Raw genomic sequence first — 57,671 nt, 5'->3', positions numbered from 1 at the left:
TATGGTGTAATTGGCAACACTACGGTTTCTGGTACCGTCATTCTAGGTTCGAGTCCTGGTATCCCAGCGAACGTCTTGACTAAGGCGTTACGGCCCCATCGTATAGCGGCCTAGTACTCCGCCCTCTCACGGCGGCAACACCGGTTCAAATCCGGTTGGGGTCACAGGCTAAAGAAATCCTCCACTTCTTGTGCAGTGGAGGATTTTTTGCTGAACAAAACTGGGGCCAGGGGTGGTGTAGCTTACACCCTTTCAGCTTGCACACAGGTTAAGGCTGTGTGTATAGTTTTATCCGTTGCCAAAATGCGGTAACAGCTCAAAAGAGTTTGGCCCCATCGTATAGCGGCCTAGTACTCCGCCCTCTCACGGCGGCAACACCGGTTCAAATCCGGTTGGGGTCACAGGCTAAGGAAATCCTCCATCACCGCCCGGTGATGGAGGATTTTTGTTACCGGGCTCAGCACCCCCCGGCTATGCGAGAATGGATACCGTGCACAACGAATCAATCACTCAAACCCTGGTTACCGTGCGGCAGGTTCGCGATACCATCGCCGCCGCACGCTTTCCGTTACTAACCGGCTCGGCCGATGCCGCTAGAGAGCAGGCTCGAACCGCCGTAACGCAGCTGGACGACTACATTCTGCCCAAACTAGCCACCCTAGATGCTCCGCTCACCGTGGTTGTGGGTGGATCAACCGGTGCTGGTAAGTCGACCCTAGTCAACACGCTCATAGGCGAACCCGTGACCCGGTCAGGCGCTATCCGCCCCACCACCCGCCAGCCCGTACTGCTCCACCGGCCGGAGGATGCCGCGTCCTTCACCCCAGAACGCCTCTTGCCCAACCTGGTACGCGTGCCCGTCACACCCGGTGAAGCGCTCCCCGGAGCCAGCCCCCACGGTGAGCAGGACGAACTGGTCACCGTGCCCGTTGACTCCCTTCCCGCGGGCATAGCCCTGATTGATGCACCTGACTTCGACTCGGTTTCTGACGAGAACCGCCGCTTGTCGCAACAACTACTACGAGCCGCTGACCTGTGGCTTTTCGTCACCACAGCTAACAGGTACGCCGACGCTGTGCCGTGGGAGATTCTGCGCCAGGCAGCTGCCCGCGATATCACCATCGCGGTGCTGCTCAACCGTGTACCCGAGGGAGCCGAGAACGAAATTGAAGCAGATCTGACGCGTATGCTGACCGAAGCGGGCATTACCCCCGCCCTTATCCATTCAGTAACCGAGCAGGAACGCGATGAGCGCGGCCTCCTGCCCTCGGTGGCTTTGACTCCCCTGATTTTCTGGTTGCGATCCCTGGGCGCAGACTCAAGCGCCCGCAGCGAGATTGCCCGCCGTACCCTGGAGGGTGCGGTGCGTTCGGTGGCCGCACAGACTAGCCAGCTGGCAGAGGCAGCCCAGGAACAGCAGGACGCCGAGCTTCGCCTACGTGCAGACGTGACCACCGCTTTTGAACGGGCCCTGAGCAACGTCAAGGAGGCCACCCAAGACGGGCAGATGCTCCGTGGCGAGGTGCTCAGCCGATGGCAGGATTTTGTGGGGACCGGCGAATTCTTTCGTCAGGTTGAAACAACCGTTGGCCGGGTGCGTGACCGTATAGCTGGTTTCTTTAGGGGTACGCCTCCTACCCGCGCTGTTGAGGTCGAGCAGGCCCTTGAAGTAGGCCTGCACTCGGTCATCATGGAAGAGGCCGCTGCCGCTGCCGAGACCGCACAGCGCCGCTGGCTTGATGACAGGGCAGGCCGTGCCCTGCTAGCTGGCGATGACCTGGCTGCCTTAGACGCGACCTTCTCAGAAGAAGTTGCTGAATCTATTCGTGCCTGGCAGCAGGACGTCATGGATATCATCGCGGCAGAGGGGGCCGGTAAACGTCAGCGCGCCCGGTTTATGTCACTGGGCGTGAATGTCACCGCCATCATTTTGATGGTTGCTGTGTTCTCCATGACCGGTGGACTGACCGGCCTCGAAGTAGGTATCGCAGGTGGCTCGGGCGTGGTAGGCCAGAAGCTGCTTGAAGCAATTTTTGGTGAGGACGCCGTGCGCCGTATGGCTGCCGGCGCCCGCACCAGGCTTGAAGACCGTGTAACTGAACTTCTGACCAGCCAGCAATCGCGTTTTACGAATCTTTTGGACACGGCTATATACGAGACGGAAGCAGAGCACACGATGGACGTGCCCGACGCTGAGCAGCTGCGGGCATCGTCCGCATCTCTTGAAACCGCCGGACTCAGCCTAAGCACTACCGCACAGCCCGCAGCATCGCAGGGTCAGAACGAGCAGGCAGGGGAGTAGGAGCACCATGGCATCAACAACACGCCCCACCGCAGCCACCGCACTTGCCGCCCGCGTTGAGGCCCTCGAATCTGCTCTCACGCTGGGGGAGGGCCGTATCGACCCCGAAACCGCGCAGGCAGCCAGCGGCATACTCGAACGTGCCGCCGCCCGCCGCGAACTCTCAGCTGAACACACCGTCATCGGTTTCTTCGGTGCAACAGGGTCAGGTAAGTCCACCCTCTTTAATGCTGTGGTGGGTAAGAACATCGCGAAAAGCGCCGCCACTCGCCCTACCACAGCTACCGCCCAGGCTGCCGTTTGGGGCAGGGATGGAGCAGAGCCCCTACTCGACTGGCTGGGAGTTGAGAACCGCACCTACATGGACGAGGACCCTGCCGAAGCAGCCGCCTCGCTCAACCGCTCCGAAGTGCCGGTGACCGTAGGTATGTGGAACAAGATCCGCACCTCCGTGGGGGCGGGCAAAACGGAACAGGCCTCCGGCGGCCTGGTCTTACTCGACCTACCAGACTTCGACTCGGTGGAGGCAGCCAACCGCCTGCTCGTTGAGAAAATGGCGCAGTGCGTGGACGTCCTTGTATGGGTTATGGACCCGCAGAAGTACGCGGACGCCGTGATACACCAGGACTTTATCGCCCCCTTAGCCTCTCACGGTGCGGTGACCCTGGCTGTGCTCAATCAGGTTGACCGCCTCGACCAAGCCGAAGTACCTGCCGTACTTGACTCTCTCAAACTACTCCTAGCCCGAGACGGGCTCACCTCTACCCTGCTGGCTGACCCGCTGGCGGTTTCTGCCCGCACGGGCTATCAGATTCCGCGGCTCCGTGAGGTGCTGGGGCAGGTGGCTGTGGCCAAGACAGCAGCTGTTGCCCGCATAGAGGCCGATTTAGACGGAGTTCAGGCCTCCCTGGCCACCCAAGACGGCGGGGGAGAGCCCGCCGGGCTCACCGCCGCTGCGGTGACTCAGCTTGAGGACGGTATCTACGCGGCTTCAGGTGCGGACGCCCTGGTCAAGGCCGCAGCGGATTCCTATAAGCTACATGCCGTATCAGCGACCGGTTGGATAGCTACCCGCTGGCTGCTCAAGATTAAGAGTGACCCGCTCAAGCGTTTGGGCTTACATAAAGACCACGGCGGGGAGCCGATTTCTAGGTCTTCTCTGCCCCCGCTGGGTGCGCCCCAAAAAGCGGCTCTGGGCACGGCCGTCCGTAGCTTCGCCCAGAACGTCTCAGCCGGGGTCACCGAACCCTGGAGCCATTCCATCCGAGACTCCGCCAGAACCTACGAAAGCCAGTTACCAGCCGAAATTGAGCGCGCAGCGGCGACCGTTCATTACGACGCCAACAAAAAACGCTGGTGGTGGCACCTGCTCAACATGATTCAGTGGATTGGTCTGGGGGTGGCACTTGTGGGTCTACTCTGGCTGACAGCCCTGGCGGTAGCTAGCTACTTTCAGATTGTGCTACCTGAACCACCTACAGTTGAGGGCTTCCCGCTACCGGTACCTACTTTGCTCGTGGTCACCGGTTTACTGCTCGGTATTCTGACTGCTGTTCTGGGTAGGGCGATAGCGGCAGTTGGGCACCGCATCTATGCTGGGGGGATTCGCCGCCAGTTGGAAGCCAACCTGGCAGACGTTGCCTCCCGTTGTGTCATCGTGCCGGTGCAGGACGAACTCACCCGGCTTGACAGCTACAGGCAGGCCCTGCGCGAAGCCGCATAGCATCACAAGTCCCCGCTGATTGAAGGTGTATCAGCGGGGACTCCTTTTGGAGGGGGCTAGCTTAGCCCCTTTACCGTCAAGGCCGAATCTAGTTACGGAGGGCTTCGGTCAGGGCAGCGGCGGCCTCGCAGACCACCTCCGCGTGAAGACGGCCGGGCTGGCGGGTGAGGCGCTCAATGGGCCCTGAAATCGAAATCGCAGCAATGACCTTGCCGGAAGGAGAGCGCACCGGGGCTGAGACAGAGGCCGTGCCGCGTTCGCGCTCGCCGACTGACTGGGCCCAGCCGCGGCGTCGTACCGCAGCGAGCATCGTGGCTGAGAAACGGGCATTGTGCAGGCCCTCAACCAGGCGGGCGTGATCCTCCCAGGCGATGAGAATCTGGGCTGCAGAGCCAGCTTTCATGGAGAGTTGGGTTCCTACGGGGATGGTGTCACGCAGACCAATGGGGCGCTCAGCCGAGGCCACGCAGACACGCCAGTCGCCCTGGCGGCGGAAGACCTGGGATGATTCGCCGGTAACATTACGCAGGTTGTTCAGTACGGGGCCGGCGGCGGCAATGAGACGGTCTTCGCCTGCGGCACTTGAGAGCTCACCCAGGCGGGGGCCCAGCATAAAGCGGCCCTGAACGTCCCGAGCTACCAGCCGGTGGTGTGCAAGGGCCACAGCCAGGCGGTGGGCTGTGGGGCGTGCTAGCCCGGTGGCTTCAACGAGTTGGGAGAGGGTGGCGGGGCCTGCTTCAAGACAGTCAAGAATGTGGGCGGCTTTGTCGAGGACGCCGACGCCTGAGCTGCGGTTATCTTGCATGGTGGGAAACTTTCGCCTGTTATGGTGTGGGCCGTGTTAGCCCAGCTGAAGAGTGCGGTGGTGCCTTTCGGAGATGAAAGTAGCTAGGTTATAGGGATTATGTGCCTACTAATCTATCATGAATTCTCATATTATGATATACAAGTTCATTTATTGGAAAGATTTTTGTGGCCGCGTCACACTTGTTAATGCATCACAAGAAAAATGGAGGACTCCATGGCTGGTACGACCGACCATACCCCAAGAACTTTGGCTGAAAAGGTCTGGGAAGCGCACACCGTTGTGCCCGGTACAGACGGCAAGCCCGACCTGCTTTATATCGATTTGCACCTGGTACACGAGGTCACCTCGCCTCAGGCTTTCGAGGGTCTGCGCCTGGAGGGCCGCCCCTTGCGCCGTCTTGACCTCACCATCGCGACAGAGGATCACAACACCCCCACCGAGAATATTTTCTCAACCATCGCCGACATCACCTCACGGACCCAGATTGAGACCCTGCGTAAGAACGCCGAAGAGTTCGGTGTGCGTATTCACTCACTGGGCGATGCCGAGCAGGGGATTGTGCACGTGGTTGGCCCCCAGCTGGGCCTTACAATGCCAGGCATGACGGTAGTCTGTGGCGACTCCCACACCTCCACTCACGGTGCTTTCGGGGCCCTGGCCTTCGGAATCGGTACATCTGAGGTGGAGCACGTGATGGCTACCCAGACCCTGCCTCTGGCCCCCTTCAAGACCATGGCCATTAACGTTGAGGGCACCCTTAAACCAGGTGTCACTGCCAAGGACATTATTCTGGCGGTTATCGCAGAAATCGGCACCGGTGGGGGCCAGGGCTACGTGCTCGAATACCGGGGCTCCGCTATCCGCTCCCTTTCCATGGAGGGGCGTATGACCATCTGCAACATGTCTATCGAGGCAGGTGCCCGTGCCGGTATGGTTGCTCCTGACGAAACCACCTTTGAGTATGTTAAGGGTCGCCCTCACGCACCCACCGGCGAAAACTGGGAGGCCGCCGTTAACTACTGGAAGACCCTGCCTACCGATGAGGGTGCGACCTTTGACCGAGAGGTTTTCATCAATGCTGATGAACTTGAACCTTTCGTCACCTGGGGCACCAACCCGGGCCAGGGTGTTCCGCTCTCCCAGGCTGTGCCCTTCCCCGAAGATTTTGCGGACGAAAACGAACAGAAGGCCGCCACTCGCGCCCTCGAATATATGGATCTGACTGCAGGCACCCCCATGAAGGACATTCCGGTTGATGTGGTCTTCTTAGGCTCCTGCACCAACTCCCGCATCGAAGACCTGCGTGCTGCAGCCGACATCATCAAGGGCCAGAAGCTGGCCGACGGCGTCCGCATGATGGTTGTGCCCGGTTCCCAAAAGGTTCGCGCCCAGGCTGAATCGGAAGGCCTCGACCAGATTTTTAAGGACTTCGGCGCTGACTGGCGTTTTGCTGGCTGCTCCATGTGCCTGGGTATGAACCCTGACCAGCTGGCGCCCGGTGAACGCTGCGCCTCTACCTCAAACCGCAACTTTGAGGGTAGGCAGGGCAAGGGGGGTCGCACCCATCTGGTGTCGCCCCTGGTTGCGGCCGCAACAGCTATTCGTGGCACCCTGTCTTCACCGGCTGACCTCTAAGCACCCCGCCCCCATCAAGCCCGGCCGCCCCGGGCGGAACAAGGATTTCTCATGGAACCCATCAAAAAGCACACCGGCATTGGGGTGCCCCTGCGCGCCTCCAACGTCGATACCGACCAAATTATCCCAGCGGTCTACCTCAAGCGCGTGACCAAGACCGGCTTCGATGATGCCCTCTTCGCCGCCTGGCGCAAAGACGAAAACTTTATTCTCAACCAGGAGCCCTATAAGCACGGGTCTGTGCTCGTTGCTGGCCCCGACTTTGGCACCGGCTCCTCCCGTGAGCATGCCGTCTGGGCTCTGAAAGACTACGGCTTCCGCGTGGTCATCTCTGCCCGGTTTGCCGATATCTTTCGCGGTAACTCCGGCAAACAGGGCCTGGTTGCAGCCCAGGTTGAACAAGATAACATCGAACTGATCTGGAAGCAGCTCGAGACCGAGCCCGGCGCTGAAGTCACCGTTGACCTCCAAGAAAAGACCGTGACCGTTGGTGCGCTGACTGTACCTTTTCAGATTGATGACTATGTGCGCTGGCGCCTCATGGAGGGTTTAGATGACATTGGCCTGACCCTACAGCACGAGGAGGCTATCGCGGAGTTCGAGGCCAACCGCCCGGTTTGGTTGCCTCGCACCCAGCAGCTCTAAGATGCCCTACCTGCCAAGTTGAAAGGACGCTGCGCCCCTGCGCCAGCGTCCTTTTGGTTTCGTGTAACCGGCTGAGCAGGGCAAAGGGTAGCGTATGTCTAAGAACACCACCTGTACAACAACCTCTGCATCTGAGTGGGGTAAAGTTGGTATTCGAGAATTGACACGTAAAGTAACGTGAAACAAACCTGGACGATTGGATTTAGATGGTCAGCGCACTGCGTATTGAAGGTGGCACCCCTCTGAAAGGCGAAGTAAACGTTCGCGGTGCTAAGAACCTGGTCCCCAAGGCTATGGTTGCAGCTCTGCTGGGCTCCACCCCGTCTGTCTTGCGCAACGTTCCCGAAATTAAGGACGTGCAGGTCGTCACTGACCTGGTGGAACTGCACGGCGTTTCGGTTGACTACAACATGCAGGCTGGAGAGCTACGCCTAGACCCCTCCAAGGTCTCGGTGGCTAACCACACCGATATTGAGGTTCATGCCGGTGATTCCCGTATTCCGATTCTGCTCTGCGGGCCTCTCTTGCACACCATCGGTGAAGCCTTTATCCCTGATCTTGGCGGCTGTAAAATCGGCGACCGCCCCATCAACTACCATCTGCGTGTGCTCGAAAAGTTTGGCGCCAAGATTGAGAAGCTACCCACCGGTATCTCCATGAAGGCACCCGTTGGCGGGTTGAAAGGTGCCCAGATTAACCTTGAATACCCCTCTGTAGGAGCAACCGAGCAGGTGCTACTGGCCGCAACCCGTGCCAGGGGCAAGACCGAGCTGACCGGCGCTGCTATTGAACCTGAGATTATGGATCTCATCGCAATCTTGCAGAAGATGGGCGCTATTATCACCGTTGAGACCGACCGCCAGATTCTCATTGAGGGCGTCGACGAGCTAACCGGATATAATCACGTAGCTATGCCAGACCGCAATGAGTCAGCCTCCTGGGCTTCAGCGGCTCTGGCAACCGGCGGCGATATCTTTGTGCGCAACGCCAATCAAAAAGACCTATCGACCTTCATCAACGTCTACCGTAAGCTGGGCGGCGGTATGGATATTACCGATGAGGGGATTCGCTTCTTCCATCAGGGTGGCGACCTCAACCCTCTCTTTGTTGAAACCAACGTCCACCCCGGCTTTATGACTGACTGGCAGCAGCCTCTAGTGGTTGCCATGACCCAGGCCAAGGGGGTCTCAGTGGTCCACGAGACCGTCTACGAGAACCGCTTTGGTTTCACTGACGCGCTGGTGCGTATGGGTGCCACCGTGCAGCTCCATAAGGACTGCCTGGGCCCCACTCCCTGCCGCTTCGGCCACCAGAACTTTAAGCATTCAGCCATCATCACGGGTAAGTCCCCTTTGCGCGGCGCAGATATCAACGTGCCTGACCTGCGCGGTGGCTTCTCCCACGTCATCGCTGCTCTGACAGCAGAAGGTACCTCGAACGTCACCGGGGTATCCGTTATCTCACGTGGCTACGAGCACTTTGTTGACAAGCTCACTGCCCTAGGTGCAAACTTTGAGGTCACCGCGTAAACCATGGGTAAGAACAGCGCATCACTCGGTACCATCAAGCCCACGCGCACCGGCGATACGGTCTATCGTATTGCAGGCAACCTTCTGAGGCCCCTCTACAACTTGCCGATGAAAACGCAGATTGAGGGGCGCGAGAAGCTACCCAAGTCCGGCGGGTTTATCGTGGTCTCCAACCACCTCACAGTGGTTGACCCGATTACCGCAGCCTACCCTCTCTTCTTGGAGGGCGTGCTACCCCGATTCTTGGCCAAAGAAGCACTGTTTAGAATGCCGCTGTTGGGCTGGCTTATGCGCCAGTGCGCTCACATACCGGTAGCCCGTGGCTCGGCCCAGGCAGGCCAGTCCCTTGAGGTCGCCCAGAACGTTCTGGACGCCGGGGGAGCAGTTGTTATCTTCCCCGAGGGCACTCTGACCAAAGATCCAGATCTCTGGCCTATGACTGGTAAATCCGGTGCAGCCCGTCTGGCCCTGGATACCGGTGCCCCGGTTTATCCCGTAGCCCACTGGGGGGACCAGGAGTTTTGGCCCAGCCGCGGCAAGCCCCGCTTTGGCTGGCCCCGCAAGAAAGTCAAGGTTGTTGTGGGTAACCCGGTTGACTACAGCGACCTGGTAGAGCGCCGCGAGACCGGTGCCCGCTACACCCACGACGAGCTAGCCGCCGTCACCAACCGCATGCTTGACGACGTCACCGCCCTCCTCGAAGGCCTGCGCGGCGAGAAAGCCCCAGCCGGCCGCTGGAACGCTGTGCTGAACGTCCGCCAAGAACCCAGGGAGTGAGCTCACCATCGCTACTACGGATGTAGAGACCACAATGACTCAACAGTCACCGAGTAAGATAGCTGTGCTGGGCGCAGGTAGCTGGGGCACCGCCTTCGCCAAGGTGGTTGCGGACGGTGCCACGGCAGCGGGGAGTGACCGGCAGGTTGTGCTGTGGGGCCGCAACCCCCAGGCCATGACCGCCATGCAGGAATCCCGTATCAATGAGCGTTATTTCCCGGGCGTGCAGCTACCAGCCAATCTAATCATGACTGCCGATGCGGAACAGGCACTCGAGGGTGCGACCCTAGTGGTGCTGGCTATCCCAGCCCAGGTGCTACGCAACCAGCTTGAGAGCTTTGCCCCCCTGATTGAGCCTTCAGCTGTGCTGGTCTCGCTGGCTAAGGGGCTCGAGATGGGCACCGGTCTGCGCATGAGTGAGGTCATCACTGAGGTTCTGCAGAGTCACCTGGTGGCTACCGGTGCCAGCCCTCAGACGGTTGAGACTGTACCGGAGCGCATCACTGTGCTCTCGGGCCCCAACCTCGCCAAAGAAATCATTGTTGAACAGCCAACCACCAGTGTGGTTGCTGCACAGAATGAGACAACCGCGCAGCTTGTGGCATCTGTGTGCGTCGCTGACTACTTTCGCCCCTACACCAACACCGATGTGGTGGGCGTAGAGATCGGAGGGCTGGTAAAAAACGTCATCGCCCTCTGCGTGGGTATGTGTGAAGGTAAACAGTACGGCGATAACTCTAAGGCCTCGGTCATGACCCGGGGCCTGGCTGAGACCACCCGTCTAGCCCTTGCCCTGGGGGGCAAACTTGAAACCATGAGCGGGTTAGCTGGCATGGGTGACCTCATAGCCACCTGCTCATCCCCCCTCTCGCGCAACCATACCGCAGGGCGGTTGCTGGCCGAGGGAGTGGCCCCTGACCAGCTCCATACAGTGATGACCCAGACCGCTGAATCTATCAAGTCAGCCCCCGGTGTGGCAGAACTCGCCCGAAAAGTGGGGGTAGAAATGCCCATTACGGAGGCAGTGGTGGCTGTGCTCAACCGTACAATATCAGTTGAAGAACTTGCCCCGGCGCTGCTAGGCCGATCCCTTAAATCAGAAGGAATCACTCCCTCAACCTAGCAACCGGTGAGGGCCTCTGGCCCCCCAAATCAAAGGACGCTATGACCGAACCGAGCACCAAGCCCATCGTCGCCCTGCTGTGCGGCGGACGCTCCTCAGAACACTCCATCTCGCTCATCACTGCCCGCGGCGTGCTGAGCGCTATCGACCGTGAGAAATACACGGTGGTCACCATCGGCATCACCAAAGACGGCCGCTGGTACCTCACGGACGAAGAAACCCTGGTTCAGCTCCTTGATACTGACCATCTGGCGGAGCTACCTGCAGAGGGTAAGCAGGTCTTTCTGCCTCTGGGGGGTGACGATAGCCGCCTGCGTCTGATTGACGGAGACAACACCACCCGGGTTGAACTCGGCCCCGCTATTGACGTGGTATTCCCACTGCTTCACGGCCCCTTCGGCGAAGACGGTACCGTTCAGGGGTTACTCGAAATGGCCAACCTCAAGTACGTGGGGTGCGGTGTAGCGTCATCAGCTGTCGGCATGGACAAGCACTTCATGAAGATAGCCTTCGAAGCGGCAGGGCTAGAGGTCGGCCCCTATGAGGTTGTTACCCACCGCCAGTGGACCCTTGACCGGGCTGGTGCTCGCGAACGCATCACTGGCCTGGGTTTTCCTGTCTTTGTGAAGCCCGCCCGAGCCGGGTCGTCCTTCGGCATCACCAAGGTAGATTCGCTTGACGGTCTTGACGCGGCTATCGCCGAGGCTCAGACCTATGACCCCAAGGTGATGGTTGAGGCCGGTATTGTGGGCCGTGAAATTGAGTGCGCGGTACTTGATGGGCACCAGTCGGAGCTGCCTCGGGCGTCCTATCCCGGAGAAATTGTGGTGGTTGATCACCAGCACGGTTTCTATGATTTTGAGGCCAAGTACGTGTCGAAGAACTCAGCCGAGACCCGCTGCCCAGCTGATCTGCCTGCTGAGATATCTGCGCGTATTCGCCAGCTAGCTGTAGATGCCTTCTTAGCCGTCGACGGCGAGGGGCTGTGCCGCGCTGACTTTTTTTACACCGAGGACGGCCGCCTTCTGATCAACGAGGTGAACACCATGCCCGGATTTACTCCCATCTCCATGTATAAGACCATGTGGGAGAACACCGGGCTTGCGTATGCAGATCTGATTGACGAGCTTATTTCATTGGCCCTAGAACGCCCGCTGGGGCTGCGTTAGGAGCCTGTGCCGCCCTCAATATCGGTGAGGGTGTCATCGATGTTGGTGCACATCATGTGCTGAGGAATCTGTGAGACGGCAGATGAGACTTCAGCCAAAACCGTGGACGATGAGACACGCTCAGCGTCGAAAGTTATTTGGACAGCCGGGTCGCGGCCAAACGTCTCTGCAACCCAGGTTCCGGCAGCCGTCTGTTCTGCGGCATCTGCCTGCTCTTCGTCAGCGGGTCTAACAATCCAGTCAACCCCGTTGACCGAGACGCAGGTGTCTGATACTGGCGCTTCACCGAGCTCCACCCCGCACTTGAGAATAACCGCTGCGGGATCGCCCCAGGCGGTAGTTGCCTGCGCCGTGGTTTCGCGCTGGCTGAGGCCGCTGAGAGTTTCGGGCATAGCGACTAGGGCGTAGGCACAGGTCGGGTTGGCGGCATCTGGTGCTGGTTGCACGTGGACGGCACCCGGGCCGCAGGCGGTCAGTCCTGTAGTGGCTAGGGCGAGGGTCAGTAAGAGCTGTGCTTTTCTCACCTGCCCATTGTATAAGATGGGCATACTTTAACCGGTGATGGCTAGGGTCTGGCAGATTCGGTAAGGTAGAGAGAGTACTATCTCCCAGGCGCTGAAGAATGAGGTAACAAGGCCCGGCTGGGAGAGAGATAGGTATTGGGTGTAATCAATCCCGGTGAGAGGGGAGAACTATGGGACGCAAGATGGCAGGTGTTGCCTGTGGGGTGACTACCGTGCTTGCAGTAGCACCACTGGTTCTGCCGGGTGAAGTATACATCAGCTCAGCCACTGCGGTTCCGGCGAGCCCAGCACCCACTGCGAGCCCAGCACCCACTGCAAGCGCTACAGCCACTCCGAAGCCGGTGAACGAACCCACGCCTTCAACAAGCCCTACAACCCCTGCCCCCGAACTGCCCCAGCCGGAGCAACCTCAGCCGGAGCAACCTCAGCCCGAGCAGCCCCAGCCCGAGCAACCTCAGCCCGAGCAGCCCCCGGCAACCAGTGAACCTGCCAGCCCCCAGCCCAGTGAACCTGCTCCAGCTCCACCGGAGCCAACTGACGTACCCACCGAAGAGCCAACCCAGGTATCCACACCTGCCCCCCTGCCCGAGGTCTCGGTCACACCAGCGGCTGAGGCCTGGATTCCCCCCAGCACACCGGAGCAGCCAGCTACTGATTCGGGTGGAGGAGATACAGGGCAAACCGCCCCGTCCCTTCCTTCGACTCAAACTGAACCGAACGGGCAGCAAGTACCTGGCGCCCCAATTGCGGTACCTCTAGCACAAGCACCGAGCCCCCCGCGCAGCGAGGTTGGGCCTGGGCAAAACGAACAGTTGAGTGCCGCGCCCAGCTCAACCGTAGTGGGCACCCAGACGCCCCTCCGTCTTGACGCCGATACGAGCAAACTGGAGGTGGAGCCCACCACCGGGTCTGTGCTTGGTCTTTTCAACGTTGCACACTCAGAGCAAGCCTACGACGGCACACCGGGATGGGTCGAGGGGTTCTTGGATAGGGCAGGCCAGCACAGTCGGGGCAGCTCATCGGCAGATTCCAACACTGCTGCGGGTGTGTTCGGCGCTGAGGCCCAGGGGCGGCAGGTAGCTGCAGATCCCGGCTCAAGCATGTTCTACCGGGGTAGCGTGATTGTGAACGGGGCCAGGCCTCTCGTGATTTTCACCGGCAGCGCTGTACTGGGCCTGAGCATCGTCATTTTCAACTTTGTCTGGCGCAATCGTAAGCCCAAACACTAGGAGCAGGATGACTACCGTTTCGCAGGTCAGCGAAAGCGAGCTACTGGCGGTTTTTCTACCTGTGCTCACTGCTCACAACACACGGGCTGAATCGCTACGACGGGTGCCCGCTGACGGTGCACTTGTGGTGGGGCCCGGTGATGACTCCGCTACGCTAGATCTCACCGGGGGGCTCACCGTAATGAGCACCGACACACAAACTGAAAACCAGGACTTCCGGTCTGTCTGGCCTTCGGGTCACACAACGGGCGGCTACCAGGTTGGCTGGAAGCTAGCTACACAAAATCTGGCCGATATCGCAGCCATGGGGGCTACACCTGTAGCCCTGCTCGTTTCTCTCAGTCTGCCTCCGGTCACCCCAGTTACTTGGGTACAGGACTTTGCTCGGGGTCTCGTCGAATCGACCCAACACCAAGGTGCAACCACCTGTACCATTGCCGGTGGAGACCTGGGCCGGAGCGCCGAAATTTCGGTGACGGGCACTGCCGTTGGTTTGACCCGCGCCCCCGTCACCCGGGATGGTGCGCGCGAGGGAGACGCGGTCGTCCTCGCCGGAGCCCTGGGCGCCGCCGCTGCGGGGCTAGCCCTGCTCGAAACCTCTGGCCTGCGCACTATGACTGAATCTCAGCTGGCCTGTATCGCTGCCCAACAGCAGCCTGTATCACCCCTGCTGCTAGGTCAGCGGGCAGCAGGCCACCTTAACGCCCTTATGGACATCTCTGACGGGCTGGTGCGTGATGCCACCCGGCTAGCTGCTGCCTCGCACGTGCGAATTGACCTGCACACCCGGGATTTAGCCCCCTGGGTTGCGCGTGTGCACGAAACTGCGTCCCTTCTCACAAGCACAGATAAGGCGGAATCCACCGCCCTGGGCTGGGTTCTGACGGGCGGTGAGGATCACGCCCTCATGGGCACCTGTGACCCGACTCAGATACCCACAGGGTTTACTAAAATTGGTAGCGTACATGCAGGTAGCGGTGTCACTGTAGATGGCCGCGCATACACAGCGAAAGGATGGGATCACTTTGAGGCAGGTGCCCGCTGACTGGTGGCTCAACTGGCTGTTGCATGCCCACACACAACTGGTTGAGCATCAATCCCTTCTTAACCGCATCAATGTTTTTCCGGTTGCCGATGCCGATACCGGCTCCAACTTAGCCGCCACCCTGGGGCATGCCGCCGATGCAGCTGGTGCGGCCGATGAACCTACCCTGAATCTTGCCGCCCGAGCCGCTCTGCGGGGGGCCCGAGGTAATTCTGGTACCCTTCTGGCAGTCTGGCTCCTGGGCCTTGCAAGGACCTTGGGCCCGGCTAGCGAGTTACCCGTGACTTCCACTGGAAACGGAGAGCTCGGTAGTTCACCTGACAGAAGGCTCACCTCTGAGCACCTGGCCCGGGCCTTCACCGTGGCTGCAACAGGAGCCCGTCTGGCCCTGAGCCAGCCAGCTGAGGGCACCATGCTCACTCTGATGGCGGCGCTTCACCAGGTTAAACTGAAGGTCAACTGGCGTGTATACAGTGATGATTTGGTAGTAGCGTCAGAAACTGCCCTGCGAGCTACCGCTCATGCTGAGCACGCCCGCAACGGCTGGGTTGATTCAGGTGCGCTGGGCTTTCACCTGGTTTTGGTGTCCCTAGTGGCCCAGCTGATGGGGGCCGAACCGGAACCCACCTACCGCGACCTGCTTGCTGAGGCTCCGGCGTCCCTGCCTTTGCGAGCCCCAGAGAAACCTCGAAAGGGGGAGCCCCAGGTGGAGGTGATGTGCGAGATTCACCTGCCGGTCTTCGAAGTAGCCCAGCTCCGTAGTGCCCTGGATGCAGCCGGGGATTCTGTTTCTATTGCACAGATTGAGGACGGTAACGAGGCCCTCTGGGCAGTTCATGTTCACGTGCCTACCGCAGAGGACGCCCTAGCCCTGTTGCGTGCTGCCGGCGAACCGCAGAAGGTACGCATCACCTCACTGGCTTCGCCCGAACACAGCCACGAGGAATAAGCGCACATGGCTCACAGCCCACGCAAGACATCAGCTCCCCCGAAGAAGGCCACCCGGACGAAGAAGAAAGCTGCCCCCCTCACACCGGAGGCCGCGGCTGCCCTGGCCCGCTACGCTTCCGAAGACCGGCTAGAAAATGAGCCTTTGACTCGCTACCTGGGAGCCAGCACAGCTCGAGCTCTCAAAACTCACCTTGGGCTTGAAACCGTAGGTCAAGCTCTTGACTACTACCCCCGTAAGTATCTGCCACGCGGAGAGCTCACACCTTTCTCATCCCTGGTCGAGGGAACTGAGGCAACCATTGTCGCCAGGGTTCTGCGCGTGACTACCCGTTCCATGGCTTCTCGTCGCGGATCCATCACCGAGGTCACCATAACCGATCACCTGGGGGAGAATGAGCAAAACACCTCCGAGCCCTACCCTAACTACCGGTCGCCCCACCCCAACACCTACCGAGGGGCCGCTCCTCCGGCTGCCACCCGGCACGGCTACACTAACACTCGACTGCAAGGCACCGTAGGTTCTCAGTTCAGCGGTGAGAGAGACTTCATGCCCGGTGCTACCTTCAGCGGGTATGTACCTGAGCCCTACGCCGTGGCTGGTAGCCCCGGCATCATAACGCTGAGCTTCTTCAACGCCTGGACGGCTGCCCGCGATATCCATGAGGGGGACCGGGTCATGTTCTCAGGCAAGGTCGGCTCCTACCGGGGAGAGATCACCCTAACTAACCCACACTATGCCGTTATCGCTGCGCGCGATGTGGTGCTTGATCCGGGCGCCAGTGCCGAGGCCATTGAAAGAGCCCGTGCCCGGGCCTCCGCACCGATTCCCGTCTATAAGGCCTCACCCAAGTTACCCACAGACAGGGTAGCCTCAGCCCTTGAAGTTCTATTAGAGCGGGTCAACCTCAAGGAGCTAGAAGACCCGGTACCCTTCAGCGTACGGAAAAGCCGAAAAATCCCGTCATTGGAGTGGACCTACCGCGCTGTGCATACCCCAGATACCGAAGAGACCTGGAGGGCCGCCCACCATTCACTGCGCTATCGGGAGGCATTCGTACTTCAAGCGGCTCTAGCCCGAATCCGAGCCACCCGTGCAGCCCACCAAACCGTTGCACGCCCCTTCATTCCCGGCGGCTTTGCCGATGCGCTCCTGGGGCTACTGCCCTACGAGCTGACCGAGGGGCAACAGAAGGTGGGGGAGCAGATTAGTGACGATATGGCTAGCGTCTCACCTATGAATCGGCTTCTCCAGGGAGATGTGGGCTCAGGAAAAACCGTGGTGGCCCTGCGGGCCATGCTTCAGATAGCAGATAACGGTGCCCAGTCAGCCATGCTGGCCCCCACCGAGGTGCTGGCCGAACAGCATTACCGTTCGGTGTGTGACATCTTAGGCGACCTGCTAGACACAGCTCCGCTGGATGCGGACTCCCCGAATACTTCTCGGGGAAATAAGGTTAGGGTGGTACTACTAACAGCCTCACTGAAGACTAAGGCTAAGCGCGAGGCACTGCTCTCCATCGCCTCGGGATCAGCTGACATCGTCATTGGCACCCACGCCCTGCTGGCAGATGCTGTGACCTTCGCCGACCTGGGGCTGGTCGTGGTAGATGAACAGCACCGCTTTGGCGTGGAACAGCGTGACGCCCTGCGCGGGCCCGGCGGGGAGCTACCGCACCGACTGGTTATGACCGCAACCCCCATACCGCGCACCGTTGCTATGACGGTGTTTGGTGACCTCGACATTTCGGTACTTGACCAGCTACCCGCTGGCCGCCAGAAAATCACTACCCATGTTGTACCTCTGGCTGAGCATCCGCGGTGGGCTGACCGCATATGGGCTCGGGCCCGCGAGGAGATTGATGCCGGTCATCAGGTTTATGTTGTGGTTCCCAAAATTGGTGGGTCTGATGCGGCCATGGACGCCGAAGTCGGCCAAGCCCTCTTTGACACGAGCGCTGGTTCTGGCGGGATGGGCTGGCAGGCTGCCGCAGGGGAGAGCCTTCGCAGCTCGCTAGCGTCCGTAGAGAGCATGCTCGAGGAGCTGGAGGGGGTCCCTGCCCTGGCCGGGGTGCGCATTGAGGCCTTGCACGGGCGTATGGACACCGCCGAGAAGAACCGCGTGATGACCGAATTTTCGGCCGGCCGTGTTGATCTGCTGGTTTCCACCACCGTGATTGAGGTGGGCGTGAACGTGCCCAATGCCACCCTGATGATTATTATGGACGCCGACCGATTCGGCATCTCTGGGTTACATCAGCTACGTGGCCGTATCGGGCGAGGCTCCCTATCGGGCACCTGTCTGCTGGTGACCAGGCAGCCTGCTGATGGGGTAAGCCGTGAACGTCTCAACGCCGTAGCCTCAACCACCGACGGGTTCGAGCTATCACGGGTTGACCTGGAGCAGCGCCGCGAGGGAGATATTCTAGGTGCTGCCCAGTCCGGTAAAAAATCTACGCTCAAGCTGCTGCGGGCACTGACGGATGCCAAACTGATTGAGCGTGCTCGTGAGGACGCCTTTGGCGTGATCGAGTCTGATCCCACTTTGGCAAGACACCCGGATCTGGCTCGCACCATTGACCGCGCGCTGGACGCCGACCGCGAGGCTTTCCTGGGCCGTGGCTAAGCACGACCGGGGAAAGCAGAAAACCCCGCACTTATTCTGTTTTAACCGCAACTAGTTGCGGTTAAAACAGAATAAGTGCGGTAAATAGATGTGCCTCGTTGAGTACCCGCCAGCAGCCACTCTGTATCCACCCCTACCTTTGTTCCTACCCGTTCTGCCGGTACCCTTAAACAGTCCACACCCTTGACCACTACGAGCGGAGCGCAGCCCCATGAGTCGTATCATTGCTGGTAGCGCGGGGGGAACTCGCCTGACCAACGTGCCAGGGGAGAGCACCCGCCCTACCACTGACCGGGTCAAAGAGGCCTTATTTTCTCGTCTGGAGTCTTACAACATGCTGAAGGGGGCGCACGTGCTTGATCTGTTTGGGGGCTCCGGGGCACTCGGCTGTGAAGCCCTCTCACGCGGCGCCGCCCACGTTGATTTTGTTGACCACTACCTCAAGGCCGTTAGCGTCATTGAGAGGAACGTCGCGGCGGTGAGTAAGACGGCTGCCGGTAGCGCTCGCGTCCATAGGATGGCGGCACGTGCCTACCTGAAGCAGGTGTCCGGTCTGCCGCAGAAGAATCCCTGGGATCTCATCTTTGTTGACCCACCCTACGCTGTGACTAACAGCGAGCTGGAGGAGCTTTTGGGGCTGCTTGCGGGGCGTGTGAGCGAGGGTGCTGTGATTGTTGTGGAGCGGGCCTCGCGTACTGCCGAACCTTCCTGGCCCAGCGGCCTTGAAAAATTTTCTGAGAAGAAGTACGGGGAGACAATCCTCTACTATGTGGAACCCGCTGTGTGCTAGTTCTGGCCCGCCTGCGCGCTACAAACAGGGGTATGTGCAGGTTTCGTAACAAACCAGACAATCGCTGGAATGTTAGGGTTGGGGTATGAACGAGAACACTTTTGAGCAGCATGGAACCCCACAGCTACCCCGGTTGCTGACAGAGAATACCCTGGCTATTCAGCAGACCCGTAGTTTCATGAGCAACGATTTTGCCTTAGAGAGCCAGGACGGCCAGATTCTGGGCCGTGTGCTTACTACGGGGTCAACTGCCGGAAGGCTCATTAAGGGTAGCCGAACCTTTGACCTTGTTGATGACCGAGGTGCCCTCCTGCTCAAGATTGTTGACCCCTTTGATTTTGGGTTTGACCGCTATGAGCTACACAACCCTGACGGCTCCCTCTTTGCGCACGTACAGAAACGCTTCTCCTTCATGCGGAAGCGGCTTTCCGTTGAGCTTCCGGGCCTGACCCTGGAGCTTGAGGGTAGCCTGTTCGAGTTCGACTTCAACATTACGGCGGGTGGTCATGTGGCGGCCCAGGTTTCACGTGAGTGGGCCGGGTTGGTCAAGGGCATTCGCGGAAAGTCCCGTTACGGGGTGAACTTTGACCCGCAAGCGCCAGCGCAGGTACGTTTGGCAATGATTGGTGGGCTAGTGGCTCTCGATTTGATCCGCGCCAAGGACGACCGTAACTAGCGCATGTGTAGGTGGTCAGGTACCTCAGGGTTGCTGTGGGCCCGAGTAGCCGACCTTACCGAGGTGCTCATCGGCCCGTACAGTACGGGTCACTGATGGTTGTAGGCGCGCAGGCGGCGAGCGGCATCCTGAAGAATCTGCGGACGCTTACAGAAAGCGAACCGTACAAAATTCTCCACCTGGGGCCGGTAGGAATCGGTGACAAAAGCCGTCAGCGGGATGAGGGCGACCCCGGCATCACCGGGTAGGCTCTGGCACAGATCCCGCGCCGAGCCCATGCCCCGAGCCCTGACCACCTCAGCCACATCAGCAACCGCAAAGAAGGTGCCAGCCGGTTCAAGTACCTGCCAGGGTGTTCCTGCTAGGCCCTCTATAAGTACGCGCCGTTGGTGCTCGTACCGCCCTTGCACACCGGCGTAGAAGTCATCCTCCAGCCCCACACCAACGGCTGCGGCGGCCTGGAGGGGAGCAGCTGCCGAATGTGTCAGGTAGCCCTTGACCGGGCGGATCGCGGCCACCAGGTTGGGTGGGCCGGTCATCCACCCCACCCTCCAGCCGGTGGCCGAGTGGGTCTTGGAGATCGCAGATACAGCTACGGTACGCTCAGCGGCCCCTGGCAGAGTCTGAATGGGCCGGTAGGGGCCTGTGAAAGTCAGGTGTTCGTAGACTTCATCGGCCAGAATAATCGCGTTAAACCGGTGGGCTAGCTCAACAATCTTGGTTTTGGTCTCGTGTGAGAACACGGTTCCGGTGGGGTTATGCGGATCATTGATGACAATTAGGGCTGTGCGGTCTGAGAAGGCTGCCTCAAGTGCGTCCAAATCTGGTTCAAAGGTGGGCGGTACGAGCGGCACGGTACGGACGCACGCCCCGGCGAGAGCTGCCGCGGCCGGGTAGAGGTCGTAGTAGGGCTCGAAAAGAATCACCTCATCCCCCTGTTCAACGAGAGCCGCAAAGGTGGCGGTGAGGGCCTCTGAGGCTCCTGCGGTGACGGTTACCTGCGTATCAGGGTCAATAGCAAGCCCATAGAAGCGTTGCTGATGCTCGGCAATCGCTCCTCGCAGGGCCGGGTGCCCAGCGATAGTCGAGTACTGGTTGGCGCCAGATGAGATAGCCTGGGCGGCAGCCTGTAGCATCTGTTCTGGCCCATCGGTGTCGGGGAATCCCTGCCCCAGGTTGAGAGCCCCATACCGCTGAGCAAGTGCGCTCATTTCCTCAAAAATGGTTGACTGCCAGCTGCCATCAGCCCGCATCAGACCCGTTGCCCGCCCGAGCCGTTCGTATGCCCGTTCCATACCCGAATCCACCTTCCCTTATGTCGATTTGAGTGACCCACCGGCGTCAATTTATCACCCAGACTATTCCCACAGACTACCGCTCCCGTCGCCACAGACTTAGAACCATGACCTTTTATGTCTTACCTCACCCCCGGGTGTTGTAGCCTAGAAGCATGCAATTGGTTGTCTGCCCCGGGTCCTTTGACCCGATTCATAACGGTCATGTCGAAATCATCACCCGCGCAGCAAAAATCTATGGCACCGTGCTGGTGGCTATCTCTCATAATGCCCAAAAGAAGTATCGTTTCTCTCTCGAAGAGCGGGTCACCATGGTTCAAGAGACCTTTGCACTCTTTGACGGGGTGAATACTATTGTTCTGCCGGAGGGGCGGCTACTGTCTCACTTTGTGCGGGAGAACGGATCTGTGCTGATTGTCAAAGGTTTGCGTAACAGCGCTGATTTTGAGTACGAAGCCCCGATGGCATCCATGAACCGGCATATCGCCGGGGTCGAGACAGCTTTTATTGCGGGTGACCCCAAATACAACCACATTTCTTCTACAATCGTGAAAGAAGTGGCGGGCTATGGCGGTGACGTGCGGGCCTTTGTGCCGCGTGCTGTGCAGCGTGCCCTCTACCCTGACAGCTGAGAAGTCCTCTGCTTTCTGGGGTCATCGTCCTTTCCAGGCTTATGCTGGGTGGGCCCAGCGGCTTCGCTCGCCTGTTATTGATGCACCCTCTCCGGTTCAATGTGGTTAGCCAAACAGGCCAAGCCGCTGCAATTGCTTGATTCCCTCGGCCTTAAGCGCCTAAAATAGGTGCTTGGTTTAAAATACTTCGATAGGGAGTTCGTTATTTCACGAAAAGATTCATCGCCCTTTGTGATTTCCGTGCGAGATCTCGCTCATCGCCCGGGCGCTATGGAGACCCTAGATGAAGTTATGCCAGCGCCAAACGATTTTGGCAACGCTCTCATTGAGGCGGAAGAAGGCAGCGACATTGACCTCAATGTCCGTCTGGAATCCGTTTCAGATGGTATCTTGGTAACTGGTACTGCAACTGTCACCGTCTCCGGTGAATGCAGCCTCTGCCTCGACCCGGTTGACTTTGATGTTACAGCCGATGTTCAAGAGCTTTTTGTTTTCGAGAAGGCCCCTGAGGGCGGCCCCGAAGATGAAGTAGATGAGCAGTACGCCGTAGAGAACGACGAGATTGATCTCGAACCGGCGCTGCGGGACGCAGTGATTCTTCAACTGCCGTTCCAACCCGTTTGCAGTGACTCCTGCCAGGGCCTGTGTTCCGAATGTGGTACGCGCCTTGAGGACGACCCCGAGCACCACCACGAGGTCATCGACCCCCGGTGGAACGCGCTATCGGCGCTACTCGATGCAAACAATAAATAAAACTTATAAAGCAACAAGAGAAAAGAGATAGCTGTGGCTGTTCCCAAGCGGAAAATGTCCCGTGCTAACACCCGTGCACGCCGTTCCCAGTGGAAGGCGTCTGTACCCCAGCTGGTCAAGACCGTTGAAAACGGTCGCGTCACCTACTCCCTGCCTCACCAGGCAAAGCTCGTGACTGACTCAGCCGGTAACAAACTCTTCTACGAGTACAAGGGCCGCAAGGTAGCTGACGCGTAAGTTAGCGCTTGCTATGACTAACTCTGCATCACAAGAGTTCCTGAAACGTCTCGGTATCGACATCGATACCGAGACGTTTCAGCTTGCAATGACTCACCGTTCTTTTTCCTTTGAGCACGGCGGCCTGCCCCACAATGAGCGTTTAGAGTTTTTGGGGGACTCCGTGTTATCGCTGGCTGTAGCCTCAGAGCTGTATAAAAAATTCCCTGACCTACCTGAGGGGGAACTGGTCAAACGCCACCATGTGATTGTTTCAACCCGCACCCTAGCTAACCTGGCTCGCGGCCTCAAACTGGGCCCCTGCATTCTTTTGGGTAGGGGAGAGACTAAAACCGGTGGCGCTGATAAGGATTCAATCCTGGCTGACACCATGGAGGCCGTCTTTGGTGCGGTCTATATGACGCACGGCCCAGAGGCTGCCCACAACCTGGTGCTTGCTCACACGGCCCACCTCCTCGACGATGATAAGACCCTCAACGTGGGTCGCGACTGGAAGACCGAGATTCAGGAGTATGCCGCGGCCCAGGGTCTAGGCGAGCCAGCCTACAAGGTTGAGGGCACAGGCCCCGACCACGCCCGCCGCTACACGGCACAGGTGCTCCTTGCTGGCACAGTGATGGGGCAGGGTAAGGGCACAAGCAAGAAAGAGGCTGAGCGTCTAGCCGCAGAGCAGGCCTATCACAAGGTCTACGGCTAGTCCCCGCGCTCGAAGCTGGCCGTCACTTTTCTGCTTACAAGTGCAACCAGCGTAAAGCCGACAGGTCAACCGAGGGGCGGGTTCACCGATGGATTTGGTGAACCCGCCCCTATTGTTTGCTGTGCTGTGCACAAGGTGACTCAGCCTAGGGGAGTAGGCCAAAGTCGTCCTTATCCTCCATAATCGTGATGGAACTGGTTTGGGTTGGATCCTGGCGAACTCGTTCAGCAGCGAGCCGGTGCACCCGTTTGCGCACGAGGAACCAGCCGACGATGAGGGCGGGCACCACCAGGGCCATAGCGGCCAGCGAGTAGGAGCCGATGGGGTAGTCGAAAGCGATAAGAACCAGCACCCCGATTAAGAAGAGCATAGTAACCCAGTTGGTGACCGGTGCCAGCGGGGCCCGGTAGTCGGGTCGGGCGCGCTCACCCTGGCTGGCTAAAGCAACGAAGCGGGCGTGCGGAAGGGTAATTGCCATCCAGCCAATCACGATACAGATTGCCGAGATGTTGAGAACAATCTCGAAGGCCTCAGAGGGCTTCCAATAGTTGATAGCTACACCGAGCAGGGCCACTGCACCGGTAAGCAGAATACCGCCGATAGGAACACCTGACTTGCTCATGGCACCGGTAAAGCGGGGGGCGGAGCCGTTCATAGCCATGGAATGGGTGATACGACCAGTAGAGTAGAGCCCGGCGTTGAGGGAGGAGGCCGCAGCGGTGATGACGACCAGTTGCATGATGGGGGCAGCGTAGTCGATCCCAATGGAACCAAAGAAGGTGACGAAGGGAGACTCATCAGCTGAGTAGGCACTGTAGGGCAGAAGCAGCGATAGCAGGAGCACAGACCCCACGTAGAAGAGGGCAATGCGCCATACCACGGTGTTGATAGCCTTGGGTATAGCCTTGCGGGGATCTTTAATCTCACCGGAGGCAGTACCCACCAGCTCGATACCAGAATAAGCAAAAATGACGCCCTGCGAGACAACCAGGGCTGCCAGTAGGCCGTTGGGCAGCCAACCGGACTCAGCGATGTGACTGAACCCTACGGGTGAGCCCGTCGGGGTGCCGAAAATCACGAAGAAGATACCGATTACCATGAAGAGTAATAGGGAGCCGATCTTAATGAGGGCGAACCAGAATTCAAGTTCACCGAAAATCTTGACCGAAATCAGGTTCATACTCACCACAACAACCAGCACAATGAGGGCCACAACCCACTGCTCAATAGACTGGATTGCCGGTATATATCGGCCAAACCAGTTGAAGTAGATGGCGGTGGCGGTGGCATCGACGATGGCGGTTGCCGCCCAGGAGAACCAGTACATCCAACCCACAAAAAAGGCCCATTTCTCACCGTAGAATTCACGGGTGTAGCTGACGAAGGAGCCAGACGAGGGGCGATAACTGACTAGCTCACCCAACTGGCGGAGAATCAGGTAGCCGAAGAAGCCCGCGATGGCGTACAGGACGATGAGGGAGGGGCCCGCATCGTGCAATCGGCCACCAGCGCCGAGAAAAAGTCCGGTTCCAATAGAACCGCCCATAGCAATCATCTGAATCTGGCGAGGTTTGAGACCCTGCTGAAAGCCCTGTTGCTCATGGGCGAAGGAGGGCGCGCTGGGAGGGTTACTCAGAGAATCGTGTTGCTGCGACATAGGAATGATTCTTGCACCTGATATGTTCGAGATGCTGGCGCCACACGGTGCCAGCTGACTGAACTTTTGCCAATGAAGAGGGAGAAATGCCTGAATTACCCGAGGTTGAGGTTGTGCGCCGGGGGCTGGTTGAGCACATCATGGGTGCAGAGTTCGCGCGGGTACAGGTGCTCGATGGGAGGTCAGTGCGCCGTCATGAGGCTGGGCCAGATCACTTTGAGCGAGCCTTGACCGGTTTGACGGTTGCGGACGTCGCCCGCCGCGGCAAGTATCTCTGGTTGCTTTTTGACGGAGTGGAGGAATTCGCCCTGGTCATCCACCTAGGTATGAGCGGGCAAGCCCTGCTCAAGGCCCCTGGCATGCACAGAGAAAAGCACCTAAAAATTCTGGTGGACCTATCCGGAGCAGTCGATGAAGGTGGTTGCCGGGCGCCGCTAGAGCTACAGTTTGTGGATCAGCGTATCTTCGGCGGACTCTTCCTCAGCCCACTGGTGCCGACCGCCGGGGTAGGCGGCAGGCCACTGCCGGGGGCATCCGCATCTGAGCTGGGCCTACCGAACATCCCGCAGGCAGTAGCCCATATAGCCCGTGACCCGCTTGATCCTCATTTCGATTTTGCCGAGTTTCGGCGCACCATGTTGGGCACATCCACCGGCATCAAAAAACTCCTGCTGAACCAGTCGGCTATCTCTGGGGTGGGCAATATCTACGCCGATGAAGCCCTCTGGCTGGCCCGGCTGCACTACGCCAAACCTGCCAGGGCAATCAACGCAGCCCAGGCCCGTGAGCTGGTTGAAGCAGCCCGGGCCGTCATGACCGATGCCCTGGCTCAGGGCGGTACCAGCTTTGATGACCTCTACGTGAACGTCAACGGAGAATCGGGCTATTTTGATCGGTCATTAAACGCCTACGGTCAGGCTGGCCAACCTTGCCCCCGATGCCTGACTGCCGGGCGCACCTCCCTACTGGTGAGAGAGCCTTTCGCGGGGAGAAGCTCCTACCGCTGCCCGCATTGTCAACGACGTCCACGCGGCTTGAGGGGCTAGCCATAGGGGCGTGAGGAGCGCCTCAGCCAGCAACACTCTTGGTCTCGCGGCCAGACCCCGTCTCGCTGGCTGCGGGCGCCCACCTCGCCCTGCTAGCTTGCCTCGCGTTACCTTGGCCGGGGTGCCTGTGCGAACCGCTGCCCGTAAAAGTCTCCTAGCCGCTCGTACCCCTCTTCAAGGGATACCGTAGGGGCCCAGTCCAGTAGTTCTTGGGTGCGACGCTGGTCAAACCAGTGGGCTGTTGAGAGCTGCTCGGCCAAAAATGAGGTCAGCGGCGGAATCTGCTCGGGAGCGAACCGGGCCCATATCTTTTCTAGGGCCAGACCAGCGCCGTAGGCCAGGGGAGCAGGGAGCGAATACGCAGGTGGCGTTACGCCACATGCGGTGCACATACCGGCGATAATTTCACCCACCGGGCGAGGCTGCCCGTTGGTGATTACCAGTGGAACCCCCCGAACCCGTTCGAGCCGCTGGTAGCCGCGCACAAAGGCGTCCGCACCGTTGTCGATGTAGAGAGTGTCGATGAGGGCGGTACCGTGATTGAGCAGGGGAAGGCGGCCGGACGCGGCCCGGTCAAGCACACGCTCAACGAGCTGGGTATCGCCGGGACCCCACACCAGGTGGGGGCGGAGCACCCCAACCCAGAAGTTCTCATCGTCGAAGCTCAAAGCCAGCAGCTCGGACTCAGCCTTGGACCGGGCATAGTTGCCACGGGCCTGCTGAGGCGTGGCAGGCGGATTGCCCTCACCCACGATTGAGGTGCCGCTGTGAGCAACCGAGGGCGAGGAGGTATGCAGAAACCTGCTCACTCCGGCGGCCCGGGCAGCTTCGAGCAGGGTTCGGGTGCCCTCAACGTTGACCCGGAGGTAATCCTCCCAGTCACCGACCACCGAAACCTTAGCCGCCAGGTGGATGACACCGTCTGCCGGGGGCAAGTCAGCCCCGCCGGTCAAAGCCCGGCGTACAGCCAATTGGTCGGTCAGTGAGCCGCGTACCTGGTCAAAGCGTGAGGCCAGGTGATCAGGGAGCAACTGTCTGATACCTGACTCACCGCGCTGAAAAGCCCGCACCGCATAACCGGCACGCAGGAGGGCAAAAACCACCTCGCGGCCCAACAGACCGGAGGCCCCGGTGACCAGCACGCGCTCGCCCCGCTCCGGTGCGCAGTGGGCAGAATCAAGGGGGCGCAGGGAGGTTACCACGCGATAACCCCCTTACCCAGGCGGGCCTTCTTGCCCATGAGAACCTCGCCCGCCCATCGTGCAAGTAGCTGCCGATCAATCTTGGAGTTATGACGGACATCGGTTGGTTGCTCGTCTACCAGAAGCAGGGCGGCAATATCCACACCGGTCTGGCTGTTTACCTGGCGGCGTACGCGCGCGGTCAGATCGGCCGGGGCAAGACCGTTACGGGTTTTCTTGCCCCTGAACCGGGGGCCAACTTCGGCAACGATAACTACAGCAGATGTACCCGCAGGCCCAACTGCAAGGGCAGCAGCCCGTATCACATCGGGGTCCGCCTCAGCAGCTTGCTCAAGGGCCACCGGGGTCAGCACTCCCTGGGCAGTCACCAGTACATGGGCAAGGCGGCCTTCAACCCAGAGTCGGCCTTTGGCGTCAAAATGCCCCACATCACCGGTGCGGTGCCACCCCGGAGTAGCGGTGGAGGCCTGCTCGGTTACCCACAGGGTGTCGTAGCGGTCTTTGAGATGGGGAGCCGAAACCAGAATTTCACCGGTTACACCTGGCTCTGTGGTGGTCTCGATACTGGCAGTGCCGTCGGGTAGCAGGGGGGCAAGTTGCAGGCTGGCCCCGTGCACGGCAGTTCCCACGCACACACCGTCACCGGCGCCCACAAGGTTTTCAGTGGCGTCCTGCTCAGCCTGCTGAATCTGCCCAAAACTGATGTCGGTGGCAGGCAGCACCTCGGTCATACCGTAGGGAGTGTGTAGCGACGCTGCTGGTAGCACTTTCTGTAGCCGGGTCAGTAGCTGGGAGGTGATGGGAGCACCTGCGGAGAGCATGGTAGTGACCCGGCCCAGTGCCGCCCGCTGGTCTGAGGTCAAACTGTCGAGAGTCTGAAGCACATTCATGATGGCAGCGGGGGATGCAAAGACCACGGTTGCGTCAATAGCCGCAGCGGCTGAGGCTAGTGCCGAGGCAGTCAGGGTTTTAGGCTTGGTCACGTCCATGGCCGGTGTGACGCTGGTGGCACCGAGCGCAGGCCCAAGCAGGGCAAAGGGGGCAAAGCCTGCAACCAGACCAGCCCCAGCCTTAAGGTCATAGGTTGCAGCAATGGTATCGCGCATAGCCGCAAGCTGCCGGTGGGTGTAGACCACGCCCTTAGCTGGGCCAGTGGAGCCAGAAGTGTAGAGAACCGCTGCATCAGCGTCAGGATCTGGCGTATCAACCTCAAAGGCAGTAGAGGCTTTAAAGTCGGTGATGGATCCGGCCAGCCCCAGGGCTTGCGATGCTGCCGCTGGCAGGGCGGTGGCGGCTATGCGAGTTCCGGGCCAGCCCAGTGCACGGGCGGCGGTGAGGGCTGAAGGAACGCCAATCAGCCAGGCGGGGCGGGCTCCCTTGAGCGCCCGAGTGAGCCCCCTGGCCCCCAGGCCGGTATCGGCTACCACAATCACGGCACCTAGCTTGAGGCAGGCATAGATGAGAGTGGTGAGCGTGATTCCTGGGGGAACCAGCAAATTGACCCGGTCGCCGGGGCGCACCCCGAGCTGTTGCAGGCCGGAGGCTATGCGATTAACTTCGACCGCCAGGTCCGCCCAGCTCAGCTGAGCTGCTACTTCTGTGCCGTTGCCGCGAGCACCCATATCTACCACCGCCACGCTGGTATCGTTGGCACGCTCAGAGATTTCTGCCAGCATAGGGCGGTAGGGGGCGGACGCCGGGGTCAGCTGAGCACGGCTCACCAGGTGGCGCTCACGCTGGGTGGGCTCCCCGGCGAAGTTCTCGCCCAGCCAGGTCAGAATAGGGGTGGCTATGTCTTCGTCCTCGGCAACCAGGTGGCTTGCCCGCTCAAAACGGTGAATATCGGCCTGGGGCAGACGCGCTGCCAAGTCGGCCATGTAGCGGCGCTGGAAGACCGGATCCTTGGTTCCCCAGAGCATCAGAGCCGGAACGGTGAGTTCGGTGATACCCCGGGCGGTTGCCGCCATCTGCTGGTAGCTAGGGGCTGCCTCTGTGGCAGGTATATCGGCCACAAAGTTGCGTACACCCCGCCGGTGTTCAGCGGTACGGTAGGGCAACCTATAGGCGTGCTTAACCCCTCGATCGAGAGGCTTCTGCGCCAGGCCTAGGGTGACATCGATAAAGGCCGGTGATTTTTCGGTGGCCCAGGAATGTAGCGCCGGGTTTAGTGCCGCCTGCAATGCCACGGGAATCTTCTCAGAGGAGTCATGAAAGACTGCGGTGTTTGTGAGTACAATGCCAGAGAGAACCTCACGGTGGCGTAGCGCCCAACCTAGGGAGATAAGCCCGCCCCAGTCATGGGCTAAGGTGACTAGAGGGAGCCTTGTCTGATTAAGGCCGAGAGCTGCGGTGAAGTCTCCCAAATCAGTTACCCGGTCAGTCAGGGTGCGGGTAAGCCCGGTACGTTCTGAGTAACCCATCTCCAGCTGGTCTACCGCAATCACGCGCCAGGGGTGTTCCGCCGCGCTCGCTGCGGCCAGTACCGAACGCCAGAGGTAGGACCAGGTGGGGTTGCCGTGTACTGCAAGCACCGTGCCCACCGGTGCCCGGCCCGCAGCTTCAAGGGCAGGGCCGTTATCGAGATAGTGCCAGGTGCGAACCGTCCCCGGGGCTTCAACCGGTGCAGACGAGGGCACTTCACGCCTGTGGGACCAGGTAGCTTCAACGCCGGGCCATGCCTCAGGGGTCGGAAAAAGCTGTTCCATCGCCACCTCCTACCAGGTGATTTCCATCAGTGCGGTGTTCAGGCCCGAGCCCACACCCATGCAGAGGATACGGTCGCCCTTGGCATAGTTGACGGAGTCTTCTGCCAGGGTCATGGGAAGGGCAGCTGCTGCCACGTTACCCCAGACAGGAAAAGTTAGCGGAATACGGTCACGGTCAATGCCCACGGCCTCAATAATGGCGTTCGTGTGGGCGTTAGAAATCTGGTGGGTCACGTAGGAGCGCATATCTCGCCAGTCCCAACCCTGCTCATGGGCCTCTTGCCAGGCCTCAGCAACCAGCTGTAGGCCGTGTTTGAGTAGCCCCGCAGCGTCCGTGTTCATTCCCTGGTCTGCCTCACCGCCGACGCAGAGGTTGCGGTGTTCGGTACCTGCCCGCGAGACTGAACCGACAATGCGGTGCCCCTCGGGGTGGGTATCCGAGCGACCTATCACGGCGGCTGCTGCCCCTGACCCCAAGGTTAAAGTGGCGAACTGGGCCAGCACATCATCACGGGTAGCATCCGGGCTGTTCAGCTGGCGTAGGGCGGTGGCGTGCCAGGGGGAGGGGTCCTCTCCGTCTACGATGAGGGCATAGTCAATCGCACCAGCATCAATCATGCTTGCCGCCACCGTAATACCGTTCACAAACCCCAGGCAGGCGTTGGTGATGTCAAAGTTCAAGGCCCGATGGGGTAGGCCTAAACGGTCGTGTACTCCCACAGCCACAGCGGGCTCAAAGTTATCGCGGGTCACCGAGGTGTTGATAATCAACCCAATCTGGTCTTTGGGCACCCCGGCCTGGGTAAGAGCGGCCTCGGCAGCTGCTACCGCCCCGTCCTCAAAGTGCATTGACTCGCCCCAGGCGCGGCGCTCACTGATTCCTGCAAGGCGTTCAAGCAGGCCCTTGGGCATCTTGAGGCGTTTGTAGGTTGAAGCGAGCTGCTCATCAAAATAGGAGCTGGTGACCACTTCAGGGGGTAAAACCCTGGTGACAGACAGCAGAGAAGCATTGGCGTGGCGGATATCTGAGTTAGTGGTCAATCTCTTCTTCTAGCCTTGGGATGAACATGGGCTCCGCGCTTATTTGAACATAGAGCGCACTTTTTCAATAATATGCGCACTCGGCTATCTCAATGCACATTGGCGTTACCGGTTCATCTCACACCGAACAGCGCTCTTGCGCTGAGGTAAAGTGGTGGGGCAAGTTCTCTTACCTTCTTGTCGATGGGCTTAAGTATGTATCTGAAATCGCTGACCGTACGAGGTTTTAAATCGTTCGCTCAGGCTACGGTTTTTGAGTTTGAGCCCGGGCTCAACGTGCTGGTGGGGCCCAACGGGGCAGGCAAATCGAACGTGGTAGATGCCCTGGCGTGGGTCATGGGAGCGCAAGGTGCCAAGGCCCTGCGCGGGGCTGCCATGAAAGACGTGATTTTCTCGGGAGGCTCGGCGCAGGCAGCGCTGGGCCGAGCACGGGTTGAGCTGGTTATTGACAACACTGATAGGTCTTTACCCGTTGCCCTGGACGAGGTGAAAATCGCCCGCACCATGTTCTCAGCTGGCGGCTCTGACTATGAAATCAACGGGGAGCCAGCCCGCTTAGGCGATGTGCAGGATCTGCTGGCTGATACCGGCGTGGGCCGTGACCTTCACACCCTCATCGGGCAGGGGCAGGTGGACCGAATTTTGCACGGTACATCCGCTGACCGTCGTGAACTCATTGAACAGGCAGCCGGTTTGCTCAAGCACAGGCGTCGCCAGGCAAAGACGGCGGGCAAACTAGATGACCTTAAGGCCGATCTTAATCGCCTGGAAGACGTAGCTACTGAACTCGAGAGTCAGCTCGAAGGGCGCCGGGAGCAGGCTGATGCTGCCCGTATGGCTTCAGAGGTGGCATCACGTGTCCGCACACTGACAGCTGATGTGCTGAGGTTCGATGCTCTGGCGGTTCAAAGAGAGCGCGAGCAGCTGGAACAGGGCTGGAACAAGGCCGGTGAAACCCGCCAGCAGGCCCAGCTGCGTTCCGAGGAGCTGGGGGAGCAACTGGCCGCCACTGAGCGGCAGCTCGATCAACAGCGTGATCAAGCCTCCTTCTTAGCTGAACACCGTGCACAGCTACAGACCTTAGCTCACCGTGTTGAGACGGTTCAGCTGATTGCCAGTGAACGGGCTGGTAGCCCGCTCAGCGATGAACACAACGAAGAGGTAGCTACTCGCCTGGAGCGGGCTCAGCAGGTGCGTGACGCTGAGCTGGAACAGGCCAAGGACGCCGCCGCCCGGCTCCGTCAGGCCCAGAAGCTTATCGCTCGGCGCCGAGAGCAGGGCGAGGCTGCGGAGAAAGAGCTAGCGCAGGCGAGAGACAAACTAGCTCAAGCTGATGAGTGTGCTGATAAGCACCGAGAACAGGTATCGGAGCTGACATCACAACTGGCAGCGGCACGGGCTTCTTTTGAGCGCGCTGAGGGAGAACTGGCCCGCCGCCGTCAGGAGCAGGATGAGTTTAGCCGTCACCAAGGTGAGGCCACCGGCAGGTTAGAGAGTGCCCACCGAGAGCGAGCCGAAGCTGCCGACGCGGTAGTGGAAGCGCAGCAGAAAGAGAAGGTAGCTCGTACGCGCCGAGTGAGAGCGGTAGCCAAAGTCGACTCAGCACGTACCCGCGCACATGAAGCAGAACTTGAGGTTGAGTCTTTGCAATCCCGGTGCCAGGCGCTAGAAGCTGCCTGGGCTAACGAACAGTCAGCTTCTGGTGACGCGGTTGCCCGGGAGGAAGCTCAGGCAGGTGGGGCCCAGGAAATTCTATCTTTACTTGATGTTGCGGAGCCCTGGCAGACCGCTGTTTCATCCTTGCTCGGAGCCTACGCTACCGCTTTGGTAAACACTGACGGAACCGGCATTGAGGGCAAGGTCAGCCAAGTGTTCGCACCCCCTGCCAGCCAACCAGCAGTAGAGAGCTCCCCACTCTCTGAAGCTTCGCCTGATATCGATGGCGTTGACGAGCTCTGGCAGGCTATCTCAGCTTCTGACTACCTCAAGAGAGCCCTTAGCCAGCTGTGGGGCACAGTCTATCTGTGCGACTCTCTTGAAACTGCCCGCCGGGCGATAGCACATTGCCCCGATGCCACGGCCGCCGTAATCGACGGAACCCTACTCACAGCAACCTCGCTGCTGCTACCGGGTGCCGCGCGCGGCTCTCTAGAACTCTTCGGGCAGCTACAGAGCTCTCGTAAGAATCTGCAACTCAGCGTGGCCGCTCTTGAGCAGGCACAGAGCAAGCATGAGCAGGCCCAGCAGGCACTCACCGATGCGCAGGCAGCCGAGAAAGCAGCAGCACACGCGGCCGGGCAAGCCCAGAGCAAGCTCACTCAGGCTGACAGCCAGCTGGTTGCCCTCAAGGCCACACAGTCACATGAAACCGCCGAGGCTACTCGCCTCAACGACGCTGTCAAGCGAGCTACAGCGTCCTACCGTATCGCCCAGAAGCACCTCACAAGCGCAACCAAGGCTCTCGATCAACTCCCTCCCCAAGCCCCTTCAGACCGGGCAGCTCTGGATAAGGCCGTGCTGGCCGCTACCGACCGGCTGACCGAGATACAGTCCAAACTAGCTCAGGCTCAGGCAGAAGCTGCCAGCGCCGAATCCAGCCAGCAGACGGCCCAAGCCCGCCTGGCTCAAGCTGAAAGTGCTCTCGCTGCGGTGACCACCTCGTACAAGACCTCTCAAGAGTGCCGCACCCAAGCGATAGCCAACCGTACCCGTGCTGAGGGAGTCACCGCTAAAGCGGTAGTACTCCGCCGGTCCATTCACGCCCTCCTAACGGCAGCGGACGCCGAACTTTCGGCCGCCCGTCGCAGCCAGGCGCAGACCGAGCAGACTCTCGCGAAGCTACGCGCAGAGCAGGAATCAGCTCAGCGTTCACTTGCGGACGCTCTCACCCTCCACGCCGAAGCCGCTGCAACCCGCGCTCGCCTTGAGGCCCGCTGGGAGGCCCTTGAGACGAGGGCAGCTGAGGAGCTGAGCCTGAGCCCGGCCCAACTAGTGGCTGGCCGTGATGTACATGAGGTGGATCGTCAGCAGGTAGAGGCTGAACTGGGTCGAGCCCGGGCCGAGCTGGCGCGTTTGGGTGTGACCAATCCGTTAGCTCTTGAGGAATACGAGGCCTTACAGCAGCGTCATGACTATCTGCGCCAGCAAATTCACGACGTGAGAGCCAGCCGCGCTGACGTACGTGCAGTGATGAAAGATGTCACTGAACATATTGACGCCGCCTTCACCGCGGCCCTGGCGGATGTTCAGGCAGAGTTCAGCCGTATTTTTGCTCTGCTTTTTCCCGGGGGTGAGGGGCAGCTTATTCTGGCTGACCCGCATGACCCCGGGCGTAGCGGGCTTGATATCCAGGTGAAACCGGCGGGTAAAAAAGTGACTCGACTTTCGTTGCTCTCGGGTGGTGAGCGCACTCTGGCGTCACTAGCCTTGCTACTGGCTACTTTTATGGCTCGTCCGGCGCCCTTCTATGTGCTTGACGAGGTTGATGCCGCCCTAGATGACCGTAACCTGGGCCGCCTGCTACAGGTGCTGGAGCAGCTACGAGAGAAGTCCCAGCTCATGCTGATTACCCATCACCAGCGCACTATGGCGCAGGCCGACACTCTCTATGGTATTTCGATGCGTGACGGTGTATCGACTGTGCTATCGCACCGAATGAGTGACCCCGCCTAGCGACCTATGTGCCGGTATAGCCCGGGTCGGCAACGTCTTGCGGGTACTTGGGGGCGTAGCCGGGGAACCAGCCTGCTGCTGCAACCAGCAGAAGAGCACCAGCTAGCGCGAAAGCGGGGAAGTAACCTGAGCTGTCAATGATGAAGCCAGCGATGAGCGGCCCTGCAATCATGCCGATATCTGAGGCCATCTGGTAGTAGGCCAGGGGCTGGCCGCCGGAGCGTTTGTTGCCCACCACATCAGACACGGCAGCCTGGAGTGAGGGCCCTACCAGGGCCGCTGAGATACCGAGTAGCACAGCTGCACATACAAAGAGCAGGGGCAGTGTGATGGTTCCAAAGACGATGGTGATAGTGCCCGCTAGGATTAGCCCTGAGAAGACCATGGGGCGGCGGCCCACCCTGTCGCCCATCTTGCCTGAGTATATCTGCATGAGGGCGTTACCCGCTGCAAAAGAAGCGAGCGTAAAACCGGCCAGGCGGGCGCCTTCTAAGGCGGGGTCGTAGCCGCTTTCACCCGTGTGCAGGGTGGTAAGTAGCGCTACAGCTGCCAGCGGTAGCACTGTTGATTGCAGACCGAAAATGGCCCAGCCTACGGTGAAATTGGTGAAGAGGGCCGCCTTGTAGTTGGTGAAGCCTAGGGCATCGCTGAACTTAAGTTCGGGCTTGGGTACTTCAATACCCTGGGTGTTCAGGTGTACCTCGTGGGGCTGGTCTTTGAGTTGAGTCAGCACCACCAGCGAGGCGCAGAGAAGCATGGCTGCGTAGACGAAAAAAGGCACTCGCATACCGAGCGAGGAGGCGGCCGCACCGAGCACCGGGCCCAGAATATTGCCCAACAGAAAAGATGTTGCAAAATAGCCCGAGACCCTGCCCCTAATGGTGGGCGGCGAGTTGCGTACAAGAATGCCCATGGCCGCTACAGTAAACATAACCGAGCCGGTGCCCCCGATAATGCGCGCGCCAATCAGCATAGGGTAGTTGACAGAAAGACCCGCACCGATAGAGCCAATGCCCACGATGATAAGGCCAGCTGAGTAGATACGGCGTTCACCAAAGCGGGTGATGAGGTGGCCGGAGGCCGGTGCGAAAGCTAACCGTGAGAGCGCGAACGCTGAGACCACAAAGGTTGCTGCCAGGGCACCTACGTCAAAGCTACGGGCAAAGCCAGGTAGCACCGGTGCAACCAGGCCGTAGCCAAGCGCAATGAGAAAGGACGCGGCGATGAGCACCTTAATCTGTGAGGGAATTTTGATCGACGGTGTATGTTCGGCCTGAGCAGGCTGGGCCTGTAAGTCAGCGGTAACGGGTGGAATGACGGGGTGCGCGCCGGTTTCGGGGGAGGGGTTAGGCAGGCGATGAGACATTCAGGAAGTCGTGGTTTCTGTGTGGGCGGTTACGGTGCTAGCAGTATCTTAGCTCACGTCTGCCCGGTGCGGGGTGATGCGCTCAGAAGTGCGTTCTAATCTCTGCTACGGAGGCTGTAACACAGGGCTGTTTGTGGCAAGCTAGAAGGGTGAATGATTCTCTGACTTTGATTGTGTACATACTGCTCGGTGTGCTGATTTTGAGCGGCGTGCTTTTAGTTCTACTGCGCGGCCCCAAGGCACCCAAGGGCGGCTACGAGACTACCCACGAGGACGATGATCTGCAACCGGCCGGTGAGCCTGTTACTACTATTGAGCGCCCGGCATCCGCCCAGGGCCGTCTGGTGCGTTTGCGGGCCCGTCTCTCTCGCTCCAACACTGCGCTGGGTCAGGGCCTGTTGGCTCTGCTCTCACGCGACAGGATTGATCAGGACGTTTGGGATGAAGTTGAGGAGACCCTGCTTCTTGCTGATGTAGGCGCTGAACCTGCTACCCGACTGGTTGAAGCTCTGAAACAGCGGGTGCGTGTTGAGGGTACCGAGAATCCGGAGCACGTGAAGCAGATGTTGCGTGAGGAGCTACTCGCTATTGTTGGCGAAGACACCGACCGCTCCCTCACTATGGACGGTGAGGGCGAGAACCCCGGCGTGGTGCTGGTGGTTGGTGTTAACGGCGTGGGTAAGACAACCACCGTGGGTAAGCTGGCCCGCGTTATGGTGGCTGAAGAGAAGAGTCTACTGCTGGGGGCGGCTGATACCTTCCGTGCTGCGGCAGCTGATCAGCTACAGACCTGGGGTGACCGGGTGGGTGTCGATACGGTGCGGTCAGATAAGGACGGTGCCGACCCGGCTTCTGTTGCTTTCGAGGCGATTCGTGAGGGCAAGGCCCGTGGGGTGGATACCGTCATGATTGATACTGCGGGCCGCCTGCAGAACAAGGCCGGTCTGATGGACCAGCTGGGCAAGATTAAGCGCGTGGTTGAAAAAGAGGCACCGGTTACCGAGGTGCTCCTAGTGATTGATGCAACGACCGGCCAGAACGGCATGATCCAGGCCAAGGTATTCTCAGAAGTTGTACAGATTACCGGTATCGTGCTAACTAAGCTTGACGGCTCGGCCAAGGGCGGTATCGTCGTGGCAATTCAGGAGGAGCTCGGTGTGCCGGTCAAACTTATTGGCTTAGGGGAGGGCCCCGATGACCTGGCTCCCTTCGAGCCCGGTGCCTTTGTTGACGCACTGCTTGACTAACTTATTGCCTCTGCCACTCAATACCATCTATATCGGGAAACCCAGGCGGGTCTTTCGGTGTAGATGGTCTTCTTCTTTAAACATCGGTGTTACCCCGTGAAACCTTCCTGTAACCGCTGTTTTCATTCTCGCAACACTCAGAGGTCCACTGTAACTCACCAGTAACCCTTGCCAACATTGGGTGAAACACACCTGGCGAAGAATAGAACCTGTCAAACATGCAAGGCGGAGCCTGGCACGGCCAGCTTCGTAGCAGATTAAGAAACAGGCAACCTGACGGGTAAAGAAAAGGGGTTACAGTCATGGAACTGACTGCCAGCGATGTGTGGACCGTGGTCGCCGCGGCTCTGGTGCTCTTCATGACGCCGGGCTTGGCGCTCTTCTACAGCGGTATGACCCGAGCCAAGTCGGCTCTCAATATGATGATGATGTCCATTATTTCCATGGGACTGGTAGGGGTCTGCTGGGTCTTGTGGGGCTATAGCATGAGCGGGGGAGATGCCCTGATCCCAGACATTGTGGGTTCCCCCGTCAATGACCTTGGGCTGGCAGCCACTCTGGCAGCTGGGGGAACAGACCTGCTGGCTGTTGCCTTTAGCTCAACCTTTGCAATTATCGCGGTAGCTATTATCTCCGGCTCAATTGCCGACCGGGCCCGCTTTGGTGCCTGGTGCATCTTTGTGCCCCTGTGGTTGACCCTGGTCTACTGCCCGCTGGCCTTTATGGTCTGGGGCGGAGGTCTCTTTGGTGAAGAGGGCTTCATCGGGTCTATCTTTGGTGAAGCGATTGACTTTGCCGGTGGTCTGGTCATCCACATCAATGCCGGTGTTGCGGGCCTGATTCTGGCCCTTGTACTCGGTGCCCGCAAGGGGTTTGGCGAAGATCCCAATCAGCGCCCCCACTCCCTGCCCCTGGTCATGCTGGGTGCTGCAATTCTCTGGTTCGGTTGGTTCGGTTTCAACGTGGGTGCCGCCTCAGACAGTGCTCAGGCTGGTCTGATTTGGGTCAATACCCTAGCTGCTCCGGCAGCTGCCATGCTGGGCTGGTCCCTGCTCGAGCGTATTCGTGACGGGCACGTGACCTCCCTGGGCGCAGCATCCGGCCTGGTCTCTGGCCTGGTGGCTATCACCCCTGCCTGCGCCAATGTCAGCCCGGTTGGTGCCCTGGCCCTGGGTTTTGTCTCCGGCGTCGCATCGGGCTGGGCTGTTGGTCTCAAGTATCGCTTTGGCTATGATGACTCACTCGATGTTGTTGGCGTGCATCTGGTCTCGGGTATCCTCGGAACCCTGGCGCTGGGCTTTATCGCAACACCCGAAACCGGCACTGCGGGTCTCTTCTATGGCGGCGGCTTCGGTCTACTGGTCACTCAGTCGGTAGCTACGATAATCTCCATGCTTTACTGCGCAGTCGTCACTCTTATAATCGTCGTTCCTGTCCACCGTGCTATCGGCTTCCGCGTGACTGAAAAGCAAGAAATTCAGGGCATTGACCTAGCTCAGCACGCAGAGACCGCCTACGCCATGTCAACGGGTGCCTCCGGTGCCTTCTCTAAGAACTAAGGGTAGAGCTATGAAACTGATTACAGCTTTGATCCAACCAGAAAAATATGATGAAATCCGTGAGGCACTCGAAAACTTCGGTGTTGACGGTATGACGGTTTCGGAGACTCAGGGCTACGGCCGCCAGCATGGGCATGTGGAGGTTTACCGGGGAAAAGAGTACGATATCCGCCTCATCCCCAAGGTTCGCCTAGAGATTCTGGCAGCGGCTGATCGAGCCGAAGACATCATTGATCTGATCATCGCAACGGCCAACACCGGTAGCGCCGGTGATGGAAAAATCTGGGTGAGTACCGTTGATGAGGTGGTACGTGTTCGCACGGGCGAACGCGGCGTCTCAGCAATATAGTCGTCGTCACCGAGTGAGGGCCGGGGAGTACATGAGAACACCCCGGCCCTTGGCACACGTGGGGTGCGGGGCGTTCACAGGTGGGTGCCCTGGTGACGGTAGACTGGTGGGCATGAAACTTGTCTCGTGGAATGTTGACTCCTTAAATGCTGCCCTCACCGGTGAGTCTGCGCGTGCCTTGCTCTCACGCGATGTATTTGCATCAATTGCAGCGCTGGCCCCGGACGTTGTGGCGCTACAGGAAACTAAACTGTCGCCTCAGGGCCCAACCAAGAAGCACGTGGAGGCCCTACAGGCCTACTTCCCTGACTACACGATAGTGTGGGCGTCTTCGGATGCGCCTGCACGCAAGGGCTATGCAGGTACTATGTTCCTCTACCGCCAGGAGCTGGAACCGGTCGTGACGTACCCGCGTCTCACAGCGCCCACAACCATGGACTCGGAGGGGCGTATGATTACCCTGGAGTTTGATGACTTTTACGTCACCCAGGTGTACACCCCCAATGCGTCTGAAGGCCTACGCCGCCTGGCTGACCGCCAGGTTTGGGATCGCCTCTACGCCGACTATCTGGCGACCCTTGATGCCTCAAAACCTGTACTGGCAACCGGCGACTTCAACGTGGCTCATACCGAGATTGACCTGGCGAATCCAAAGTCTAACCGCCGCTCACCGGGCTTTACCGACGAGGAACGTGAGGGGTTTACCCACATTTTGTCCCGTGGTTTCAGTGATACGTTCCGCCAGGTGCACGGGGACGTGACGGGAGCCTACACGTGGTGGGCTCAGCGGTCCCGCACCTCTAAAATCAATAACACAGGGTGGCGTATCGACTACTGGCTGGTCTCTGACCGGGTAGCTGAGAAGGTGCAGTCTTCTGAGATGGTTGACTCTGGCCCCCGCCAGGATCATACGCCAATTCTTCTAGAGATTGACCTGTAAGGTTTCTTGTTTTCATGTGACGGTGAGGGCGCTCTGCAGATAGCGGAGCGCCCTTCATGCTGGGCGGGAGGGGTAACTCCTCAGCCGAAGTTGCCCTAGTTTTGATTCAAAATCTGACATGAATTATTAAAGATTTTTTAACCATATTGCGCAGATAAACTGTTTTAAGGGTCTTTTAAAGACGATCCATCTACCGCTTAAAGCCCGAATTTTCGGGGGAGTTGGGGCCAAGGTTTTGAGTATGTAAACGGCCTGTAAACAGGTAGAGGTACTCAGCGGTAACCCAGGGGAGCCTCGACGCTTGATGTGATGGGTGCTACTACATATACTCGTTGACAATACGTCAGTATATGCCGGGTATCATAACTTCGGCAGTATTTGTAAAGGCACACACAATGTTCGACTCCACGAAAGAGTTCGTCTCATGATTAAGTACCTGCTCAGGCGGGCCGCGACTTATGCCATCATGATTTTTTTGACGACTTCCGGTGGCTACTTTCTCGCCGTTAACTCTTTGAACCCAGCGCTGCTAGAGCAGGAACGCGTCCCTCGCCCCACTCCCGAGCAGATTCAGAGCAACTTCTCCGCCTTGAACCTTGACCCGTCCATGAGCTCCTGGGAACGCTACACGCAGTGGCTAACCAATATAGTTCTTCACTGGGATTGGGGCCGCAGCCCGAACGGTGCCTTCATCAACGCTGAGTTTGGCCAGCGTGTTTGGGTATCGACGCGCCTCTACCTGATTGCTGTCCTGCTCTCCCTCGTCATCGGTGTGGCCCTCGGTGTCTACTCAGCTGCCCGCCAGTACAAGTTCTCAGACCGTGTGATTACCGGCTACTCCTACCTGGTGTATATCCTGCCAGCTCCTATCGCCTACTTCCTGGTCCAGCTGGGTGCCGTGGCAATCAACAACATGTCGGGGGAGCGCATCTTCTTCGTCACCGGCATTTCTTCACCAGGGGTTGAACCGGGTATACCCTACATACTTGACCTAGCCGCCCACTACATCGTCCCAACTTTCTGTATCACGATTATGAGCTGGGGCGGTTACCAGATTGCCCAGCGCCAGTACCTGCTCGATAGCGTTAACGCCGACTTCGTGCGAACCGCCCGCGCTAAGGGCCTGACCCGCAACCAGGCCATTCGACGTCACGCTCTGCGTGTCTCCTTCATTCCGGTGGCTCAGTCCATCGCCTATACAGTCCCAGCCATCTTTACCGGCGGCTTCTTCGCCGAAGCAATTTTTGCCTGGCCCGGTATTGGTCTTTGGTCGGTTCAGGCTATCGGCGCCCAGGACGTCAATGCCGCGGTCGCGACCCTGGCCTATGGCTCCTTCATCTTTGCAGTTGGTGCAATCATCGCTGATATAGCCACCACCGTCGTCGATCCCCGAGTGAGGATCTCATGAGTAATTCACCCTCCACCGATTACAACAACCTCACCGGTATTATCACCAAGGTTGATCAGGCCAAGGCTGACTTCGAGATTATCAGCAAAAAGAAAATTATCTTCCGTCGTTTCATGCGGAATAAGACCGCGGTTTTTGGCCTTGTGGTTCTGCTGCTGGTCATAGCTTTTGGGCTTTTTGGCGGCTACCTCTCGAAATGGGATACCACCACCATTGACCCCTTCTATATTTCCACCGGTCCCAGCGCTGAACACTGGTTTGGAACCACCAGCGCAGGCACAGACCTGTACGCTCAGATGGTCGAAGCGGTGCGCACCTCGGTTTTCATCGGCCTTATCGTAGGTGCTATCTCGGTAGTTTTTGCAGCTATCTACGGTTGCCTCATGGCCTACTTCGGCGGCAAGATCGATAAGACCATGCTGTTCGTCCTCGAAACCCTGATTATGGCACCCAGCCTGCTGGTTGTAGCTATCGTAATCAACGGTGCTGGCGGCCAGGCTATTCGCGATAATCTACCCGGTTGGCTCATTCTGACCATCGTGCTTCTGATCTTCAGCTGGATGTACACCGCCCGTGTGATTCGAGCTATGGCCATGTCGTTGATTTCGCGTGACTATGTGAAGGCTGCCCGCTACATGGGCGTGCACCCCTTCAAGATTGTCTGGCGTCACCTGGTACCCAACATCGGCTCCCTGATGGTGCTTGAATTTACCCGCGGCATCACCGCAGCGATTCTAGCTGAGGTGTCTTACACCTTCATTGGTATCGGCGTGAAGTACCCCAACTTCTCACTGGGGTCACTCATCGCCCAGGCCTCAAGTCAGATTAATACCCTGCCCTGGATGTTCTGGATTCCGCTGCTGTTCTTCTTCCTGCTGGTTGGCCCCCTGGCCCTGATGAACGACGGCTTGCGTGACGCCTTCGATCCTACCTCCCTGTCCGTTGGCAAAGTTAAGAAAAAGAAGAAGTAAATGAGCACTACACCAGTACTGAGCGTTAGAGACCTCAACGTAAAGTTCAATACCGAAAACGGTATTGTGCACGCGGTGCGCGGCATTGACTTCGACCTATATGCGGGCAAGACGCTGGGCATCGTAGGCGAATCTGGCTCCGGTAAGTCGGTTGCCTCTATGGCCATTATGGGCCTGCACCCTACCACCGCAGACATCACCGGCTCAATCAAGTACAACGGCACCGAGCTGCTGGATATGAGCGATAAGCAGATGTGTGACTACCGTGGCAAAGAGATTTCCATGGTTTTCCAGGATCCGTTGTCGTCGCTGACTCCGGTTTTTACTATCGGCCACCAGCTAGCTGAGGTGCTCAAGGTCCATAATAAGGGCATGAGCGATAAGGCTATTCAGGCTCGCTCTATCGAACTTTTGCGTTTGGTAGGCATTCCTTCCCCCGAGAGCCGTCTCAAGTCCTTCCCCCACGAGTTCTCGGGTGGTATGCGTCAGCGTGTCATGATTGCTATGGCCATTGCAAATGACCCCCGTGTGCTGATTGCAGATGAACCGACGACCGCGCTTGATGTGACCATTCAGGCCCAGGTGCTTGAGGTTATGCAGAAGGCCCAGGAAGAAACCGGGGCAGCTACCATCATGATTACCCACGACCTGGGTATCGTCGCTGGCATGGCCGATGAAATTATGGTGATGTACGCAGGCAAGGCAGTAGAGCATGCTGCAGCTGCCGACCTCTACAAAAAGCCCTCCATGCCCTACACCATCGGTCTGCTGGGTGCCGTGCCCCGCGTGGACCGCAAGGAAAAAACCTCGCTGGTACCGATTGAGGGCACCCCGCCCAACTTGCTCAAGCCCGTGGTCGGTTGCTCCTTCGCAGCCCGCTGCCCTGTAGCTACGGACGCCTGCCTGACCGAGGAGCCGGAGCTCAAGTTGATTGCAGGTACCGGCGAGAACCACCGCTCAGCTTGCCTGTACGCAGAGAAGTTTGTCAATGAACGTCCTGAACAGATGTTCCCTGTTCCCGCTATCCCGACCTCCGCACTCGACGGTGTACCCCGCGAAGAACGTGCGAACGTGCTTGAGGTCAAGGACGTTAGAAAGTTCTTCCCCCTCACAAAGGGCGCTCTCATCAAGCGCCGCGTGGGCACCGTCAAAGCGGTCAATGGCGTTAGCTTCGATATCCGTGAGGGCGAGTGCTTCTCGATCGTGGGTGAGTCAGGTTGCGGTAAAACCACCACTCTGCTCGAAATCATGGAGTTCTCCAAAGACATCGACGGCGAAATTGTCATCGCTGGTGTCTCCAATAAGCAGGGTCTGCGCGGTTCAGAGCTCAATGCCCTCCGTAAGAACCAGCAGATGGTTTTCCAGGATCCAACGGGTGCACTCGACCCCCGCTTCACCGTCTACGAAATTCTGGCCGAACCCTTGCAAAACCAGGGTTGGGCAGTCAAAGACATCAAGAAGCGTGTGCTTGAACTGATGAAGACCGTTGGCCTACAGCCCGACCATGTTAACCGCTTCCCCAACCAGTTCTCAGGCGGCCAGCGCCAGCGTATCGGTATTGCCCGTGCTCTCGCTGTTAACCCCAAGCTGGTGGCTCTTGATGAGCCCGTCTCGGCTCTTGACGTATCGGTTCAGGCCGGTGTGATTAACCTGCTGGAGCAGCTGCGGGTGGAGCTGGGTCTGAGCTATCTGATGGTGGCACACGACCTGGCTGTGGTACGTCATGCCTCTGACCGAGTAGCTGTGATGTACCTGGGGCGTGTGGTTGAGATTGGAGATGTGGACGAGGTCTTTGATAGTCCCGTGCACCCCTATACCAGAGCTCTGCTCTCTGCCATCCCTGTGCCCGATCCCGAGGTGGAGGCTAATCGCCGGCGTATTGTGCTGGAAGGCGACCTACCCACCCCCGTCAACGCACCGGAGGGTTGTGCTTTCGCTACTCGCTGCCCCATCTTTAAGCTACTTCCCGATGATAAGCAGAAGAACTGTACCGATAACGTCCCCGCACTGAGCCTGGCAAGCGAGGATCATAAGTACGCCTGTCATTATCCCGAACACGAAGTCGCTATGAGATGAATTACATATATAGCATGTAATTGACGTCACTTCTATTTTTATGTCTGACCCATCCTCTTTACAAAGGAGAAGAGAGAATGAACAAGAATCTAGTTCTTAATCGCCGTACCCTGCTCTGGGGTACCGGCATTCTGGGTACCACCGGCCTGCTGGCAGCCTGTGGTGGCTCAGATGGCAACACCACAAGTGCTGCTAGCGCCAGCATGGCAGCAGCTGGTGATGAAGTTAAGGTAGAAATCAATGAGCAGGACCTTGCTAATCTACAGAACGGAGGCACCTTTACTCTTCCGGCCAGCTCAATTGGCCCCGACTTCAACATCACCTCTCAGAACGGCAACTCAGCTGATAACGCCCTCGTTCTGTCTACCACCCACGTCAATATGGCTACCGGCCTGTGGCTCAGTGGTTTTGATGGGCAGGAAGAAGTCAACCCCGTCTTCTGCGAGAGCTATGAAGCAGAAACCGTAGACGGAGTTCAGACCATCCGCATCAAGCTCAACCCCGATGCTAAGTTCAACGATGGCACCCCCATCGATATTGAGGCGCTACGCACCTCGTGGAACGTTTTTAAGTCCACTGAAGGCGATTACAATATCGTGACCTCGGGTATGTATGAGTTCATCGAGTCTATCGAAGAAGATGGCGATGCCTTCAACGTTATCGTTACCATGAGTGAGCCCTACTACCCGGCAACTAGCCTCTTTGGTAGCGTCCTGCACCCGGCCATGGCCGACCCTGAGGTCTTCAACAATGGCTGGACCGATAACCCCAACCCCGACTATGGTATTGGCCCCTTCAAGCTGGAAGAGTGGAACTCTTCCGAAAAGCGGTTCTCCGTTGTTCCCAACGAGAACTGGCTGGGGGATCAGCCCCTGCTGGAGCGTATCACCTTCCGCCAGATGGAGGCCTCCGCAGCCCGTGCTGCCTTCCGCAATGGCGAAATTGATGCAGTGGAAGCTCGAACTTTGGCTGCCTATAAGGACGTTGAGGGTACCGCTAATGCGGAGCCCCGTCGTTCCCTGCGTCTCTTCTCCGGTGGATTGGACCTCAACCCCGCTCGCATCCAGGATGTCGCTCTGCGCCGTGCTATCTTTGCTGGCGCTGACCGTAAGGACCTCTCGGACATTCGTTTCCAGGGGCTGAACTGGACTGAGGAGACCCCCGGTTCCATGCTTCTGCTACCTGTCTCTGAGCACTACCAGGACAACTTCCCCGAAGAGCACGGTGTTGAGGCAGCTCAGAAGATTCTGGAAGATGCCGGCTACACCAAGAACGGCGACTACTATGCCAAGGACGGCACAAACGCTAGCTTCCGTGTCACCAACTTCGGTGACGACCCCGGCTCTGCTGCTCTGGCCCAGACCATGGTTGAGCAGATGAAGACCATCGGCATTGAGTGCTCTATAGACCAGCAGCCCGACGCTAACTTCGCCGCGGTGGTCGGTAACAAGGAATACGATATGACCTTCTCTGGTTTCACTGTCGGCCCTGATGCAACCATCGCAACCCGCCAGTACTACCACTCATCTAACCTTGATGGTGTTGCCGGATCCGAGGAAATCGATGCCATGATCGCTGAGATGGAAAAGATTGAGGATGACGCTGAGCGTAACGCTAAGTGCAACGAAATTGAAAAGAAATTCATGGCCGAGTTTGCAACTCTTGGTACCGTCTTCAATGGCCCCGACATCTTCTACTGCAAGACTGCCCTAGCTAACTACGGTGCCTCTATGTTTGGTAGTCCCCGTTACAACCCCAACTCTTGGTCACGTGTTGGCTGGATGAATGGCTAACCTTTTCTCGATTTATCTCGAGGGGGGGGGAGAGAGAGAATCCCCGGTCTAGCCCATACATCTTGTCCCACCACTTTCTTGGGTGGTGGGGCAAGAGTATTTTTGAAGACGATGCGATTCAGGTGCTATGTAAAAACCGAAAAGTGCTCTGTGATACCTGAGGATAGGAGAAAAGTTTAGATAAGCTAATCTATTTTTTTCAGAAATATTCAGCTCTTACGGGGCCATAATGTGAAATATGGGTTGAAAAGATATTAATATGCCGTGAATTACCTGCTAGGGTAGTCTCAATCACACAAAAAGTGTGGCGAACATTAAGTTCTGCTTATCTAAGGATTGCATCATGACTGCACGTATTAACCTCAACCGCAGGTCCTTCTTTGTCGTCTCAGGTTTAGCCGGTGTGACCGGCCTGCTGGCAGCCTGTGGTGGCGGCTCAGGCAACACAACCAGCGCAGAAACCGGTGCGGCCCTTGGCGCCGGCGACGACATTTCGCAGCTGATATCCATTAACGAACGTGACCGCTCAGAGCTCCAGGCCGGGGGTACCCTCGCCCTGGCCGCATTGGATCTAGGCCCTAACTTTAACGTAGCCACCCAAACTGGCTACACCACCTCCAACCTCAACGTCATGGCAGCGGTAAACACCGCCACCGTCAGTGGCCTCTGGAAGTCCAACGCCACCGGCGAATACAGCATCAACACTGACTACTGCCTCTCCTACGAATCCACCGAAACCGACGGTGTACAAACCATCGCCATTAAGCTGAATCCCGAGGCTAAGTTCAACGACGGTACCCCCATCGATATCAAGGCCCTGCAGGTTACCCACAAGACCCTTACCGAAGAGGGCTACAACATCGTAGACCCCGGCGTCTACGCCCACATTGCCTCCATCGAAGAAGACGGCGACGCTTTCTCCGTCAAGGTCACCATGACCGAACCCTATTACCCCATCGAGAATCTGTTTGGTACCGGTCTGGTTCACCCCGCCATGGAAGACCCGGCAATCTTCAATGACGGCCTGCTCGACACGATTAACAATGACTACCTCTCAGGGCCCTACAAGGTTGATAGTTGGGATTCAGCGCAGAAGGTGCTCACCGTCGTCCCCAACGAAAACTGGTGGGGTGAGAAGCCTCTGCTCGAACGCATCACCTTCCGCCAAATGGAAGCCTCAGCTGCCCGTGCAGCCTTCCGCAACGGTGAAATCGATGCCGTTGGAGCAAGCACCCTGACCGCCTACAAGGACGTAGAAAGCACCAGCGGCACCGAGCCCCGCCGCGGTCAGAACCTCTACGCCGGTGGCCTGATGATTAACCCCGAACGTCTCACCGATACCGCCCTGCGCCGCGCCATCTTTGCTGCTGTTGACCGCCAGGCTCTTGCGACTCTGCGTTTCAACGGTCTGAACTGGACCGAAACAGTACCCGGGTCTATGATGCTCATGCCCTTTGCCGATGACTACCAGGACAACTACCCAACAGAGGTCGGCACAGAAGTTGCCCAGAAGATTTTGACCGACGCCGGTTACAGCCAGAGCGGTGACTACATGGCCAAGGACGGGGCCAACGCCAAGTTCGCGATTACCACCTTTGGTGACGACCCTATCGCAGATGCCACCGCTCAGACCGTCGTGCAGCAGATGAAGGCAGCCGGTATTGAATGCACCATCGACAAACAACCCGATAGCAACTACTCCACCGTCATCGGCAACAAGGAATACGATGTGACCTACTCAGGTTATGGTGTGCTGGGTGACGACGCATCGAGCACAGCTGAGTATTTCTACCACTCATCGACCTACAATGGAGTGGGCACCCCCGAGCTCGATGAGATGTGCGATCGCCTGCGTACCATTCAAGACAAAACTGAACGCAACGCTCTTTCGAACGAGATTGAGAAGAAGCACATGGCCGAGGTTGCCACCATGATTCCGATTATGAACGGCCCCGAGATTGTCTTCTGTAAGACCGGTCTGGCCAACTACGGCTCCTTCCTCTTTGCCCGCCCCTACGCCAACCCGTCCGCCTACATCAACGCGGGCTGGGTCAAGGAGTAGAACCTCAACCCTACGGTGCATACATTCGATTCCTTCGCCGGTTTTCGACGGTTAAACCGTCGAAAACCGGCGAAAGCGTCGAAATAGGGATTCTGAGTCTCAATCGCGCAAACCCGGCGGCTCCTTGCCTTCATACGTTATTCTTAATAGCTGATTCTTAAAATTTGTTAGCGGGCTGTTGAGGCCCGCGACCCTAACCCAGCCACGAAAGAAGTGCACAGCCCGTGTTCAACTCACTCTCAGACCGGTTGACAGCAACCTTCAAAAACCTGCGCGGCAAAGGCAGGCTGACCGAGGCTGATATTGACGCAACAGTCCGCGAAATTCGCCGCGCCCTGCTGGATGCTGACGTCGCTGTGCCCGTCGTGCGCGAATTCACCGCGCACATCAAGGAACGGGCCCTGGGCTCTGAGGTTTCTGAAGCGCTCAACCCCTCCCAGCAGATCGTCAAGATTGTTAACGAAGAACTGGTCAATATACTGGGCGGTCAGACCCGCCGTATCAATATGGCCAAGACAGGGCCCACCATCATCATGCTGGCCGGTCTGCAGGGTGCCGGTAAAACAACCCTGGCCGGTAAGCTGGCCCACTGGCTCAAGAAGCAGGGGCACACCCCCATGCTGGTCGCCTCCGATTTGCAGCGCCCCAACGCCGTCAACCAGCTCAAGGTCGTCGGTGAACGCGCGGGTGTGCCCGTCTACGCCCCCCACCCCGGTGTCACCAGCGAGTTCGATGTGCCTACCGGTGATCCCGTGCAGGTGGCCCGTGACGGCGTAGCCGAGGCCCGAGCCAAGCTACACGACCTTGTGATTGTTGATACCGCAGGCCGTCTAGGTGTTGATGCCGAGCTGATGGCTCAGGCCCGAAATATCCGAGACGCAATTGAGCCCAATGAGGTCCTCTTCGTCATCGATGCCATGATTGGCCAGGACGCCGTCAACACCGCCAACGCCTTTAACGAGGGCGTTGATTTCACCGGCGTTGTGCTCTCAAAGCTTGACGGCGATGCCCGCGGCGGTGCCGCCCTATCGGTTGCGTCGGTGACCGGCAAGCCCATCATGTTCGCTTCAACCGGTGAAAACGTCACCGACTTTGAGCAGTTCCACCCAGATCGTATGGCCTCCCGAATCCTTGATATGGGTGACGTTCTCACTCTTATCGAGCAGGCCGAGCAGACCTGGGACAAGGCCGAAGCTGACCGTATGGCCAAGAAGTTCGTTGACCAGGAGGACTTCACCTTCGATGATTTCTTGGCCCAGATGCAGCAGATTCGCAAGATGGGCTCCATGAAAAAGCTGCTCATGATGATGCCGGGTGCCGCCCAGATTCGTCAGCAGCTTGACAACTTTGACGAGAAGGAAATAGACCGCGTCGAAGCGATTGTTCGCTCCATGACCCCTCATGAGCGGGTAGCCCCCAAAATTATTAACGGTTCCCGTCGCGCCCGTATTGCCAAGGGCGCCGGTGTGACCGTCTCTGAGGTCAACATGCTCATGGAGCGTTTCGCGCAGGCCCAGAAAATGATGAAGAAGATGGCCTCTGGCAACATGGCCGGTATGCCTGGCGGTATGCAGATGCCCGGTATGGCTGCCGCCGGTGGCGCTGCCCGCAAGAACAAGGGTAAGGGTAAGAGCAAAGCCAAAGGCAAGGCCCGCTCCGGCAATCCGGCTAAGCGCGCGGCGCAGGAGCAGGCGGCCGCCGCCAAGCAACAGGCAGCTCTCGGTTCGGCCTTCGGCCAGCAGAACCAGGACGTCAAGCCCGAGGATTTGAATCTACCCAAGGGCTTCGAGAAGTTCCTCAAGTAGCTCTCTGCGATAGGCGAGCGAGTGCGCGGCCCGCCCCCGCCTATCACTGAGAGCGCGTAGCCGTGCCCACTCCTACGAGAGGCCTATTCACGTCTGGTCGGGGGGGCTCGGACCCGTAGTAAATGTGAGTCTGGGGCATTGAGCCATGCCGGGGTTAGCCGGTTACTTATGCTTCTAGTTTGACAGGTGTGGGCTGTGCGGGGGAGCGCCTATAAAAAGATGACAGGGGCAGACCTGCGAGGTAGGCCCCTGTATTCTGCTATCAGAGTTCAACCCCCTTTTTATCTTTTGTGGGCTCTGGCTGCACGGTACATTAGGGTGTAGTGTCCACCCGCTGTCAAGGAGTAGTTCAATGGTCGATTCTTACCTGCCTGAAGATGAGCTCAAGGCCTTTATTGCGACTCTACCTACACGCCGTTTGGCAGCAGGTGCTCTGATTCGTAATGGGGCGGGGCAGATGCTGGTGGTTAAGCCCAATTATAAGGACGGCTGGACGATTCCCGGCGGTACGGTGGAGGCCGGTGAAGCCCCGCAGACCGGCTGCTTTCGTGAGGTCGCTGAGGAGGTGGGCCTTAACCTAGAGCCGGGCCGCCTGCTGGTGATTTTTCACGGGCTAGCCTTGGGAATTTGGGGCGACTCAACCTACTACATCTACGATGCGGGTGTGCTCCCTGAAGGGGCTCAGATTACCTTACAAGAAGAAGAACTGACCGGCTATGAGTGGGTTGCTCCCGAGCTCCTCGATGCCTATTTCGGCCCCAGTCATGCCCACCGTCTCCGCCAAGCCTTTCGAGCGCTTCAGACCGGTGAAGTCTATGAGTTCTCCAGCAGTGGCTCCTAGATATGGCGTGCTTTGAGCTCAGCTGGTGGGGTGAAGGCAGGCATACTATTCGTTATCTTCGTGAGGATTTGAGGTCATGACAGAATCACACCGTGAAACCGCAGATGCAGCCTACCCTGCCGCCGGTGCGGTAGGTTCGCAGGTGTTCTGGGCCCGGGTGCGCATTGACGTGGGCAAGAACCCCCAGCCCTGGCGGGCGCAGCTACCCGCTTTCTACAGAGGTGAGATAGACACCGCCCCTGTTGAGCCGGGGAACACCAAGACGCCGGCTAGCTATGAAATGCAGGTGCGGGAACAGCTGGAGACCATCATTGAAGCTCTCCGGAATCAGCAGAATGTTCCGAGTCATGAGTACACTGACGAAGAGCTACGGAGCGTTGACGAGCTAGCCCAAGATTCGGCCAAGTTTGATAGCCTGATTGAGCAAATTATGGGCACTGAGACGACCGAAGAGCATCACCTGCTCCAGACCACCGGTGCAAACGAATCAGACCCCGCCTCTAACGGCACTGAGGGTGATGGGCCTGGACACTGGGAGCTGAATCCCGACGTCCTTGCCTACCTTCAAGCCCTACCCGAAGTAACAGCGGTTGAGACCGCGCAGGGGCGCGCCCAGGTTTATTTTCTGTGTGAGAACGTTCCGGAGGCGCCCCTGCCGCGCACGGTGCTGGCGCATTCTGACGGCAGACTCAAGGCTGGCAGACCCCTCGAAGTTGTCTATCGAGAGCTGTGCGAAGCATTTCCCGGGCTCGAAGGGCAAACGGGCGGTCTAGAAATTGACTACCTGCACCTGGCGAACTTTTCTCTGGGAACCGACGCGGTTGGCCTCGACCCGCAGGGGATTAGTGCAGCGCTAGTTGAGGCATCTATGGCTGATCTGGCAGCGCACATGAAACCCACTGTATTTTCTGGTACCGTTCAGGCGGCACCGGCAGATAGGGGCTGGTCCTTGGTAACAGCAGATTCACGCACCCTAGCTGCACTTTTGCAGGCGCTCAACGTTCCCGCAATTATTGCCGAGCACACCTTCTTCGCGCAGAATCTGGCTTTTGTGTTGCCCGCCGACTCGACTGAGCCTGTGAAGGGGAGCGTAGCAGACTGGGCGAGTAAAGTTATGGGTACCCCCGATACTCCACTGATGGGCACGGTACTGACCTTTTCCTGGTCGCCCGTCAAGAAGATACTGTCTGACTCCTCTCAGCCAAACACCGACGTCGGCAACCTGGTCTGGCATATGCCGGGTCGTTTACCCGACCCCTACCAGGAGCTCGCAGCCCGCGAGAATCTAGAGCAGCTCACCTGGTTCTATGGGCTTGATGAACGGACCGCCAACAGGCTGGCTAACTACGTGCTCGATTACGGTAGTACCGATGGTCTCGAGTCAACACTACACGCCCTCGAACTGCCTGATGAGCTACTGAAGGTGCTGACCGGGGCTGTGACCCTCGATGAGTTCGTGGGCTACCGCGAGTTCGCCCCCGATATGACGGGGCTGGGCCGTCTCAAGCAGGCCGTCACCGCCTACCCCAACGGTACCGACCCGGTCAGTTCTGTCTCGCGTGAACTTTTGCAGCGGCCCTGGCTGGTGAAAGCAGATGCCGCCGCGCAGCTCGGTGCATCGGGCGCGCTGGCGCTGTGGGGAGCTCGCCGGGCATCACAGGGCCGCTCGGGCAGGGCCGCGCTGGTGGCTGCGGCTACCCTGGGTGCCCTAGGAGCCACAGAGCTGGTCATTGCGAGAGCACATGAAAAGCTGAGCGACCAGCAACAGATGCCGGTGCAGAATCTTACCGCCCGCCCGCTGTCGCTGACGGAAGAGTTGAGAGCCCAGCACGCGGTTTCAGCCAGGAGAGCTGAAGAGCCCACCGTGCCAAAGTTTCTGCGCAACGCCAAGAAGCTTGGTGCTCAGGCGGGGGAGCAGACTCGAGTTAAACTTGGCCGCTTCTTTGGTTTAGCTGAGTAGGTCGATAGTGCCGTTACCTCCGTCTGCGGGGGGAGGTAACGGCATGACCGGGCTTGATAGAGTGGGCAGGTGACTAGTTCCACTCGTTTTTCTTTCTCACAGATTGACCCAGACTGGGAGCGCCCAGCTCCATCACCGGCGTCCCTACGTAAAGATGTTCTCATCTGGCTGGTGGTTTTAGTGGTTACCCTGCTACTGAATGCGGCCTACCACTCAGCAGGTCTTTTGGGAGATGATAGCGAGCAAATCCGAAATTCCTACTGGGCAGCGGCGGGTATGACCCTGCCCCTGGCTGCACGCAGACGCTTCCCGTTGACCATGATGCTTGTAGCGACCCTGCTCTTCTTCGTCCTGAGCTATTTTTCCGTCATAGCCTCTGCGACCCTAAGCTACCAGCTGTCTTACTTCGCGGTGCTCTATGCAGGTTTGGCCTGGGGTAAGAATCGGGCCATGACCTGGATTGTTTATGCCCTAATCTGCCTCATTGTTTTACTCTGGTTTGTGATGGGATGGGTAGTGACCGATGCTGGGTACCAAATCATCGGGATTGAGGACTACCAGGGTGGGCTGTTCATCAAGCCCACCGCTAGCTATGTGATGGTTATTTTTACCAACGTGTTCTATTTCGGGTGCGCGGCGATCATGGGCCGCACCGCCTGGAGCCAGGCCTACCAGCGCACAATTCTGTCAGCTCAGGCTCAACAGCTCGAAGCTCAGAGCGCGCAGATGGCCGAGGACGCTGTGACCCGTGATCGCCTGCGCATAGCCCGGGAGCTACATGATTCGGTGGGCCATCACGTGTCGTCCATGGGGGTTCAGGCGGCAGCTGCCCGCAGGGCCCTGGAGAAGAAACCCGAGCTGGCAGCTGAGCCGCTGGCTAACATCGAGAAGTTGGCACGCTCGTCAGTCACAGAGATGAAAAACCTCATTCGTGTACTGCGTGCATCTGGAGAGGACGAGCACTCTTCTGGAACCTCTAAGGAGCCGCAGGTTGTAGACATCCTGTCTCTGGCTTCCCCGACTGTTACCGGTAACCTGTCGGTCACGGTGCAGGTGAGTTCGGAGGACCTTACGATGCTCAGCACCCTACAGCAGGGAACGCAACTCTCGATGTACCGTATGGTGCAAGAGGCGCTTACCAACGCCCGCAAGCACTCAGCTGCCCAGAGGGTGGTCATCGCCTTACGCACCGGTGGCTCCACCCATGAGGGCTGGGCCGAACTTGAAGTGACCGATGATGGGCCGGGTGTAGGCTCTAACAGTAAGAGGGAAGGCTCCCTTGCTCCCACATCTACCCACCAGGGCTACGGCGTTCAGGGAATCCGTGAACGGGCAGCAGCCCTTGGGGGCACCTCCTGCGTGGGCCGCCGTGAGGGCACGGAGGGCTGGCGAGTGCAGGTGCGGTTCCCCGCAACTTTCGATACACATTCTTAGGACGCTATGACGCTTAAAGTACTTCTTGCCGATGACCAAGACATGGTCCGTTCGGGTTTCGCTCTAATTCTCTCGATGGAGGACGACATAGAGGTTGTTGGGCAGGCCCGTAACGGAGCTGAGGCCCTGGAACTCGCTACCGCCTTACAGCCCGACGTGGTACTGATGGACGTTCAAATGCCCGTGATGGACGGAATTGCCGCTACCGCCAGCATCACCGCAAGCCTACCGGCGGTCAGCGTCCTCATTCTTACTACCTTTGATCGCGAAGACTACCTTTTTGCTGCCCTGCAGGCAGGGGCCAGCGGATTCATGCTCAAAACCTCTGAGGCTGACGAGCTAGTCGATGCTATCCGTAAGGTAGCCGGCGGCCTGGCTCTTCTCTCACCTGAGATGACTGTTCCTCTGATTGCCCGCTTTGTAGAGCAAGCGGGGAATCGGGAGGCCCTTGTAGCCTCCGGTGGGGCACAGCAAGGTGAGGGCAGGCAGGAGCTCAGCGCTGAAGATGCCTTCGCCTTGGCTACCTTGACCCCGCGCGAAAAGGAAACCCTTGAACTGCTCGCACAGGGGCTGACCAACGCTGAAATTGCTGAGCGGCTCTTTCTGGGGGCGGCCACGGTGAAAACCCACGTTTCTAATATTTTGGCTAAAACCCACAGCCGTGACCGGGTAGGAGCGGTCATCTTCGCGCACCGGGTCGGCCTAATGCACTAAACCAGCGGTGCTCTCTCAACCAGGCCCACACCGTCCGCTCTGAAATCTCCCCCGTTAGGTTCCACCTGGCGGGGGAGCCGCTCTAGTAGCCCCCCTCCTAAACTGAGTGTAATACCACACCCTAGGAGGTAATCATGACTGATCACAACAGAATTGAGGTGCGGGGCCTGACCAAGGTCTTCGGTACCGGCACCGACGCTAAAACCGTGGTGGAGGACGCGAGCTTCACCGTTGAGCCGGGATTAATGACCGGTTTTCTCGGGGCCAACGGCGCGGGCAAAACCACGAGCATGCGCATGATGATGGGCCTGCTCGAACCCACCGCCGGGCAGGTGCTGTACCGCGACCGCCCTATCACCGCCGCTGACCGAGCCGGATTTGGCTACATGCCCGAAGAACGTGGGCTCTACCCCAAACAGCCCATCCTGTCGCAACTCATCTACCTGGGGCAGCTACGCGGCATGAGCGCCGTAGCCGCCCGCACGGTCGCCACCGAGCATCTGACAGAACTGGGGCTGGGGGAGCGCCTGAACGACAAGCTCGAATCCCTCTCGTTAGGCAACCAACAGCGAGTGCAGATTGTTGCCTCCATTCTGCACCAGCCCACAGCCCTGATTCTCGATGAGCCCTTCTCAGGGCTTGACCCCAAGGCCGTGGACACCTTGGTCTCCATGATGCGAGAACTCATGCGCACCGGCGTCCCCATTCTCTTCTCATCCCACCAGCTCGACCTCGTAGACCGTCTCTGTGACCGTGTGGTTATCCTGCACAGGGGCACCGTGAGGGCCCAGGGGGCAGCCACCGAACTCCGGGAATCGGGCACCCCCCGCTACCTCTACCGGGGCGGGGTCGATGCCGCCTGGCTACGAGACATACCGGGCATTACCGTCCTTGATGTCAACGGCACTGAAGCCACTTTAGAATTTGCTCCCGGCACGCAGATGCACGAGTTACGCGCACAGATTCTGCGCGAAGGTCTCAGCCGCGACATGCACGAATTTTCTCGCCAGCTACCTACCCTCGGCGAAATTTACCGAAAGGTTACAGGACAATGACGACCCATGCAGCACCGAAAAACGCCTGGCAGATTGTGGCAACCCGAGAGGTCATGGTCAAGCTGCGCGACAAATCTTTTATTGGAAGTACCCTCCTTACCCTGGTCATTCTTCTGGCCTCTATTTTGATTCCCTACTTTCTCAACTCGGGCTCATCAAGCTACACCGTAGCCACCAGTGACGACAGGGCCTCTGCCCTGATTGCAGCAACTGACTCTGCTATCGGCGACGAAGCTAGCTACACCGCCACCCAGGTGGAGAATGCGGACGCGGCTCGCGCCTTGGTCGTTGACGGCGAGGCAGACGTCTACCTGGCGCCGGCTGAAGACGGCTGGGAACTCGTCTTCGACTCCTCTCCCGATAACACTATTATCACTGACCTAAGTTCTGCCATCTCTGCAACGGTGACCGCCGAAAACGCTACTGCCGCCGGTATCGATTTGAGCGCCCTTAACTCGGGCACCACCGTCACAACCCAGACCATCAACGGTAAGAATAACGCTGGGTTGGCTATGATAGTTTCCCTAGCTTTCGCCATGATTTTTTACATGTCAACGATTCTCTTTGGCGTGGCAATTGCTAATTCAGTGGTCGAAGAGAAACAGAATCGTATCGTTGAAATCATTGCCACCGCTATACCGCTGGGGCAACTGTTGACTGGGAAGATCATTGGCAACATTATCTTGGCCATCTTGCAAGTCGTAGTCTACGGGGCCACCGCCCTTGTAGCCATGCAGATAACAGGCTCAGCCACCGAGTTTGGCTGGATTCTGCCCTCAGCTGGCTGGTTCGCTCTCTTCTACATTGCGGGCTTCGCAGCCGTTGCAACCATCTGGGCTGCTGTTGGCGCTATGTCCGCTCGGGCTGAGGACGTCACCAACCTCTCAATCCCCCTCATGATGGTGCTCATCGCGGCCCTCTTCGCCGGTATCTATCTATCAGACTTCTGGCTTAGAGTAGTCTCCTTTGTGCCGGTGCTTTCATCCATCGCGATGCCTCGCCGCCTGCTGACTGAGGACGTGGCCTTATGGGAACCTGCGCTTGCCCTTGTGATTACACTGGCTACAGCAGCTCTGCTGACCCGTGTGGGCGCTCGCATTTACCGGGCCAACATCATGCGCGGCGGCACCTCTGTGAGCTGGAAGCAGGCCCTGAAAAAATAAAGTCGGTCAGCTTGCTCACAACACGCCTGGGTAAGCCGTCAAACTCTAGCTTAAGGCAGGCTGAGCTGGCATACTTGACGGGTACTCGATTTCACTCGGCCCCTCTCATCCGGGTGAGGTTGTGTCCGCAGAGGTCTTGAAGAAGCCCGCCCCACGAGCTGAAGCCTGACCTCGAACAGTTATAGAAAACAGGAGAAACCACTACAGTGGCTGTTAAAATTCGTCTCAAGCGTTTCGGTAAAATCCGCGATCCCCGCTACCGTGTTGTAGTAGCTGACTCACGCACCAAGCGTGACGGTAAGGCTATCGAGGAAATCGGCATTTACCACCCGACCGAGAACCCCTCGCGCATCGAGATTAACTCGGAGCGTGCCCAGTACTGGCTGTCCGTTGGCGCCCAGCCCACCGAGCAGGTAGCTGCTCTGCTGAAGCTGACCGGCGA

General features: G+C 58.6%; 45 protein-coding genes and 3 tRNA genes (2 of these 48 running past the window's edge). 40 read left to right on the top strand and 8 right to left on the bottom strand.

All coding sequences use genetic code 11. The features are described from left to right. The 5 genes from L6966_RS03125 to L6966_RS03105 form a co-directional block, all read left to right on the top strand. Positions 1-67: transfer RNA gene (locus tag L6966_RS03125), tRNA-Gln, on the top strand (it extends 5 nt beyond the left edge of the window). Positions 68-91: 24 nt separating this feature from the next. After that, positions 92-164: transfer RNA gene (locus tag L6966_RS03120), tRNA-Glu, on the top strand. A gap of 164 nt (positions 165-328) precedes the next feature. Further along, positions 329-401 (top strand) — tRNA-Glu (locus tag L6966_RS03115). An 80-nt stretch (positions 402-481) separates the two neighbouring features. Beyond that, positions 482-2,302: a dynamin family protein gene (locus L6966_RS03110; RefSeq protein WP_419721874.1), complete on the top strand. Its 1,821-nt coding sequence runs from the start codon at positions 482-484 to the stop codon at positions 2,300-2,302. A 7-nt stretch (positions 2,303-2,309) separates the two neighbouring features. After that, positions 2,310-4,025 carry a dynamin family protein gene (locus L6966_RS03105; protein ID WP_237232851.1) on the top strand — a complete coding sequence of 572 codons (1,716 nt, stop codon included), beginning with the start codon at positions 2,310-2,312 and terminating at the stop codon, positions 4,023-4,025. 88 nt (positions 4,026-4,113) lie between these two features. Here the strand turns inward: L6966_RS03105 and L6966_RS03100 are convergent, their stop codons facing one another. Then, the gene (locus L6966_RS03100; RefSeq protein ID WP_083091280.1) at positions 4,114-4,830 is read right to left on the bottom strand and encodes an IclR family transcriptional regulator; all 717 of its coding nucleotides are present in this window, start codon (positions 4,828-4,830) and stop codon (positions 4,114-4,116) included. A 216-nt stretch (positions 4,831-5,046) separates the two neighbouring features. Between L6966_RS03100 and leuC the strand changes: the two genes are divergently transcribed. The 6 genes from leuC (at position 5,047) to L6966_RS03070 (ending at position 11,711) form a co-directional block, all read left to right on the top strand. Next, complete coding sequence (gene leuC, locus L6966_RS03095; RefSeq protein WP_180377820.1) at positions 5,047-6,468, top strand: 3-isopropylmalate dehydratase large subunit; 1,422 nt, start codon at positions 5,047-5,049, stop codon at positions 6,466-6,468. Between the two features lie 51 nt (positions 6,469-6,519). Next, a complete protein-coding gene (gene leuD / locus L6966_RS03090; RefSeq protein ID WP_237232850.1) occupies positions 6,520-7,113 on the top strand; it encodes a 3-isopropylmalate dehydratase small subunit in 594 nt (197 codons plus the stop codon). A gap of 206 nt (positions 7,114-7,319) precedes the next feature. Further along, the gene (gene murA, locus L6966_RS03085) at positions 7,320-8,642 is read left to right on the top strand and encodes a UDP-N-acetylglucosamine 1-carboxyvinyltransferase (RefSeq protein ID WP_083091277.1); all 1,323 of its coding nucleotides are present in this window, start codon (positions 7,320-7,322) and stop codon (positions 8,640-8,642) included. A gap of 3 nt (positions 8,643-8,645) precedes the next feature. Next, positions 8,646-9,419, top strand: coding sequence for a lysophospholipid acyltransferase family protein (locus L6966_RS03080; protein WP_237232849.1), 774 nt, complete (start codon positions 8,646-8,648; stop codon positions 9,417-9,419). A 34-nt stretch (positions 9,420-9,453) separates the two neighbouring features. Then, complete coding sequence (locus tag L6966_RS03075) at positions 9,454-10,542, top strand: NAD(P)H-dependent glycerol-3-phosphate dehydrogenase (RefSeq protein WP_237232848.1); 1,089 nt, start codon at positions 9,454-9,456, stop codon at positions 10,540-10,542. Between the two features lie 41 nt (positions 10,543-10,583). After that, positions 10,584-11,711, top strand: a complete 1,128-nt coding sequence (locus tag L6966_RS03070) for a D-alanine--D-alanine ligase family protein (RefSeq protein WP_237232847.1) — start codon at positions 10,584-10,586, stop codon at positions 11,709-11,711. Here the strand turns inward: L6966_RS03070 and L6966_RS03065 are convergent. Further along, positions 11,708-12,235, bottom strand: a complete 528-nt coding sequence (locus tag L6966_RS03065) for a DUF3515 domain-containing protein (RefSeq protein ID WP_237232846.1) — start codon at positions 12,233-12,235, stop codon at positions 11,708-11,710. The genes L6966_RS03070 and L6966_RS03065 overlap by 4 nt on opposite strands. A gap of 170 nt (positions 12,236-12,405) precedes the next feature. On the opposite strand from L6966_RS03065, the gene L6966_RS03060 reads away from it, so the two are divergent. From L6966_RS03060 to L6966_RS03035, 6 genes are all read left to right on the top strand, one after another. Next, positions 12,406-13,464, top strand: coding sequence for a hypothetical protein (locus tag L6966_RS03060; protein ID WP_237232845.1), 1,059 nt, complete (start codon positions 12,406-12,408; stop codon positions 13,462-13,464). A 7-nt stretch (positions 13,465-13,471) separates the two neighbouring features. Then, entirely contained in the window at positions 13,472-14,509 is a 1,038-nt protein-coding gene (gene thiL, locus L6966_RS03055) for a thiamine-phosphate kinase (protein WP_237224380.1), read from the top strand. Then, positions 14,499-15,458 (top strand): DAK2 domain-containing protein, encoded by a 960-nt coding sequence (locus L6966_RS03050; RefSeq protein WP_237232859.1) that lies wholly within the window; start codon positions 14,499-14,501, stop codon positions 15,456-15,458. The genes thiL and L6966_RS03050 overlap by 11 nt, the downstream gene beginning before the upstream one ends. Before the next feature lie 6 nt (positions 15,459-15,464). Beyond that, entirely contained in the window at positions 15,465-18,083 is a 2,619-nt protein-coding gene (locus L6966_RS03045; protein WP_237232844.1) for an ATP-dependent DNA helicase RecG, read from the top strand. A 211-nt stretch (positions 18,084-18,294) separates the two neighbouring features. Beyond that, positions 18,295-18,873: a 16S rRNA (guanine(966)-N(2))-methyltransferase RsmD gene (gene rsmD, locus L6966_RS03040; RefSeq protein ID WP_237232843.1), complete on the top strand. Its 579-nt coding sequence runs from the start codon at positions 18,295-18,297 to the stop codon at positions 18,871-18,873. An 85-nt stretch (positions 18,874-18,958) separates the two neighbouring features. After that, positions 18,959-19,549 (top strand): LURP-one-related/scramblase family protein, encoded by a 591-nt coding sequence (locus tag L6966_RS03035; protein WP_083091267.1) that lies wholly within the window; start codon positions 18,959-18,961, stop codon positions 19,547-19,549. Positions 19,550-19,638: 89 nt separating this feature from the next. Here L6966_RS03035 and L6966_RS03030 read toward each other — a convergent pair whose 3' ends face one another. Beyond that, the gene (locus L6966_RS03030) at positions 19,639-20,844 is read right to left on the bottom strand and encodes an aminotransferase class I/II-fold pyridoxal phosphate-dependent enzyme (RefSeq protein WP_237232842.1); all 1,206 of its coding nucleotides are present in this window, start codon (positions 20,842-20,844) and stop codon (positions 19,639-19,641) included. A 155-nt stretch (positions 20,845-20,999) separates the two neighbouring features. Here L6966_RS03030 and coaD point away from each other — a divergent pair, with 155 nt between their 5' ends. The 4 genes from coaD to rnc all read left to right on the top strand — a co-directional run bounded on the left by coaD (position 21,000) and on the right by rnc (position 23,163). Next, the gene (gene coaD, locus L6966_RS03025; RefSeq protein ID WP_083091265.1) at positions 21,000-21,476 is read left to right on the top strand and encodes a pantetheine-phosphate adenylyltransferase; all 477 of its coding nucleotides are present in this window, start codon (positions 21,000-21,002) and stop codon (positions 21,474-21,476) included. Between the two features lie 291 nt (positions 21,477-21,767). Beyond that, entirely contained in the window at positions 21,768-22,229 is a 462-nt protein-coding gene (locus L6966_RS03020) for a YceD family protein (protein ID WP_237232841.1), read from the top strand. Positions 22,230-22,262: 33 nt separating this feature from the next. Then, positions 22,263-22,466 (top strand): 50S ribosomal protein L32, encoded by a 204-nt coding sequence (rpmF, locus tag L6966_RS03015; protein ID WP_083091264.1) that lies wholly within the window; start codon positions 22,263-22,265, stop codon positions 22,464-22,466. 13 nt (positions 22,467-22,479) lie between these two features. Then, the gene (gene rnc, locus L6966_RS03010) at positions 22,480-23,163 is read left to right on the top strand and encodes a ribonuclease III (RefSeq protein WP_083091263.1); all 684 of its coding nucleotides are present in this window, start codon (positions 22,480-22,482) and stop codon (positions 23,161-23,163) included. Positions 23,164-23,308: 145 nt separating this feature from the next. Here rnc and L6966_RS03005 read toward each other — a convergent pair whose 3' ends face one another. Next, the gene (locus L6966_RS03005) at positions 23,309-24,820 is read right to left on the bottom strand and encodes an amino acid permease (protein WP_083091262.1); all 1,512 of its coding nucleotides are present in this window, start codon (positions 24,818-24,820) and stop codon (positions 23,309-23,311) included. 86 nt (positions 24,821-24,906) lie between these two features. Here L6966_RS03005 and mutM point away from each other — a divergent pair, with 86 nt between their 5' ends. Further along, positions 24,907-25,866, top strand: a complete 960-nt coding sequence (gene mutM, locus L6966_RS03000; RefSeq protein WP_237232840.1) for a bifunctional DNA-formamidopyrimidine glycosylase/DNA-(apurinic or apyrimidinic site) lyase — start codon at positions 24,907-24,909, stop codon at positions 25,864-25,866. A 107-nt stretch (positions 25,867-25,973) separates the two neighbouring features. On the opposite strand, the gene L6966_RS02995 is transcribed toward mutM, so the two are convergent. From L6966_RS02995 to L6966_RS02985, 3 genes are read right to left on the bottom strand one after another with little or no spacing between them, the layout of a single operon-like run. Next, positions 25,974-27,068, bottom strand: coding sequence for an NAD-dependent epimerase/dehydratase family protein (locus tag L6966_RS02995; RefSeq protein ID WP_237232839.1), 1,095 nt, complete (start codon positions 27,066-27,068; stop codon positions 25,974-25,976). Further along, positions 27,062-29,773 (bottom strand): alpha/beta fold hydrolase, encoded by a 2,712-nt coding sequence (locus tag L6966_RS02990; protein WP_083091260.1) that lies wholly within the window; start codon positions 29,771-29,773, stop codon positions 27,062-27,064. Before L6966_RS02990 ends, L6966_RS02995 begins: the two co-directional genes overlap by 7 nt. A 9-nt stretch (positions 29,774-29,782) precedes the next feature. Further along, positions 29,783-30,814, bottom strand: a complete 1,032-nt coding sequence (locus tag L6966_RS02985) for a 3-oxoacyl-ACP synthase III (RefSeq protein ID WP_237232838.1) — start codon at positions 30,812-30,814, stop codon at positions 29,783-29,785. A gap of 195 nt (positions 30,815-31,009) precedes the next feature. On the opposite strand from L6966_RS02985, the gene smc reads away from it, so the two are divergent. Then, a complete protein-coding gene (gene smc, locus L6966_RS02980; protein ID WP_237232837.1) occupies positions 31,010-34,486 on the top strand; it encodes a chromosome segregation protein SMC in 3,477 nt (1,158 codons plus the stop codon). 4 nt (positions 34,487-34,490) lie between these two features. On the opposite strand, the gene L6966_RS02975 is transcribed toward smc, so the two are convergent. Beyond that, positions 34,491-35,852 (bottom strand): MFS transporter, encoded by a 1,362-nt coding sequence (locus L6966_RS02975; protein ID WP_083091257.1) that lies wholly within the window; start codon positions 35,850-35,852, stop codon positions 34,491-34,493. A gap of 149 nt (positions 35,853-36,001) precedes the next feature. Here L6966_RS02975 and ftsY point away from each other — a divergent pair, with 149 nt between their 5' ends. From ftsY to rpsP, 17 genes are all read left to right on the top strand, one after another. Then, positions 36,002-37,099, top strand: coding sequence for a signal recognition particle-docking protein FtsY (ftsY, locus tag L6966_RS02970; protein WP_237224393.1), 1,098 nt, complete (start codon positions 36,002-36,004; stop codon positions 37,097-37,099). Between the two features lie 302 nt (positions 37,100-37,401). Then, a complete protein-coding gene (locus tag L6966_RS02965) occupies positions 37,402-38,658 on the top strand; it encodes an ammonium transporter (protein WP_237232836.1) in 1,257 nt (418 codons plus the stop codon). 10 nt (positions 38,659-38,668) lie between these two features. After that, positions 38,669-39,007 (top strand): P-II family nitrogen regulator, encoded by a 339-nt coding sequence (locus L6966_RS02960; protein ID WP_083091254.1) that lies wholly within the window; start codon positions 38,669-38,671, stop codon positions 39,005-39,007. Positions 39,008-39,119: 112 nt separating this feature from the next. Continuing rightward, positions 39,120-39,947, top strand: coding sequence for an exodeoxyribonuclease III (locus L6966_RS02955; RefSeq protein ID WP_237224395.1), 828 nt, complete (start codon positions 39,120-39,122; stop codon positions 39,945-39,947). A gap of 424 nt (positions 39,948-40,371) precedes the next feature. Next, entirely contained in the window at positions 40,372-41,355 is a 984-nt protein-coding gene (locus L6966_RS02950) for an ABC transporter permease (RefSeq protein ID WP_083091252.1), read from the top strand. Then, on the top strand, positions 41,352-42,326 hold the full coding sequence (locus L6966_RS02945) for an ABC transporter permease (RefSeq protein WP_083091251.1): 975 nt from the start codon (positions 41,352-41,354) through the stop codon (positions 42,324-42,326). Before L6966_RS02950 ends, L6966_RS02945 begins: the two co-directional genes overlap by 4 nt. After that, the gene (locus L6966_RS02940; RefSeq protein WP_237232835.1) at positions 42,327-44,402 is read left to right on the top strand and encodes a dipeptide ABC transporter ATP-binding protein; all 2,076 of its coding nucleotides are present in this window, start codon (positions 42,327-42,329) and stop codon (positions 44,400-44,402) included. A gap of 77 nt (positions 44,403-44,479) precedes the next feature. After that, complete coding sequence (locus tag L6966_RS02935) at positions 44,480-46,195, top strand: ABC transporter family substrate-binding protein (protein WP_237224397.1); 1,716 nt, start codon at positions 44,480-44,482, stop codon at positions 46,193-46,195. A gap of 343 nt (positions 46,196-46,538) precedes the next feature. Then, positions 46,539-48,257, top strand: a complete 1,719-nt coding sequence (locus L6966_RS02930; RefSeq protein WP_237224398.1) for an ABC transporter family substrate-binding protein — start codon at positions 46,539-46,541, stop codon at positions 48,255-48,257. A gap of 224 nt (positions 48,258-48,481) precedes the next feature. Then, positions 48,482-50,062 carry a signal recognition particle protein gene (ffh, locus tag L6966_RS02925; protein ID WP_237224399.1) on the top strand — a complete coding sequence of 527 codons (1,581 nt, stop codon included), beginning with the start codon at positions 48,482-48,484 and terminating at the stop codon, positions 50,060-50,062. Between the two features lie 352 nt (positions 50,063-50,414). After that, the gene (locus tag L6966_RS02920; RefSeq protein WP_083091246.1) at positions 50,415-50,903 is read left to right on the top strand and encodes an NUDIX domain-containing protein; all 489 of its coding nucleotides are present in this window, start codon (positions 50,415-50,417) and stop codon (positions 50,901-50,903) included. A 76-nt stretch (positions 50,904-50,979) separates the two neighbouring features. Continuing rightward, a complete protein-coding gene (locus L6966_RS02915; protein WP_237232834.1) occupies positions 50,980-52,863 on the top strand; it encodes a hypothetical protein in 1,884 nt (627 codons plus the stop codon). A gap of 69 nt (positions 52,864-52,932) precedes the next feature. Then, positions 52,933-54,297: a sensor histidine kinase gene (locus tag L6966_RS02910; protein WP_237232833.1), complete on the top strand. Its 1,365-nt coding sequence runs from the start codon at positions 52,933-52,935 to the stop codon at positions 54,295-54,297. A gap of 6 nt (positions 54,298-54,303) precedes the next feature. Then, a complete protein-coding gene (locus tag L6966_RS02905; RefSeq protein ID WP_083091243.1) occupies positions 54,304-55,011 on the top strand; it encodes a response regulator transcription factor in 708 nt (235 codons plus the stop codon). Between the two features lie 134 nt (positions 55,012-55,145). Then, positions 55,146-56,066 (top strand): ABC transporter ATP-binding protein, encoded by a 921-nt coding sequence (locus tag L6966_RS02900; RefSeq protein ID WP_237224402.1) that lies wholly within the window; start codon positions 55,146-55,148, stop codon positions 56,064-56,066. Beyond that, positions 56,063-57,229, top strand: a complete 1,167-nt coding sequence (locus L6966_RS02895; RefSeq protein WP_083091241.1) for an ABC transporter permease — start codon at positions 56,063-56,065, stop codon at positions 57,227-57,229. Before L6966_RS02900 ends, L6966_RS02895 begins: the two co-directional genes overlap by 4 nt. Positions 57,230-57,435: 206 nt before the next feature. Further along, on the top strand, positions 57,436-57,671 hold the 5' portion of the coding sequence (gene rpsP / locus L6966_RS02890) for a 30S ribosomal protein S16 (protein WP_083091240.1). It continues 205 nt past the right edge of the window; 236 of the gene's 441 nt are visible here — the first part of the coding sequence; the start codon lies at positions 57,436-57,438; the stop codon falls past the right edge of the window.

The organism is Rothia nasisuis, from assembly GCF_928381405.1.
Taxonomy (GTDB): Bacteria; Actinomycetota; Actinomycetes; order Actinomycetales; family Micrococcaceae; genus Rothia; species Rothia nasisuis.
Note: the sequence above shows the minus strand (reverse complement) of the source record. Positions and strands in the feature narration are given on the sequence as shown.

Coding starts and splice junctions, on each gene's coding strand:
- L6966_RS03110 (WP_419721874.1), top strand. CDS start 482: ATGGATACCGTGCACAACGAATCAATCACTCAAACCCTGGTTACCGTG.
- L6966_RS03105 (WP_237232851.1), top strand. CDS start 2,310: ATGGCATCAACAACACGCCCCACCGCAGCCACCGCACTTGCCGCCCGC.
- L6966_RS03100 (WP_083091280.1), bottom strand. CDS start 4,830: ATGCAAGATAACCGCAGCTCAGGCGTCGGCGTCCTCGACAAAGCCGCC.
- leuC (WP_180377820.1), top strand. CDS start 5,047: ATGGCTGGTACGACCGACCATACCCCAAGAACTTTGGCTGAAAAGGTC.
- leuD (WP_237232850.1), top strand. CDS start 6,520: ATGGAACCCATCAAAAAGCACACCGGCATTGGGGTGCCCCTGCGCGCC.
- murA (WP_083091277.1), top strand. CDS start 7,320: ATGGTCAGCGCACTGCGTATTGAAGGTGGCACCCCTCTGAAAGGCGAA.
- L6966_RS03080 (WP_237232849.1), top strand. CDS start 8,646: ATGGGTAAGAACAGCGCATCACTCGGTACCATCAAGCCCACGCGCACC.
- L6966_RS03075 (WP_237232848.1), top strand. CDS start 9,454: ATGACTCAACAGTCACCGAGTAAGATAGCTGTGCTGGGCGCAGGTAGC.
- L6966_RS03070 (WP_237232847.1), top strand. CDS start 10,584: ATGACCGAACCGAGCACCAAGCCCATCGTCGCCCTGCTGTGCGGCGGA.
- L6966_RS03060 (WP_237232845.1), top strand. CDS start 12,406: ATGGGACGCAAGATGGCAGGTGTTGCCTGTGGGGTGACTACCGTGCTT.
- thiL (WP_237224380.1), top strand. CDS start 13,472: ATGACTACCGTTTCGCAGGTCAGCGAAAGCGAGCTACTGGCGGTTTTT.
- L6966_RS03045 (WP_237232844.1), top strand. CDS start 15,465: ATGGCTCACAGCCCACGCAAGACATCAGCTCCCCCGAAGAAGGCCACC.
- rsmD (WP_237232843.1), top strand. CDS start 18,295: ATGAGTCGTATCATTGCTGGTAGCGCGGGGGGAACTCGCCTGACCAAC.
- L6966_RS03035 (WP_083091267.1), top strand. CDS start 18,959: ATGAACGAGAACACTTTTGAGCAGCATGGAACCCCACAGCTACCCCGG.
- L6966_RS03030 (WP_237232842.1), bottom strand. CDS start 20,844: ATGGAACGGGCATACGAACGGCTCGGGCGGGCAACGGGTCTGATGCGG.
- coaD (WP_083091265.1), top strand. CDS start 21,000: ATGCAATTGGTTGTCTGCCCCGGGTCCTTTGACCCGATTCATAACGGT.
- L6966_RS03020 (WP_237232841.1), top strand. CDS start 21,768: ATGCCAGCGCCAAACGATTTTGGCAACGCTCTCATTGAGGCGGAAGAA.
- rnc (WP_083091263.1), top strand. CDS start 22,480: ATGACTAACTCTGCATCACAAGAGTTCCTGAAACGTCTCGGTATCGAC.
- L6966_RS03005 (WP_083091262.1), bottom strand. CDS start 24,820: ATGTCGCAGCAACACGATTCTCTGAGTAACCCTCCCAGCGCGCCCTCC.
- mutM (WP_237232840.1), top strand. CDS start 24,907: ATGCCTGAATTACCCGAGGTTGAGGTTGTGCGCCGGGGGCTGGTTGAG.
- L6966_RS02990 (WP_083091260.1), bottom strand. CDS start 29,773: ATGGAACAGCTTTTTCCGACCCCTGAGGCATGGCCCGGCGTTGAAGCT.
- smc (WP_237232837.1), top strand. CDS start 31,010: ATGTATCTGAAATCGCTGACCGTACGAGGTTTTAAATCGTTCGCTCAG.
- L6966_RS02975 (WP_083091257.1), bottom strand. CDS start 35,852: ATGTCTCATCGCCTGCCTAACCCCTCCCCCGAAACCGGCGCGCACCCC.
- L6966_RS02965 (WP_237232836.1), top strand. CDS start 37,402: ATGGAACTGACTGCCAGCGATGTGTGGACCGTGGTCGCCGCGGCTCTG.
- L6966_RS02960 (WP_083091254.1), top strand. CDS start 38,669: ATGAAACTGATTACAGCTTTGATCCAACCAGAAAAATATGATGAAATC.
- L6966_RS02955 (WP_237224395.1), top strand. CDS start 39,120: ATGAAACTTGTCTCGTGGAATGTTGACTCCTTAAATGCTGCCCTCACC.
- L6966_RS02950 (WP_083091252.1), top strand. CDS start 40,372: ATGATTAAGTACCTGCTCAGGCGGGCCGCGACTTATGCCATCATGATT.
- L6966_RS02945 (WP_083091251.1), top strand. CDS start 41,352: ATGAGTAATTCACCCTCCACCGATTACAACAACCTCACCGGTATTATC.
- L6966_RS02940 (WP_237232835.1), top strand. CDS start 42,327: ATGAGCACTACACCAGTACTGAGCGTTAGAGACCTCAACGTAAAGTTC.
- L6966_RS02935 (WP_237224397.1), top strand. CDS start 44,480: ATGAACAAGAATCTAGTTCTTAATCGCCGTACCCTGCTCTGGGGTACC.
- L6966_RS02930 (WP_237224398.1), top strand. CDS start 46,539: ATGACTGCACGTATTAACCTCAACCGCAGGTCCTTCTTTGTCGTCTCA.
- L6966_RS02920 (WP_083091246.1), top strand. CDS start 50,415: ATGGTCGATTCTTACCTGCCTGAAGATGAGCTCAAGGCCTTTATTGCG.
- L6966_RS02915 (WP_237232834.1), top strand. CDS start 50,980: ATGACAGAATCACACCGTGAAACCGCAGATGCAGCCTACCCTGCCGCC.
- L6966_RS02905 (WP_083091243.1), top strand. CDS start 54,304: ATGACGCTTAAAGTACTTCTTGCCGATGACCAAGACATGGTCCGTTCG.
- L6966_RS02900 (WP_237224402.1), top strand. CDS start 55,146: ATGACTGATCACAACAGAATTGAGGTGCGGGGCCTGACCAAGGTCTTC.
- L6966_RS02895 (WP_083091241.1), top strand. CDS start 56,063: ATGACGACCCATGCAGCACCGAAAAACGCCTGGCAGATTGTGGCAACC.